The following is a 55233-nucleotide window of genomic DNA, read 5'->3' on the forward strand; positions in this document are numbered from 1 at the left end:
CCGCCGCGCTGCCCCCTGCCGCCGCCGCGCCTGCCCCGGCCGCGCCGAAGGAAGCCAAGCGCGAAGCCGCCCCGGCTGCGGCCCCGGCCATGCCGGCGGGACCCGCGGTGTTTCCGAACGCCGTCGATCCCAAATACGCCAAGGAATCCGAAGGCAAGCAGCGCATGCACACCTGCGTCGACCAGTACAATGCCAACAAGACCACCGGCGGCAATGGCGGCCTGAAGTGGATCCAGAAGGGCGGCGGCTATTACAGCGAATGCAACAAGCGCCTGAAGGGCGCCTGAGCGATTCGACGGTGATCCAAAGGGGGCGGCCGGCACCGAGCTGGCCGCCCTTTCATTTGCCGTCGTCGAGCAACTTGTCCGCCGATCGGGCCAGCAATTGCGCGCGCTTGCGCGGGCCGCGTTCGAGAAACAGCAGGCTCTGGCCGAAGATGAAGCAGTAGAACAGGAAGGCCTGGGCGTCGGCCTCCTCGGTGGGCAGGCCGGTGGCGCGATAGAGCTGGCCGACATTCTTCAGCCGTGCGGCGTCGACGCTCGCGGCTGCGGCCGCGGCGGCCTCGTCGGTGCGCGCCCATTGCCGGATCGCGAGCTCGATCGCCATCGCCTCGGTGTTCATGCGCTCGGAATACAGCGTGATGATCGCCTTCAGCCGCTCCCGCGCGCTCGCGCCGTCGAGCGCGGTCTGCTTCTCGATCGTGGCGATGCGGCCGTCGCGCCAGCGCGTCAGCATGGCCTCCAGCAGCGCGGCGCGATCCCGGAAGCGGCGGTAGAAGCCGCCCTTGGTGACGCCGAGATTCTTCGCCAGCACCTCGACCCGCACGCCGTCGATGCCGCTATGCGCCAGTTCGGCGAAGCCCGCCGCGAGCCAGACATCGCCCTTGTTCTCAGTCATGTGATCTCCGGGGACCTCCCCTGATACGCCACCGTATTGCTAGCCCGGCTCGGCCTTGATACGCTACCGTATCAGACATCGGGGAGGGTTCGATGGAGGGCGAGGCGACCTATCGCGGCACGGTCTATCCCTGGCATTGCGATCATATCGGCCACATGAACGTCATGTGGTATGTCGGGAAGTTCGACGAGGCGAGCTGGAACATGTTCGCGCGGCTCGGCTTGACGCCGAGCTATCTGCGCGAGTCCGGTCGCGGCATGGCCGCCGTGCAGCAGAACATCTCCTACAAGCGCGAGCTGTTCGCCGGCGACCTCGTCGAGGTCAAGAGCCGGCTGGTCGAGTTTCGCGACAAGTCGATCCGCATCCTGCACGAGATGCGCAACGCGGAGACCGGCGAGATCGCCGCGACCTGCGAGATCGCGGCCGTGCACATCGATCGCACCGCGCGCCAGTCGACGCCGTTTGCGCCGGCGATCCGCTATGCGGCGATGCCGCATCTCGTTCCGTCCGAGCCGGTGAGCGCGTGACCGCCATGTCCGGCTTCGAACCCAGGAATCCCGACTATCGCGCGGTCGCGACCGAGACGTTCGAGCGCCAGCGCGCGATGCGGACGCTTGGCATTTCGATCGCGCGCATAGAGCCGGGCGAGGTCGATCTCGCGATGCCCTACGCGCCGGAGTTCACCCAGCAGAACGGCTTCATGCATGCCGGAATCATCACCGCGGGTCTCGACAATGCCTGCGGGATTGCCGCCTTCACGCTGATGCCTGAAGGCTCCGACATCCTCACCGTGGAGTTCAAGACCAATCTGCTGGCGCCGGCGCGCGGTGAGCGCTTCCTGTTCCGCGGCGTCGTGGTCAAGCCCGGCCGCACGCTGACCGTCTGCGACGGCCGCGCCTATGCCGTGCAGGACGGCGTCGAAACCCTGGTCGCGACCATGACCGGCACCCTGATGGCGCTGCCGCGGCGGGAGGGGTAGACGAGGAAGCGCAAGGCCCATCACCGTCATGCTGAGGAGCGCGCAGCGCGTCTCGAAGCATGCACGGCCCGGCTGGTGGCCATCGATCCTTCGAGACGCGCTGCGCGCTCCTCAGGATGACGGGTTTGAGAAGGCGCAACGGGTCTGAGAGGGAGCGAGTGCTCAGCATTTGCGCACGCGCTTCGGGCCGACACATTGACAAGCCTTCCGCGCAACGACCTGATAGGCGCATGCTTCGCGCGAGCGCCCTGTCATGATCGCCAGCCTCAGCCTGATCCTGCTCTGCCAACTCGCCGGTGAGGTTGCCGTGCGCGCGCTCGCGGTGCCGGTGCCCGGCCCGGTGGTTGGCCTCGTGTTGTTGCTGTTGCTGCTGCTGGCACGCGACCGATATCCGGCGCTGGCACGCGGGCCGCTCGGCAATGACGGCGTCGAGAACGCGAGCCGCGGCATGCTGGCCAACCTCTCGCTGCTGTTCATTCCGGCCGGCGTCGGTGTGGTGCAGAAGCTCGATCTGCTCGCCGAGCATGGTGTCGCGATCCTGGTGATCCTCGCGGTGTCGGTCATCGTCACGCTGCTGGCGACGGTCGCGACCTTCGTTGCGGCGAGCAGCCTGTTGTCGCGCGAGGAGGAGACGCCGCCGTGAGCGACAACCCGTTCGCGCTCTGGGTCTATCTCTCGCAGTCGCCGCTGCTCTGGTTGACGGTGACGCTCGTGACCTATGCAGTAACCGACGCGGTGTCGTTGCGGACCCACCGGCATCCGCTCGCCAATCCGGTGCTGCATTCACTCTGGATCATCGGCCTGTTCCTGCTGCTGACCAACACGTCCTACACCACCTATTTCGCCGGTGCGCAGTTCGTGCATTTCCTGCTCGGTCCGGCGACGGTGGCGCTGGCGGTGCCGCTCTACGAGAACCGCAGGCGGGTCGCGGCCGCGGTGCTGCCGATGCTGGTCGCGCTCGCGGTCGGCTCGCTCACCGCGATCGTCTCGGTGGTGCTGCTGGCGAAGGCCTTCGGCCTGCCACGCGACATCATCCTGTCACTGGCGCCGAAATCGGTCACCGCCGGCGTCGCGATGGGCATCAGCGAATCGCTGCATGCCGATCCCTCGCTGACCGCGGTGTCGGTGATTCTCACCGGCATCATGGGGGCGATCATCGTCACGCCCTTGATGAACCTCACCGGGATCACCGACTATCGCGGCCGCGGCTTTGCCGCCGGGATCGCCGCCCATGGCATCGGCACCGCGCGGGCATTCCAGGTCGACGAGGTGGCGGGCGTCTTCGCCGGCATCGCGATGAGCCTGAATGCGCTGGTCACCTCGCTGCTGGTGCCGCTGGCCGTGACATATTTGCTGCGCTGACTGCGGTTGCAGGGCAGTTTTGTGCTGTTGGTATGGCGTCAGATAGCAAATCCTTCTAGGGTGCCGCCTCAAACGCGAGTCTGTTCCCCTTGGTCTTCTCCGCAACTCAAAGCGTGCTTGGGCTGGTATCCGGCATGCTGGTCGGCTTTTCGCTGGGCCTCGTCGGCGGCGGCGGGTCGATCCTGGCCGTGCCGCTGATGGTCTATGTGGTCGGGGTGCCCCAGCCGCATGTCGCGATCGGCACCTCGGCGATCGCTGTCGCCGCCAACGCCGCCATCAACCTGTCCAACCATGCTCGCGGCGGCACCGTGATATGGTCCTGCGCGCTGGTGTTCGCGCTGTCGGGCATGTTCGGCGCTTTCGGCGGCTCGATCCTCGGCAAGATGCTGGACGGGCAGAAGCTGCTGGCGCTGTTCTCGCTGGTGATGCTGGTCATCGCCGGCCTGATGCTGAAGACCCGCGCGCGGGTCGGGCTGACCGACGTCAAGATCTCGATGTCCAACATGCCCGCGATCGTGGGCCTCGGACTGGCCACCGGAACCATGTCCGGCTTCTTTGGCATCGGCGGCGGCTTCCTGATCGTGCCCGCGCTGATGCTGGCGACCGGGATGCCGATCATGAACGCGGTCAGTTCCTCGCTGGTGGCCGTGACCGCCTTTGGCATGACCACGGCCCTGAGCTATGCGTGGTCCGGGCTGGTGTCATGGGGCCTGGCGGGGCTATTCGTCGCCGGCGGCATCGCGGGCGGCCTGCTGGGCACCCGCAGCGCCCGGCACCTGTCGGAACGGCGCGGCGCGCTGAATATCGTGTTTGCGACTGTGATTATCGTCGTGGCGATCTATATGCTGCTGCGTAACATCAATCTGTCCTGAACGTAGAAGGGCGAGCAGCCCTTGCGAAAGCCAGCCATGAACCAATTGACCAAATCGCCCCTGATCGACGTCGGTGCCAGCCGCCGCGGCGCGCTCGGCCTGATCGGTGCCGGCATCGCGCTGCTGGCCGCGGGCGGCGCGCGCGCCGACGACGACAAGGTCCTGACCGAGGAGCAGGTGCTGCGCGATCCGGAGATTCCGGTGATCGGCAACCCCAAGGGCGACATCACCATCGTCGAATGGTTCGACTACAATTGCCCGTATTGCCGCAAGCTTGCGCCGGAGCTCCGCCAGGTGGTGCAGGACGACGGCAAGGTCCGCCTGGTGCTGAAGGACTGGCCGATCCTCGGGCCGGTGTCCAAGGTCGCGGCGCGGATGGCGCTGGCGGCGAAGTACCAGGACAAGTTCGAAGCCGCGCATGAAGCGATGATCTCGGTCAATTCGCGCATCACCGAGCCGCGCATCACCGAACTGCTCTCGGGCGCCGGTCTCGACATGGACCGGCTGAAGAAGGATCTCGACGCCAACGCCAAGGCGATCGACGCGCTCCTGTCCCGCAACAACGAGCAGGCGCTGGCGTTCGGCTTCAACGGCACGCCGTCATTCATCGTCGGCAAGTATCGCGTGCCCGGCGTGCTCAGCATCGACCAGTTCGAGCAGGTGATCGCGGACGCCCGCAAGGCCAATATGGGCCGCAAGACCGAGCAGAACTAAGCGCCTTCGCGTTCGCTCACGCGGAGCCCTTGCGCTTGGCATAAGCGCGCCGCGCCCGCTCGCGATTGCCGCAGACTTCGCTCGAACACCATCTGCGGGTCCGGTTCGGGCTCTCGTCGACGAAGAACCAGCCGCAGCCGTCAGCCTCGCAGCATCCGATCCGCCTGGCATCGTCGGAGGCCAGCAGCGCCGTCAGCGACCAGAGCACCGGCCATAACGGCTCCTTCAGGTCGATCCCCGCCAGCGCATGGCGATATGCTCGATCCTGCCGCACCAGGTCGGGCTGCCGGGGCGCCACTGAGAGCAATTGATTGACCAGACGAAGGTCCGCACCGCGACCGTCGCGCAGCGCATCCGAGATGGTCCAGATGTCGCGGCGCAGCTCATACGCCGTCTGCATCGCGGCTGCGGCCTCGCTGCTTGCCGAACGTGCTCTCAGCTTCCTGGTCGCGGCAAGCGGCAAGGTCCCGCGGCGTTCGCTCCAGGACAGCAGCGCCGCATAATCCGGGATCAGCTCCTGCGGATCGTCCGAGGTGCGCCAGTCCAGCGTGTTCGCGAAGTCAAGGCAGACCCGTCCACCGAAAAACTGGGTCGCTGCCCGCGCGGGATCTCTTGACATCACGGCCTCTCACAAAGTCTAATCTAATGGTCATGACCATTACAAGTACTCGCCGCTCGCCAGGTGCCCCAACGATGACCGCCGCCGGCTTCAGGCGGGGCCTGGTCGCGGCGCTGCCGTTCCTGCTCAGCAACGGCGCCGCCGGCCTGGTGATGGGGCTGACCTACAAGGGACTTGGGCTGGGGGCACCACACGCCATTCTGTTCAGCCTGCTGGTCTACTCCGCCACGGCCCAGGCGATCACACTGAGCATGTGGGCTCATCCGCTGCCGATCGCCGCCATGGTGGTTGCCTGCATTGCCACGAATTCGCGATACTTACTGATGGGCGCCCATCTACGCCAGATGTTTGGCGCGCTGGCACCCCGGAGGATGCTGCCCACGCTGTTCCTGCTGGCCGACGCGTCATGGCTGATGACCAACTCGGATGCCGAGCGCAACGGACCCGACGCGGGCTATCTGCTCGGATCGAGCATCCCAATGGCGGTCGGCTGGGTCGGCGGCACCGCGCTCGCCTATGCCGCCCCGCTCGGGTCGAACGAACCGCTCAAGCTCGCCGCCGCGTTGCTGCCGACGATGTTCATCGCGACCCTGCTGCCGAGCCAGTGGAAGACCGCGAGATCGCCGTGGCCGTGGCTGACCTCGGCCGTCGCAGCGCTTCTCGTTGCCCGGTTCGTGGATCCGAGCTGGTCCATGTTGATCGGGGGTGGATGCGGTACGCTCGTGAGCATGATGGAGCCTGCCGATGCATGATTTGCAGGTGCTCGACTTGCAGGTGCTCGGCGTGATCTGCGTCCTCGGCGTCACTTGCTACGCCATGCGCGCCGGCGGCTACGTCCTCGCCGCATCGATGCGCGAGGACGGCATCGCCGCCCGGTTTCTCCGGCTTGCGCCCGGCAATCTGTTCATTGCGTTCATTGTCGGCGGCTGCCTGTCAGGCGGGATGGCAGGCCTTGCCGGGACCGCGGTCGCAATCGCGACAATGGCGATCACGTCGAAAGAATGGGCCGCGCTGGGAGCGGGGTTCGGCGCGGCCCTCGCGGCGTCGGCGATCGGATTGTAAACGTCAGCCGTTACTTCGACGCGACCCTGGTCCATTCCTCACGTGCGCGAGACTTCAGCAGATTCCAGTCATGCGCCGCGACGTCCCAATTGACGATGGTGCGCGTGCCCTGCGCCATATCGCCATTGGCGACGCTCGACGTCCGCGCCGAATCATAGACATAGACGCCGCAAACCAGCAGCAGCGCGCCCAAAATCATGTTGAAAAAAGTCCGCATCGCACATCCCTCCGGTGTCGGCGGGATAACGTCGCGGGGCCGGGTGTGGTTCCGGCGATCGATCAACTCCGCGCGAACATCCGCATCACATAATCGATGAACACGCGGACCCGCGGCGAGAGCTGGCGGTTGCGCGGATAGAGCAGGTTGACCGGGACCGACGGCGGTGGCCATCGCTGCAACACCGGGATCAGCGTGCCGTTGGCGAGATCGGCTTCGGCGTGGAAGCGCGGCACCTGCACGAGGCCGAGGCCGAGCTTGGCGCACGCCAGATAGCTTTCGGGGCCGGTCACCGCCATCGGCGCGGGCAGCGGAAACTGCTTCAGCTCGCCGTCGATCACGAACTCTATCGGCCGCAATCGCCCCGTCGTCAGCGAGCGGATGCCAATCATCCGATGGCCGTCGAGCGCGAACGGATCGGTCGGTGTGCCGAAGCGCGCGAAATAGTCCGGCGTGGCGCAGGTCAGCCGCTCCAGCATCGTAACCTGCCGCGCAATCATGTCGCTGTCGGGCAGCTTGCCGAAGCGCAGCACGCAGTCGACGCCTTCGCGGATCAGATCGATGAAGCGGTCGCTCTCGCTCATGGTGATCTCGATGTCGGGATACTCCGCAAAGAAGCCAGGCAGGTTCGGCAGCAGGAAATGCCGCGCCAAGGTGCCCTGCACTTCGAGCCGCAACAGCCCCTTCGGCCGTGCGCCGCCGAATGCGCCCTCGGCGTCCTCGAGGTCCGAGATCAGCGCCAGGCAGCGGCGGTAGTGCGCCTCGCCATCGAGCGTCGGGCGCACCGTGCGGGTGGTGCGCTCCAGCAGCCGCACGCCGAGCCGCGCCTCCAGGCCCTTCACCGCGTCGGTCACCGTCGAGCGCGGCAGCCCGAGATCGTCGGCGGCGAGCGAAAAGCTTCGCCGCTCCACCACCCTGACGAACACGCGCATCGCGTCGAAGCGGTCCATTTATTATCCGGATACTGCGAATAGTGATGCCAAAAGATGCCTGATTATCCGGTGAATGCCAAGGCGTAGCGTCCTCCCATCGAACGCGGCTCGGCCGCACTCTTGATGGGAGTTTCAAAATGACTAAGCAAACCAACAAGGTAGCTCTGGTAACGGGCGCTTCGCGCGGGATCGGTGCGGCAGTGGCCGAGCGGCTCGCCAGGGACGGCTTCACCGTCGTCATCAACTATTCCGGCGATGCCAAGCCGGCCCAGGCGGTCGCCGACCGGATCGAGGCCGCCGGCGGCCGCGCGCTGACCGCGAAGGCCGATGTCAGCGATGCCAGTGCCGTGCGCGGCATGTTCGACGCAGCGGAAGCGGCGTTCGGCGGCGTCGACGTGCTGGTCAACAATGCCGGCATCATGAAGCTCGGCAAGATCGCCGACACCGATGACGCGACCTTCGACCAGCAGGTCGCGGTCAATCTGAAGGGCAGCTTCAACACCATGCGCGAGGCGGCGCGCCGGCTGCGCAACGGCGGACGCATCGTCAATTTCTCGACCAGCGTCGTCGGCACCAGGCTCGAGACTTACGGCATCTATGTCGCGACCAAGGCGGCGATCGAATCCTTGACCGCGATCCTGTCCAAGGAATTGCGCGGCCGCGGCATCACCGTGAATGCGGTCGCGCCGGGCCCGACCGCGACCGATCTGTTCCTGCACGGCAAGTCGGACGAATTGATCGATCGCTTCGCCAAGATGGTCCCGCTGGAGCGGCTCGGCACGCCCGACGACATCGCCGGCGTGGTGTCGTTCCTCGCCGGCCCCGACGGCGCGTGGATCAACGGGCAGATTCTGCGCGCCAATGGCGGCCTGGTCTGACGTTTTCAACCCAACACTCGTTCAACTCGTCATCACAAGGAAACGTGTCATGAAGCAAGTCATCGTCATCACCGGCGCGTCGAGCGGCTTTGGCCGCCTCACCGCCAACGCACTCGCCAGGGCCGGCCACACCGTCTACGCCTCGATGCGCCACACCACCGGTCGCAACGCCGCCGCGGTCGCCGATATCGAGGAGTTCGCCAGGGACAACAAGGTCGATCTGCGCGCAATCGAGCTCGATGTCGGCTCGCAGGCGTCGGTCGATGCGGCGATCGCTCAGATCGTCGCCGAGGAAGGCCGCCTCGATGTCGTGATGCACAATGCCGGTCACATGGTGTTCGGTCCGGCGGAGGCGTTCGCACCCGAACAGCTTGCCGAGCTCTATGACATCAATGTGCTCTCGACTCAACGCGTCAACCGAGCGGCGCTGCCACAGCTGCGCAAGCAGGGCAGGGGGCTCGTGGTCTGGGTGTCGAGCAGCTCTTCGGCCGGCGGCACGCCGCCTTACCTCGCGCCGTACTTCGCGGCGAAGGCCGGCATGGATGCGATGGCCGTGATCTATGCCCGCGAGCTCACGCGCTGGGGCATTGAGACCTCGATCATCGTGCCCGGCGCCTTCACCGGCGGCACCAATCACTTCGCGCATTCCGGCCGTCCCGCTGACGAGGCGCGCGTCGCCGAATACGAAGCCGGCCCCTATGCCGGCTTCGGCGAGCAGATCATGAAGGCGTTCGCGGCCATCGTGCCCGAAGACGCCGATGCATCGCTGGTCGCGGACGCGATCGTCAAAGTCGTTGACACGCCGTTCGGCAAACGGCCGTTCCGTGTCCACATCGATCCGACCCAGGACGGCGCTGAGGTCGCATTCGGCGTGATCGACCGCGTCCGCAACGAGATGCTGCACCGGGTCGGGTTCGCAGACCTGCTCAAGCCGCGGGTGAATGAGTAACCAAAGCATGATCCGAACAAATGCGAAGCGGTTTTCCGAAAAGATCATCCGCAAACAAGAAGCCAAAGCGAAATGACGATTCAACCCTCATCTCGCTTTGGGCGCACTCTCGCCACGTCATTGCGAGGAGCGACAGCGACGAAGCAATCCATGCCTCCGCTTGCGGCGCGACGGATTGCTTCGCTTCGCTCGCAATGACGGGGATGAAGCCGCAACCAGCCGAGGATGCTTTAGGCGCCGCCGGCTGGAGCGCAGTCCAGCCAGCGAAGTATCTCCGCATTGATCTCGCGCGGATAGGTATGGCTGAGATCGTCGATCTCGCGATAGACGACCTTGGCGCCGGCGGCCGACAGCAGGCTCTGGGTCTGCCGCGCGGTCTGCACCGGGAACATCCAGTCCTGCCGGCCATGGGTGATGAAGATCGGCAGGCCGCGCAGCCGCTCCGCATCGGCCATCTCGGCCATCAGCGGATGGAAGGTCGCCGCGACCGGGGCGAGATGCGTGAAACGCGAGGCGCCGTCGAGCCCGGTGACATAACTGAACGTGCCGCCATCGCTCATGCCGGTCAGCAGCATGCGCCGCTCGTCGATGTTCCAGCGCGCGCGCACCTGGTCGACGATGCGGTTGAGGTTCGGCGTGTCGGTGTCGTCGCCCATCAGCGCCCAGGTCTGGCCGGTCGCGGTCGGCGCCACCAGGATGGCGCCGCGGCTGCGCGCGTCGCGCAGCCAGCTCCACAGGAAGCCGCGGCCATTGCCGCTGCCGCCATGCAGCGCCATCACCAGCGGCCACGAGCGATCCGGCGTGTAATATTCCGGCACATACACCGAGAAGCCGCCGCGGCTGCCCGGCTCGTTGCGCTCATGGAAGATGCCGGTGTCGTCGTTGGGCTGCGCCGCGAGCCTGGCCTGCAGATCGGTGTCCTCGCGCAACTCGGGCGTGATGAAGAAGCCGCTGACCGGCGGCAACTCGGTCAACGGATACAGCGCCTCCTGCGCCCGTGGCAGGTAGCGCAGCGCGCGGAACACGCTGACCAGATCGCCTTCGCCGTTCTGCACCGCGCGCAGCCCCGCATAACCCGCCAGCGCCGGTTCGATCGATGCTTCCAATGCGACCTTGATATGCGCGAACTTCTCTGGCCAGTCGGCCAGCCGCGGCCGCACCGCCTGCAACGCCGCCTCGGGCTCGCCCGCGATCTGCATCACCCGGTCGAAGTCGGGCGGGTTGAGGTTGCGCGCGACGAAAGCCAGCGATTCCAGCGTCTGCAACAACGGCGGCAGCACGGCCACGATATCGTCAACCACGGCCTCGCTCATCGCCGCTGTCCCCTTGTCCTAGTGTAGCCGCGGTGCCTTCAAGAGCTTCATGCGGTCGATCGAGGCCAGTGTCACGTCGAAGGTGACGCCCTCATGATAGACCGTCAGCGGCACGTCGACGCCGGCGGCGCCGAGCGACCAGAGCTTCCTGTAGAAGCCGGTCTGATCCGCCACCTTCTCGCCGGCGACCGCGAGGATCACGTCGCCGGTCTTCAATTCGGCGCGCGCCGCCGGTCCCATGCTGGCGACGCCGATCACCACGAGGCGGTTGTCGATCTCCATCGTGTGCATGCCGAGCCACGGTCGCGCCGGCTTGTTGACACGGCCGAATCTGCGCAGGTCGTCGAGCACCGGATTGAGCAGATCGATCGGCACGATCATGTTGACGTGCTCGGCGCGGCCCGAGCGCTCGCGTTCGAGTTGCAGCGAGCCGATGCCGATCAGCTCGCCGGCATTGTTGAGCAGTCCGGTGCCGCCCCAGTTCGGGTGCGACGGATGGGTGAAGATCGCCTCGTCGAGCAGGTACTCCCAGTAGCCCGCGAATTCCTGCTTCGCGGCGATCTGGCTCGCGACCGATCGGGTGCGGCCGCCGGCGCCGCCGAGCACGACATTGTCGCCGACCTGCGTCGCCGCCGACGAACCGATCGGCAGCGGATCAAGGTCGAGCCTGCCGAGCACCTGCACCAGGCCGAAGCCGGATTCGAAATCGAAGCCGAGTGCGTGGCCCTCGACCGCGCGGCCGTCGCCGAGATGCAGCCATACCGTGGCCGCCTCGGTGATCAGATAGCCGATCGTCAGCACCAGCCCGTCGTCGATCAGGACGCCGTTGCCGGCGCGCTCGGTGCCGAGCGTCTCGGCACTGAAGGCGTCGGGTGGAATGATCGAATGCAGTCCGACCACACTCCTCAGCGCGCGATCGAGATCGAAGCGGTAGTCCTCGGGGCGAGGCTGAAAGGCCGGTGGCACTTTCCATTCGGTGGTGGCGGGCATCAGGATCTCCTGGCGTGCAGGGCGCTGGAACCTCAAGCTAGTCCGAGGTTATGCCGGCAGGGAAGATGGAATGATATACCTTGCATGGCCGGCTGCACAGCTCATGTGGCGTGCAGACCTGCCTGTCGCAAGATGAAATGGACTACTCGCTTTTCGTCGATGCGCGCGCCGGCATGATGCGGAAGGCGCGATCCTCCTTGATCCACGCGGCGCGCTCGTCGCGCAGCATGGTACGGCGGACCTTTCCGGAATCGTCGCGCGGCGCGACGCCGACGCGCTCGAAACTCTCCGGATGCTTGTAGCGGCTCAACCGGTCTTTCAGGAAATCGCCCATGCCGTCGGCGATTGTCTGCGCGTCGGCATCGTCGGCGAGTTCGAGGATCGCATGCACGCGCTGGCCGAATTCCGGATCGGGCAAGCCGACCACGACGCAGGAGCGCACCTCGGGATGTTCGCTGACCGCGGCCTCGACCTCGGCCGGATAGATGTTGGCGCCGCCACGCAGCACCATGTCGGCGAGCCGGTCGCCGAGATAGAGATAGCCTTCCTCGTCCAGACGTCCGATGTCGCCGAGTGATTCCCAGCCGTCCGGCCGCCGCTTCGGCGCAGCGCCGAGATAGTGATAGGTCGAACCGGCGCCGTCATTGGGCAGGAAGTAGATCTCGCCGGTCTCGCCCGGCGCGACGTCGTTGCCGTCCTCGCCGATGATGCGTAAGCGCGCGGTCTCGCCGATCTTGCCAACCGAGCCCTTGTGCGCCATCCATTCGACGCCGTTGATCACGCAGGCGCCCTGCCGCTCGGTGCCGCCATAGAGCTCCCAGATCCGCTCCGGCCCGAGCCATTCGATCCATTTCTCCTTCAGCCAGGGCGGCATCGGGGCTGCCATGTGAAACACGATCCGCAGGCTGGAGACGTCGTAGCGGTTGCGCACCTCCTCGGGCAGCGCCCAGATCCGGTGCATCATGGTCGGCACGAAGTTGACCCATTGCACGCGCGCGCGCTCGATCAGCCGCAGCGTCTCCTCGGCGTCGAACTTGATCATACCGGTGAGCTGGCCGCCGCCGAACAGTGCAAAATGCGACAGAATGAACGGTGCGTTGTGATAGAGCGGCCCCGGGTTGAGGAGCGAGGTGTCGCGCGCGATGCCCAGCGTTGCCTCTGCCATGGTTTCGATCACGGCGGGGTTGTGATCGAGGATCACCTTCGGCCGTCCGGTCGAGCCGCCGCTCGTCATCGCCTTCCAGTAGCGCGCAACCGGCGCATCGAACGGCTCCTCGGAGAATCCCTCCGGCACGAAATTCACCGGCAGCGAGTTCGGCGCGTTCCAGTCAGCTTCGCCGCCGACCACCAGCGAGGGTTTGAGGATATCGAGCACCGCAGCGGCCTCGCCGCGCGGCAGCCGCCACGACAGCGAGGTCGGCGTCGCGCCGCATTTCCACACCGCGAAACTGGTCTCGAAGAATGCGTTGCTGTTGGGCAGCCCGATTGCGACGAAGTCGCCGGGCTTGACGCCCTTGGCAGCGAAGGCCCGCGCCCGCGCATTGGCGCGGCGCTCGAGCTCATGCCAGGTCAGCGTATCGGCGCCGTGGCTGATGGCGATCGTGTCAGCGGGCTTGCGTTCGGCATACCAGCGCGGCACGTCGGCGAGAGGGAGAAGCATGGGGCGTTTCCGGACGGAGAGGCGGTTCGAAGCGCTCTTGTTGCAGGGGGGCAGGCTCAAGGCCACTGCCGCCACTTCACCAACAGTGCGGTCTCCATGTCAAGCGGAGGCCTGCCGGCGTAACCGGTATCCCGCTGATGGACTTGTAGAATCCCGGTTTGATAAAAGCTCCGTCAAGATTCCGGTAAAGTTCAAGCGATCGCGCTAAGGCGGACTTTACGGGGGCGACGGCATGGTGGCCGGTGCGATTGTGTGCCGGGCGCGTCGATCGACCTGCGCGGTCTCCGAGTTTTTCAATGACCAATGTCTTCAAGGGCGATGACGATGGCGAGCAATGGAGCACGGACCAAGGTCAGTCGCGAGCCGCGGCGTCAGCTCAACAATCGTGCGGCGTGGATCACGGTCGATGATGGCGCCACCGAGAGCGCTTGCGCCGTGGTCGACATCTCGCCCGGTGGCGCCAAGATCACCACCGAAGTCGCATTCGACGTCACGGATCGCCTCGCGCTGACCCTGCTCGCCGACCACGCCAAACGCTACCCCTGCGAGGTGGTCTGGCGCCGCGGCAAGACCTATGGGCTCAAATTCGTGATCGCGGAGGCCGAGCCGGATCAGCCGGCCACGGCGATCTAGCACGGCTCATTGGTCGCGGTTTGTCGGCAAACAGATACCTGGCTCAGCGGCCGCTTGAGCCGTTGGAATTGCCGAAGTAGCCCGGCGCTGCCGGTGCCGCACTGCCGGCGCTGCTGCCAGACGATGGCGCAAGGCGTGAGCTCGCTTGGTTGGGAATCACGCTGCCGCCGACGCCGTTCGACGGCGCGGCGCGGGCGCCCGGCTGTGGCGGCAGCTGCGTGCCTCCGGTGCTCTGCGCGAAAAGCGCCACCGGTGTAAGCGCGATGCCGGCGGCGATGATGATGGCGAATGTGGTCTTGAGCATGGTGTAGATCCGAACTGGCCCGGGCAGGCTGAAGCAGGATGCCCAGCCGCGACGGTCAACGATATCCGCCGGCCCGCGAGATGCATGTCAACACAACGTCAGCCGCACGGCTCTCGTTCCGAGAGGTCCGCACCGACAGCGATGCAATTCTTCGTGTCCTGCAATCCCGCCGACCATCACGAGGGCGTGCTCGAATGGTGTCGCGCGGGGCCGTTGCGAGATCATCCCCGAAGGCGCAGCGTTTCGACCAGCAACGCAAAGGCCGGCGCGGATTGGCGGCGGCTCGGGTAGTAGAGGTGATAGCCGGGAAACGGCACGCACCAATCGTCGAGCACCTGGATCAATTGTCCTTTGGCGAGCGGCGCGCGCACCTGATCCTCGGCGACATACGCAAGCCCCAGCCCGGCCAACGCCGCCTTGATCCGCAATGCGGCGCTGTTGAACACCAATTGTCCGTCGACTCGGACCTTGAGCGGACGGCCGCGCCGCTCGAACTCCCAGGCATAGATGCCGCCCAGGGTCGGCAGACGGATGTTGATGCAGGCGTGCTGCGTCAGGTCCTGCGGCCGTTTCGGACGCTCCCGCTGCCTGAAATAGGCGGGAGCACCCACTACGACCATGCGGAAATCCGGGCCGATCCGCACCGCGATCATGTCCTTGGCGAGCTGTTCTCCGAGCCGAACCCCGGCGTCGAAGCGCTCCGCGACGATGTCCGCGAGCCCGTTGTCGACCGTCACCTCCACCTTGATGTCGGGATAGCGCGGCAGGAATTCGGCCAGCGCCGGCCACAGGATGGTCTCGGCCGCGTGCTCGCCGGCATTGATGCGGATGGTCCCGGCGGGCTTGTCGCGCAGGGCGCTCAGCGCGGCGAGTTCGCCCTCGATCTCCTCGAAGCGCGGGCCGACGCCGTGCAGCAGCCTTTCGCCGGCCGCGGTTGGCGCGACGCTGCGCGTGGTGCGGGTCAAGAGCCGCACGCCGAGCCGCTCCTCGAGCGCACGAATGGTGTGGCTGAGGGCCGATTGCGACACCCCGAGCCTCGCCGCGGCGCGGGTGAAGCTGCGCTCGCGCGCGACGGCGAGGAAGGCGATCAGGTCGTTGATGTCATGCCGAGGCATTCATGAGTCCTGCTCATAAGTCCATCTCGATTTTTACGTCTAATGATCTGTCGGTGCACGCCCTAAATCCCGCTGCGACGAATTGCAGTCATCGACGCGGAGAGACATCATGCAGAAACGCAAACTCGGCAACGGCAACCTCGAAGTCTCGGCGACCGGCCTCGGCTGCATGGGCCTGAGCTTCGCCTACGGCCCGGCGCTCGAGAAGACGCAGGGCATCGCGGTGCTCCGCGGCGCGGTCGAGCGCGGCATCACCTTCTTCGACACCGCCGAGGTCTATGGCCCCTATGTCAACGAGGAACTGGTCGGCGAGGCGCTGGCGCCGGTGCGCAACGAGGTCGTGATCGCGACCAAGTTCGGGTTCGACATCGGGAGCATGGCCGAGCGCCACCGGTCGCTGAACAGCCGGCCCGAGCACATCAAGGCGGTCGCGGACGCCTCGCTGAAGCGGCTGAACATCGATGTGATCGATCTGTTCTACCAGCACCGCGTCGATCCCAATGTGCCGATCGAGGACGTCGCCGGCGCCGTGAAGGACCTGATTGCCGCCGGCAAGGTCCGCCATTTCGGCCTGTCGGAGGCCGGCGCGCAAACCATTCGGCGCGCCCATGCCGTGCAGAAAGTCACGGCCTTGCAGAGCGAATATTCGCTGTGGGAGCGCGGGGTGGAAGCGGAGATCCTGCCGCTGTTGGAAGAGCTCGGCATCGGCTTCGTGCCGTACAGCCCGCTCGGCCGCGGCTTTCTCACCGGCGCGATCAGCGCCAGCACCACATTCGCGAGCGACGACTTCCGCAACCTCGTGCCGCGCTTCACGCCGGAAGCCCGCCGCGCCAATCAGGCGCTGGTCGATCAGCTCGGCCGGATCGCCGCCGGCAAGGGCGCGACGGCGGCCCAGATCGCGCTGGCCTGGCTGCTTGCGCAGAAGCCGTGGATCGTGCCGATCCCGGGCACCACGAAGCTCAATCGACTCGAGGAGAATATCGGCGCCGCGCGCGTCGAACTGACCGCAGCGGATCTCGCCGAGATCGGCAAGGCGGTGGCCGAGGTCGAGGTGCAGGGCGCGCGCTATCCGGAGCATCTGCAACAGATGGTCGGACGCTGAACGCGTCTTTTCCTCCGTCATTCCGGGGCGTGCGAAGCACGAACCCGGAGTCCCATCAGGCCGCATCACCCGTCGTGAAATGGATTCCGGGCTCTCGCTTCGCGAGCCCCGGAATGACGAGAGAGACGGATGGTTTGTGTGTTACCGCCAACCCCACGGCGCGATCAGCGTTCCGTCAGCTTCAGCTCGATGCGGCGGTTGCGCTTGTAGGCGTCTTCGGTCTGCGCGGTGTCGAGCGGCTGGAATTCGGCGAAGCCGGCGGCGACCAGGCGCTGCGCCGGCACGCCGAGCGAGACCAGATACTGCACCACCGAGATCGCGCGCGCCGAGGACAATTCCCAGTTCGACTTGAACAGCGGGCTGTTGATCGGCCGAACGTCGGTATGGCCGTCGACGCGCAGCACCCAGCCGATCTCGCTCGGGATCTTCTTGTCGAGATCGACCAGCGCACTCGCCACGGTATCGAGTTCGGTCTTGCCCTCCGGCAGCAGCGTCGCCTGGCCGGTGTCGAAGAACACTTCGGACTGGAACACGAAGCGGTCGCCGACGACGCGGATATCGGGGCGGTTGCCGAGGATGGCGCGCAGCCGGCCGAAGAATTCCGAGCGGTACTTCGACAGCTCCTGCACCCGCTGCGCCAGGGCCACGTTGAGGCGCGAGCCGAGATCGGCGATCCGGTTCTGCGATTCCTTGTCGCGCTTCTCGGAGGCATCGAGCGCCTCCTCGAGCGCAGCGAGCTGGCGGCGCAGCGCGCTGATCTGCTGGTTCAAGACCTCGATCTGCGCCAGCGCGCGCGACGACACGCTCTTCTCGGATTCCAGCGCCTTGTTGAGCTCGGTAGCGCGGCCCTGTGCGTCGTTGCCGGAATTGGCGAGCCCTTCATAGAGCCCCTTCATGCGGTCGCGCTCGCCTTCGGCCGAAGCCAGGCCGGCGCGTAGCTGCGACACCTGGTCGTCGAGCGTCAGCTTGGAGAGCTTCTCCAGCGACAGTAAGTCGTTGAGCTGGGCGATCTTGGCGGTGAGCTGCTCCAGCGCCTTGTCCTTGCCGGTGACCTCCTGCGACAGGAAGAACTGCACGACGAGGAACACCGAAAGCAGGAACACGATCGACAGTACCAGCGTCGACAGCGCGTCGACGAAGCCGGGCCAGTAGTTGAAGCCGGATTCGCTGCGGCGCGAGCGGGCGAGGGCCATGAAATGTCTCCCTGGGCTTGGTGCGCCCCGGCTAGCTCTTCTCGGGCTGGCGGGCGAGGCGTTCGAGCAGCCGCTTGATCTCGCGGTTCTGCTCGCCCTGGCCGTCGGCCCATTCGCGGATCATCTGCTGCTCGGTGCGCATATGCGCCACCAGGCCCTGGATCGCCTCGGCCAGATTGGCCATCGCGGCCGTGGTGTTGCGGCCGCCGCCGCTGCCTTCCTCGAGCGTGGTGCGGAGGCGATCGATCGCGCCCTGCATGTCGCCGGAGGCGCCGGTCTCATCGCCGGAAATGCCGCGTACCGTGGTGGCAAGCCAGTCCTCGAGGTCGGTGTAGAAGCGGTTCTGGGCCTGGCTCGATTGCAGGTCGAGGAAGCCGAGGATCAGCGAGCCGGCGAGGCCGAACAGCGACGACGAGAACGAGATGCCCATGCCGCCGAGCGGAGCGGCCAGCCCTTCCTTCAGCGTATCGAACAGCGCGCCGGCGTCGCCGCCGACCTTGAGCCCGTCAATCACCTTGCCGACCGAGCCGACCGTCTCGATCAGGCCCCAGAAGGTGCCGAGCAGGCCGAGGAACACGAGCAGGCCGGTCATGTAGCGCGAGATATCGCGGGCTTCATCCAGGCGGGTCGCGATCGAATCCAGCAGATGCCGCATGGTCTGCTGCGTGATCGACATCCGCCCGGTGCGCTCGCCGCCGAGAATGGCTGCCATCGGAGCAAGCAGCGTCGGACGGCGCTCGATCGCAAGGCCGGGATCGGCGATGCGAAAATTGTTGACCCAGGCCACTTCAGGATAGAGCCGGATCACCTGGCGGAACGCCAGGATGACGCCGATCAGGAGCACCGCGCCGATCAGGGCGTTGAGCCCGGGATTGGCGAAGAATGCGGTGACGATCTGCTTGTACAGCACGACCCCGACCAGCCCGCAGAGCACCAGGAAGACCAGCATCCGCACCAGGAAGATCCGGGGCGAGGACAGCTTGCTCAGTTCGATCTCCATGTCGGAGCGGGTAGTGGGCATTGCCTAGTCATCCGTTCGCGAAGGCCGCATCTGTGCGCAATATGGCACAGCGGTGCAGTGAGGAAAGCCGAATCCAAGGGCGGTGGACAGAACCTTGGGCTGAATCCGGCACTGGCCGCAGCCGTATCCCGCCTTCCGGGGCTCGGTGCCGCGTCATCCGCGGCGGCGGCCGGTCCCGCTTGCGAGCGCAAGGCGCCGCCGCGGCGGCATGCCTTGCCGAGGAGCCGGGTGGTGCGGTGGCTGATTCGGGCCAAAGGGCTCGTCATGCGATGTGCCGCATGGATGCGCACCGAACTGCCCTGTTCCCGCTCATGTATTCGTTAACGCATTCCCGCAGCCTCCGATGGAACCCGCTCACAATCCGGTGAGTCGATAAAACATGCCGCGATATCAGTGCGATAGGTTTGTGTGACAATGAGCCGCCCGGCAAACGCATTGCGTCGCAGCAAGCGAGATTTATTTTCACCGCAACAACACGCGCGGTGTCGTCGTGACACCGCCGTTGGTTTGTCTGAACCTACAGGGGGCGATTTCTTCGATGTCTGGTCTTCGCGCGCAATCGGCATGCATTGCTCTGATGCTGGCCGTAACGGCGCCACTGCTTGCTGGCTGTAACGAGCCGAATTCCGCAACCGCGGCCGTGCAAGCGCCTGAGCCGGACGTCAGCGTCGTCACCGTGAAGCCGCAGGCACGCGCGATGGTGCGCGAGCTGCCGGGCCGCATCGCGCCGACCCGCGTCTCCGAGGTACGCCCGCGCGTCTCCGGCATCGTGGTCAATCGCATGTTCCATCAGGGCAGCGAGGTGAAGGTCGGCGACCCGCTGTATCAGATCGATCCGCGTCCGTTCGAGGTCGAGGTGCAGTCGACCGAGGCGGCGTTGGCGCGCGCCAAGGCCGTGCTCGAACAGGCCTCGTTGCAGGCCCGCCGTATCGCCACCCTGACCAGCCAGCGTGCGGCGCCGGAAGCCGAGAACGAAAAGGCGATCGCGACGCTGAAGGGAGCCGAGGCCGACGTGCAGGGCCGCGAGGCCGATGTTGCGCGCGCAAAGCTCAACCTGGATTACGCCACCATCCGCGCGCCGATCGACGGCACCATTGGTGCCGCGCTGGTCTCTGAAGGCGCGCTCGTCGTGCAGAACGACGCCGCGAGCCTTGCCACCATCCAGCAGCTCGACCCGATCTACGCCGACTTCCAGCAGTCGGTCACCGAGTTGAGCCAGCTTCGCCGCGACTTCGAGAGTGGCGATCTCGATCGCATCGAGTCCGATGCGATGAAGGTTCGCCTCGTGCTCGACGACGGCTCGATCTACGCCCTGCCGGGCAAGCTGCTGTTCTCCGACGCCAAGGTCGACGCCCACACCGGGCAGGTCACGTTGCGCGGTGAATTCCCGAATCCGAAGCGCGTCCTGCTGCCGGGCATGTATGTCCGCGTCCAGATCGAGCAGGGCATCGACACCGACGCGATCGCCGTGCCGCAGCAGGCGATCCAGCGCAATGGCGGCGGCGGCAGCGAGGTGTTCGTCGTCAAGGACGACAATCTCGTCGCGGTGCAGCCGGTGCGTACCGGCTCGTTGCAGGGCGGCACCTGGTTCGTGACCGAGGGCCTGAAGGCCGGCGACAAGGTCGTCGTCGAGGGGTTCCAGAAATTCGCTGCCGGCGACAAGGTGCGGCCGCGGGCCTGGCACGAGGCCGACGCGGCTGCCGCACAGCCGGATTCGCAACAGACCGCGCACGCGCGGCGGTGATCCGAGATGCCTAGTTTCTTCATCGACAGGCCGATCTTCGCCTGGGTCGTCGCGCTGTTCATCTGTCTGATCGGCGCGATCTCGATCCCGCTGCTCGCCGTCGCGCAGTACCCGATCATCGCGCCGCCCTCGATCTCGATCTCGACCAGCTATCCCGGCGCGTCGCCGGAGAACCTCTACAACAGCGTGACGCGGTTGATCGAGGAGGAGCTCAATGGCGCCGCCAACATCCTGAACTTCGAATCGACCTCCGACTCGCTCGGCCAGGTCGAGATCATCGCCAACTTCAAGCCGGGCACCGACACCAGCCAGGCCTCGGTCGAGGTGCAGAACCGCCTCAAGCGCGTCGAGGCGCGGCTGCCGCGCGCCGTGATCCAGCAGGGCATCCTGGTCGAGGAAGCGTCCTCGGCCGTGCTCCAGATCATCACGCTGAACTCGACCGACGGTTCGCTGGATGAAGTGGGCCTCGGCGACTTCATGATCCGCAACGTGCTGGGCGAGGTGCGCCGCATCCCCGGCGTCGGCCGCGCCACGCTGTATTCGACCGAACGTTCGCTGCGCATCTGGATCGATCCGGCCAAACTGGTCGGCTACGGCCTGTCGGCCGACGACGTCAACCGCGCGATCACGGCGCAGAACGCCCAGGTCGCCTCCGGCAGCATCGGCGCCGAGCCGAGCACGGACACCCAGAAGATCTCCGCGCAGGTGCTGGTCAAGGGCCAGCTCTCCTCGCCCGACGAGTTCGGCGCGATCATCCTGCGCGCCAATGCCGATGGCTCGACGGTCCGGCTGCGCGACGTCGCACGGATCGAGATCGGCGGCCTCAGCTACCAGTTCAACACCCGTCTCGACGGCAAGCCGACGGCCGGCCTCTCGGTGCTGCTGTCGCCGAAGGGCAATGCGCTGGCGACCGCGAGCGCGGTCGAAGCCAAGATGAAGGAGCTGTCGCGCTTCTTCCCGGCCAACATCTCCTATGAGATCCCCTACAACATCACGCCGGTGGTGAAGGCCTCGATCGAGAAGGTCCTGATGACCCTGGTCGAGGCGGTGGTGCTGGTGTTCATCGTGATGTTCCTGTTCCTGCAGAACATCCGCTACACCATCATTCCGACCATCGTGGTCCCGGTGGCGTTGCTCGGCACCTGCGCGACCCTGATGGCGGTCGGCTTCTCGATCAACATGCTGACCATGTTCGGCATGGTGCTCGCGGTCGGCATCCTGGTCGACGACGCCATCGTCGTGGTCGAGAACGTCGAACGCATCATGGCCGAGGAAGGCCTGCCGCCGAAGGAAGCGACCCGGAAGGCGATGTCGCAGATCACCAGCGCGATCATCGGCATCACGCTGGTGCTGATGGCGGTGTTCGTGCCGATGGCGTTCTTCCCCGGCTCGGTCGGCATCATCTATCGCCAGTTCTCGGTCACCATGGTGGCGGCGATCGCGTTCTCGGCGCTGCTCGCGCTGTCGCTGACGCCGGCGCTGTGCGCGACCTTGCTCAAGCCGGTCGAGAAGGGCCATGGCCATGCGCGAAAGGGCGTGTTCGGCTGGTTCAACCGCGTGCTCGATACCAGCCGCGCCGGCTATACGCGCACCGTGCAGGGCTCCCTGAAGCGCACCGGCCGGCTGATGGCGATCTATCTCGTGCTGTTCGCGGGCGTCGCCTACGGCTTCGTGCGGCTGCCCGGCGGCTTCCTGCCGGTCGACGACCAGGGCTTCATCACGACCGACGTGCAGACGCCGTCGGAATCCTCCTATGCGCGTACCGAAGCCGCCGTCGAGCAGGTCGAGAAGTACCTGAAGACCCGCGCCGGCATCGAGAACGTCACCTTCCTCACCGGCTTCAGCTTCCTCGGCCAGGGCATGAACACTGCGCAGGCCTTCATCACGCTGAAGGACTGGTCGGAGCGCGGCGCGAAGGATTCCGCCGCCGCGATCGTCGCCGACATCAACCGCGAGCTGTCGTCGATCCGCGACGCCAGGATCTCGGCGCTGCAACCGCCGCCGATCGACAACCTCGGCAACTCCTCGGGCTTCTCGTTCCGCTTGCAGGATCGTGGCCAGAAGGGCTATGCGGCGCTGATCGCCGCCTCCGACCGCCTGATCGCGGAGGCCAATGCCAGCCCGATCCTGCAAAAGGTCTATGTCGAGGGCCTGCCGCCGGCGCCGCAGGTCAATCTGATGATCGACCGCGAGAAGGCCGGCGCATTTGGTCTGACGTTCGAGGACATCAACAACACGATCTCGACCAATCTCGGCTCGAACTACATCAACGACTTCCCGAACCGCGGGCGCATGCAGCGCGTCATCGTGCAGGCCGACAAGACCAGCCGCATGAACGCGGACGACATCCTGAACTACAATGTCAAGAACAGCCGCGGGCAATTGGTGCCGTTCTCGGCCTTCGCCACCATCGAATGGTCGAAGGGGCCGACGCAGATCGCGGGCTTCAACTATTATCCGGCGGTGCGCATCTCCGGCGAGGCGAAGCCCGGCTTCACCTCGGGTGACGCGATCGCGGAGATGGAGCGGCTTGCCGACAAGCTGCCGCGCGGCTTCGGCTATGAATGGACCGGCCAGTCGTTGCAGGAGAAGCTGTCGGGCTCGCAGGCGCCGTTCCTGCTCGCGCTGTCGGTGCTGGTGGTGTTCCTGTTGCTGGCCGCGCTCTATGAGAGCTGGACCATTCCGCTCGCGGTGCTGCTCACCATTCCGCTCGGCATCTTCGGCGCCGTGGTGGCGGCGACGCTGCGCGGACTGTCCAACGACGTGTATTTCACGGTCGGTCTGATCACCATCATCGGTCTGGCCGCGAAGGACGCGATCCTGATCATCGAGTTCGCCAAGGATCTGCGCGCGCAGGGTAAGCCGCTGGTCGAGGCGACGATCGAGGCGTGTAGCTTGCGGTTCCGTCCGATCCTGATGACCGGCCTTGCCTTCGTCTGCGGCGTGCTGCCGATGGCGATCGCGACCGGCGCCGGCGGTGCCAGCCAGCAGGCGCTCGGCACGTCGGTGATGGGCGGCATGATCGCCGTCGTCATCCTCGCGCTGCTGCTGGTGCCGGTGTTCTTCGTCAGCGTGCAGCGCGTGCTTGCCGGCGATCGCGAGCAGGCGGCGGAGAAGGCCGAGATCTACGGCCCGCCCGCGCCGGCGAGGGGCGGCCACTGACATCGGGGCCGGTCCTGATTGACTCGGGACCGGCTTGCTTTCGGCACATCGTCAATCCAGACTGCATCCCCGGATCGAACGGATTGTCCTTGGCACGGTGACGGAATGCGCAGGCATCGGCCGATCGAGAGCAGGTGATGCGCCCGACCGATATCGAGATCGCGAATTATCGTTCCATTCGCCGGCTCTTCTTGCCCATCCATCCGCTGTCGGTGTTCGTCGGCGAGAACGGCGTCGGAAAATCCAATCTGTACAAGTCGATGTCGCTGTTGCGGGACGCGGCGGCGGGCCGGATCACCCATACCATCGCCGATGAGGGCGGATTGAATTCGGTCTCCTGGTCCGGCATGCGCAAGCGGGGCGATGATCCCCGACTGCGGCTGGCCGCCCGATTCGACGACATCAGATATTCGATCGAGCTCGGATATCCCGGCCCGGTCGAGGCGGCGTTTGCCGGCGAGCCGATGATCAGGTCCGAGCGGATCGAGATGATCAGTGGCAAGCGGAACGTCCTGATGGTGGAGAGGACCAACGCGCTGGTCAGCATCCGCAACGAGAGCGGCGTCTGGGAAAGCCACAAGGATGCGCTGCTGCCGTCTGAAACCGTGCTGGCCGGCTTCTTCGACGGCAAGAACTCTCCCGAGATCGACCAGATCAGAAACGCGATGCTGGGCTGGCGCTTCTATCACGACTTCCGCACCGATCAGGCGTCACCGATCCGGAAACCCTGCCTCGCGGTCACGACGCCGTCGCTGAGTGCCGACGGCAGCGATCTGGCCGCGACGCTGGCGACGCTCTATGCCATCCGGCAGGACGCCGCCGAGTTGCAGGCCGCGATCGAGGATGCATTCCCGGACGCGGAGCTCCGCGCCTGGGTGGAAAACGGCCGGTGCGAGTTCGACCTGCAACTCGCGGACATGCCGCGCCCGTTCAAGGCCCACGAACTATCCGACGGCACGCTGAAATATATCTGCCTGCTCGCCGTGTTCATGGGCTACCGGTTGCCACCGTTCATCGTGCTGAACGAGCCGGAGGCGAGCCTGCATCCATCGCTGCTGGCGCCGTTGGCGCGGCTGATCGCCAAGGCCTCGCGCCGCGCCGATATCTGGATCGTCACCCACTCGGACCATTTGATGGAAGCGTTGCGCAGCGAGAGTTCGGTCCCGCTGCGCCGGGTGGTCAAGGTGAAGGGCGCGACCGCCATCGAAGGCCTGAGCATCGGCGGCGAATTTCGCGACGTCGAGGCCGAAGGAGACGAATCCGAGGACGACGACGATTAGACTGCGCCGCCGCGCTACTGCCCGAGCGGCTTCAGGATCTTGATCAGCTCGCCGTGCACGGTCTCGTTGCCGCAGACGACGTGGCCGGTTTGCAGCGGATCGTCATTGCCCTGGATGCCCGAGACGGTGCCGCCGGCTTCCCGCACCATCAGCAGCCCGGCCGCAAGGTCCCAGGGTTGCAGATTGCGTTCCCAGAAGCCGTCGAAGCGGCCGGCGGCGACGAAGGCGAGATCGAGCGAGGCGGCGCCGAAGCGGCGGAAGCCCGCGACCTTGCTTTGCAGCGCTGCCATCTCCTGTAGCGCGAGCTGGTGGTTGCCGCGGCCGATATGCGGCAGGCCGCAGGCGACCACGCATTCGTTGAGCTGGCGGCGGCCGGCGACGCGCAGCCGCTGGTCGTTGAGGAATGCGCCCTTGCCGCGCTCGGCGATGTATAGCTCGTCATTGGCGGGGTTGTAGATCACGCCCGCGATCACGGTGTCCTCGCGCAACAACCCGATCGAGATCGCGAATTGCGGGATGCCGTGCAGGAAATTGGTGGTGCCGTCGAGCGGATCGACGATCCAGGTGTGACTCTTGTCCGAGCCCTCGCGCTTGCCGCCTTCCTCGCCGAGGAACCCGTAGCCGGGCCGAGCCTTTTCGAGGTCGGTGTAGAGCATCTCCTCGGCGCGCTTGTCGGCGAGCGAGACGAAGTTCGCCGGTCCCTTCAGCGAGACCTGGAGATGTTCGATCTCGCCGAGGTCGCGCTTGAGGCTGCGGCCGGCGCGGCGCGCGGCCTTGACCATGACATTGATGAGGGCGGAGTAGAGCATGATGAGAACGCTTGTGACCGAGAGATTGTGAATGTCGATAAGGCGGCGGGCGCAAATCTCAGCCCGTCATCCTGAGGAGCGCGAAGCGCGTCTCGAAGGATCGACAGCCCGGTCCGGGGCCGTGCATCCTTCGAGGCTCGCTCCGCTCGCACCTCAGGATGACGGGCGAAAAGAGAACGGAACGCGGCCACCTAGGCTTCGAACTGGGTGCCCTCTGGAAGTGGCGCCGTCAAGGCGTCATTTGACGTTGTTTCCGATCCATTTGCGCGCGGCTGCCTCGCCCTTGGCGCGGTCCTCGGGGGTCATATCGGCGAGGATGTCGTCGAGCTCGGGGTCGCCCTTGCCGGCGGTCTTGGCGACGGTGTGCCATTTCAGCGCCTCGACCTTGTCGACCGGAGCGCCGGCGCCGGTCGCCAGCACGTGGGCGAGGCGGTTTTGCGCGATCGGGCTGTTCTGCCGGGCGGCCTTGCGCAGCAGCGCGATCGCCGCCGGGACGTTGCGCGGGGTTCCGGAGCCGTTGTAGAGCGCGATGGCATACTCGACTTCGGCATCGACATTGTCGGCCAGCGAGGCCGCCTGTAGCAGCCGCGCCGCCTTTTCGAGGTCCTTCGGGACGCCGGTGCCTTCCTTGTAAAAGGTCGCGAGCGCGTATTGCGCCTCGGGGCTGCCGGCGTCCGCGGCCATCCGCAGCAGCTCGGCGGAGCGCTTGAGATCCTGCGGCAGGGTCTGGCCATCGAGATAGAGCAGCGCCAGATTATAGGCCGCCTTGGGCTCGCCGAGCTTGGCGGCCGAGGCCAAAAGCTTGACCGCGGCATCCTTGTCCACCGTGCCGCCGCGGCCGGCGATCTTCATCATGGCCAGCGCGAACATCGCCTCGCGGTCGCCGGCATCGGAGGCGCGCTTGTACCAGTCGTCGGCCTTGGCATAGTCGCGCTTGACGCCGAGCCCGTTGGCATAGAGCTCGCCCAGCATCGTCATGGCCTTGGCATCGTTGTTCTGCGCGCGCACCGTCGCGAGGTCGAATGCGGTCTTGTACATGCCGCGCTGATAGGCGCCGTAGACGAGGTCGACATTGGGATCGTCCGGGGTCGGCGACGGCGTCGGAGCGGGGGTCGCCGATGCGCCGGGCTTCGGCGTCGCGGCAGGCTTCGGCGTGGGCTTCTTCGCGACCGGCGAATGCACTTTCGGCTTCGGCTTTTCCTCCTTCTTCGCAGGCGGCGGCGTCTGCGCCGGCGGCGTGATCGAAAGCTGCGCGGCCGCGCCGCTCGCCAGCATCATGCAGCCGAGCGCAACACCTATCGGACGCAGGCATTTCATTCCGGCGTCATCCCTCGGCCTTGGCCGTTCCGAACGTGCCGGCATGCGCCCGCGCGATCGCCTCGCCGATCTCGACGAGGGCGGCCTTCGCGCCGCGCGGATCGGACCAGACGATCTCGCCGACCAGCACGAAATCGGCGCCGGCGGCCGCGAATGCCTCGGCCTCCTCGCGCGAGGTCGCGAACCCGACGCACGGCGGCTCGAACAATTCGTCCCACCATTCCAGCCGCTCGGCGATCGCCTCAGGCGAAGGCCGCTGCCCCTTGGCGTCGGGCTCGCCGAACAGCACGTAGTCGGCGCCGGCTTCGCCCGCGGCCATCGAATCGTGGCGCGTCGCGAGCCCGCCGACGCCGACGATGCGGTCGGGCTTCAGCGAGGGCATTGCCTCTTCCATCGCGGCAATGCCGCCCAGATGCGCACCATCGGCGCCGGCGCGGGCCACGATGTCAGGATGGCCGTCGATCAGCAGCGCCGCGCCGGCGCTCTGGATCGCAGGCGCCAGCGCCTTGACAGTGGAGATCATGCTGCGCGGGTCGCTCTCGCGCAGCCGCACCAGAACCGCCGCGACGTCGGCCGCGGCGAGCAATTCGGGCAGCGCGGCCGCGAGCTGCGCCGGCTCGTCGACCGGCGGCGTCGCCAGATAGAGACGCGGCGCCGGCCGCGGTGGAACGGGCTTGGTGGCCAACTATGCCGCCTGTTTTTCGAGGCCGGCTTCCCAATTGCCGGTGCTGGCCAGCCCGTTCATCCGGGCGCGATGCGAGAAGGCGCGCTGGCCGGCGGGGACATTGTCGGGCTTGCCGGACCACGCCTGCTGCGGCGCGGCCTGTAGCGCGCGGCCATAGGAGAAGGTCAGCTTCCACGGCAGATTACCGATCTTGTTCATGGCGTCGAGATGCGCGGTCGCTTCCTCGTCGCTCTGCCCGCCGGAGAGGAAGGCGATGCCGGGCACCGCGGCCGGCACGCAGCTCTTGAGCAGGCGGATGGTCTTCTCGGCGACTTCCTGCACCGGCGCCTGCTTGGGGCATTTCTTGCCGGAAATCGCCATGTTCGGCTTCAGGATCATGCCTTCGAGCGCGACCCGCTGCACCCGCAATTCCTGGAAGGTGCGGTTCAGCACCCGCTGCGTCACCTCATAGCAGCGGTCGATGTCGTGATCGCCGTCCATCAGCACTTCCGGCTCGACGATCGGTACGATCTGCGCGGCCTGGCACAGCGCGGCGTAGCGCGCCAGCGCGTGGGCATTGACGCGGATCGCGGTCATGGTGGGAATGCCGCGGCTGCCGGCGCCGGATCCGATATCGATCACCGCGCGCCATTTCGCAAAGCGCGCTCCGCGGTCGTAATATTTCTTCAGCCGCTCGGCGAGCTTGTCGAGGCCGACAGTGACGAGTTCGCCGGGGCAGTTCGGCAGCGCCTGGGTGCCTTCGTCGACCTTGATGCCGGGGATCGCGCCTGCCTGCTCGATCAGCTTGACCAGTGGCGTGCCGTCCTTGGCGTTTTGCCAGATCGTCTCGTCGTAGAGGATGACGCCGGAGATGTACTTGCTCATCGCCTCCTGCGAGCGGAACAACATCTCGCGATAGTCGCGGCGATTGTCTTCGGTCGAATCGACCTTGATGGCGTCGAACCGCTTCTTGATGGTGCCGGAGGATTCGTCGGCGGCGAGAAGGCCCTTGCCCGGGGTAACCATGGCAAGTGCAACTTTGTTGAGGTCAGCGAGGTTCATTGGGGAACATCCTCCAGAGCCATTGCCTTTGCGAGCCAAAATAGGCGGTTCTCGGGCAATTGCCTAGAAAACGTTCGTCGCGGCAGGTGTTTGTCGCAGCCGGCGATCAAGCCCCGGGACACCGTTTCCAACTGCGTCAGAACCGGTGTCCCGCCTTAATGATTGAGGGCGATCCGTTGTCAGGCGACCTTGGGATCGAGCTCGCCCTTGGCGTAGCGCTTGGCCATTTCGGCCGTGGTCAGGACCTTCTTGATCTTGCTGGCCTGGCCCGCGGTGTTGAACTCCTGCAGGCGCTGCTTGCACAGCTTGGTCATCGCTTCCATCGCGGGCTTCAGGTATTTGCGCGGATCGAACTCTTCCGGGTTGTCCTTCAGCACCTTGCGGATCTGGCCGGTCATCGCCATCCGGTTGTCGGTGTCGATGTTGATCTTGCGTACGCCGTTCTTGATGCCGCGCTGGATCTCGGCGACCGGCACGCCCCAGGTCGGCTTCATCTTGCCGCCATTGGCGTTGATGATCTCCTGCAACTCCTGCGGCACCGACGAGGAGCCGTGCATCACCAGATGCGTGTTCGGCAGCTTGCGGTGGATCTCCTCGATCACGTTCATGGCGAGGATGTCGCCGTCGGGCTTGCGGGTGAATTTGTAGGCACCGTGCGAGGTGCCCATCGCGATCGCCAGCGCGTCGACCTTGGTCTCCTTGACGAACTTCACGGCTTCGTCCGGATTGGTCAGCAACTGGTCGTGCGACAGCTTGCCCTCGGCGCCGTGGCCGTCTTCCTTGTCGCCCATGCCGGTCTCGAGCGAACCGAGCACGCCGAGCTCGCCTTCCACCGAGATGCCGCCGAGATGGGCCATGCCGGTCACGGTCCTGGTGACGCCGACATTGTAGTCCCAGTCGCCGGGGGTCTTGCCGTCGGCCTTCAGCGAACCGTCCATCATGACCGAGGTGAAGCCGGCCTGGATCGCGGTCATGCAGGTGGCGGGCTCGTTGCCGTGGTCGAGATGCACGCAAACCGGGATCTGCGGGTAGATCTCGGTGACGGCGTCCATCATGTGCTTGAGCATGACGTCGTTGGCATAGGAGCGCGCGCCGCGCGAGGCCTGGATGATGACAGGGGCGTCGACCTCGGAGGCGGCGGCCATGATCGACAGCGCCTGCTCCATGTTGTTGATGTTGAAGGCGGGTACGCCGTAATCGTGCTCGGCCGCGTGATCGAGCAGTTGCCGCAACGTTATGCGAGCCATTCCATTTTCTCCCTGTATTACGCGTTCGGATTCGAACTAAATCAACGGTTCTTCAAAACTTCGACGCCCGGCAGCGGCTTGCCTTCCATCCATTCAAGAAACGCGCCGCCCGCGGTCGAGACGTAGGAAAAGTCACCCGCCACGCCCGCCTGGTTCAGCGCCGCGACGGTGTCGCCGCCGCCGGCGACCGAAACCAGCTTCTTGGCCTTGGTACGCTCGGCGGCATGCTTGGCCGACACCACGGTGCCGCGGTCGAACGGCGTCAATTCGAAGGCGCCGAGCGGCCCGTTCCAGACCAGCGTCGCCGCGTCGTCGATCGCGGAATGGATCCGCGCGATCGATTGCGGGCCGACGTCGAGGATCATGCCGTCGGCCGGGATCGCGTCGAGGCCGTAGGCATGCGACGGCGCGTTGGCGGCGAACTGGCTGGCGACCACGGCGTCGACCGGAAGGATGATCGCGCAATTCGCCGCGTTGGCCTTCTCCATGATCCGCAGCGCGGTCGCGGCGAGGTCCTTTTCGGCGAGCGACTTGCCGACCGGAATGCCCTGCGCGTGCAGGAAGGTGTTGGCCATGCCGCCGCCGATCACCAGCGCGTCGACCTTGGTCACGAGGTTTTCCAGCAGGTCGATCTTGGTCGAGACCTTGGCGCCGCCGATGATCGCGATGACGGGTTTGGTCGGCGCTTCCAGCGCCTTGCCGAGCGCGTCGAGCTCGGCCTGCATGGTGCGGCCGGCATAGGCCGGCAGCTTGTGGCCGAGGCCTTCGGTCGAGGCGTGGGCGCGGTGCGCGGCGGAGAAGGCGTCGTTGACCCAGATGTCGCCGAGCTTTGCCAGCTCTGCGACGAATCCGGCGTCGTTCTTTTCCTCTTCCTTGTGGAAGCGGGTGTTCTCGAGGCAGAGGATGTCGCCATCCTTGAGCGCCGCGACCGCGTTGGCCGCGGCCTCTCCGATGCAATCCTCGGCGAAGGCCACCGGGCGCTTGATGACCTTCGACAGCGCTTCGGCGACCGGCTTCAGCGAGTCCTTGGCATCGCGGCCCTTGGGCCGGCCGAAATGGGCGAGCAGGATCACCTTGCCGCCCTTGTCGGAAATCTCGGTGATGGTGGGGGCAACGCGCTCGAGCCGGGTAGCGTCGGTGACGCGGCCGCCCTCCATGGGGACGTTGAGGTCGACGCGCAGCAGCACGCGCTTGCCCTTCACGTTGACGTCGTCGAGGGTGCGGAATCTGGCCATGTCTGATCACTCGCTGACTTGCGGCACTACGGCGGATCGCGTTGGGGCGGGTCGCCTTCCTGCCGGGACGTAACCTTCATGCCCTGGCGGATGCCGTACGCGATCAAGCCGAGAAGCAAGATCGCGCCGGGAATTCCGATCCAGGGTGGAAGCGTCGACACCTGGTTAAGAGCAGTCTGGGCTTAAATCAGCTTGCCGATCGCGACGGCGGTGTCGGCCATGCGGTTCGAGAAGCCCCACTCATTGTCGTACCAGGACATCACGCGCACGAAATTGCCGTTCTGCACCTTGGTCTGGTCCATGTGGAAGGTGGACGAGTGCGGATCGTGGTTGAAGTCGATCGAGACGTTCGGCGCGTTGGTGTAGCCGAGGATGCCCTTGAGCTGCTGCTCGGCGGCGCGCTTCATCGCCTCGTTGATCTCGGCGACGTTGGTTTCGCGCTTGGCGACGATCTTGAGGTCGATGACCGACACGTTCGGCGTGGGGACGCGAACCGAGACGCCGTCGAGCTTGCCCTTCAGCTCCGGCAGCACCAGGCCAATCGCCTTGGCGGCGCCGGTCGAGGTCGGGATCATCGACATCGCAGCCGCGCGGCCGCGATAGAGGTCCTTGTGCAGGGTGTCGAGCGTCGGCTGGTCGCCGGTATAGGCGTGGATCGTGGTCATGAAGCCGGTCTCGATGCCGACGGTGTCGTTCAGGACCTTGGCAACCGGCGCCAGGCAGTTGGTGGTGCACGAACCGTTGGAGATCACCAGGTGATCCTTGGTCAGCGTGTCGTGGTTGACGCCGTAGACGATGGTGGCGTCCGCGCCGTCGGCGGGCGCCGAGACGAGCACGCGCTTGGCGCCGGCGGTCAGGTGCGCGGAGGCCTTGTCCTTGGCGGTGAAGATGCCGGTGCATTCCAGCGCGACGTCGACGCCGAGCGCCTTCCAGGGCAGCTTGGAGGGATCGCGTTCGGCCGAGACCTTGATCTTGCCGCTACCGAGGTCGATCGAGTCGCCGTCCACGGTCACGGTGCCGGGGAAGCGGCCGTGCACGGAATCGAAGCGCAGCAGGTGCGCATTGGTCTCGACCGGACCGAGGTCGTTGATGCCGACAACCTCGATGTCCTTGCGGCCGGACTCGGCGATGGCGCGCAACACATTGCGGCCGATACGCCCAAACCCGTTGATCGCGACGCGGACTGCCATGGCTCGTCTCTCCTCTAATAGCTGCTGCCGGCCCCGCGGGAGGGCTCCCACGAGGGTTTTACGGCGGAACGCCCGGTTCAGCCGGGCGCGTACGGAAAAGATGGAGCTTTGGTAATCCTTTTTCGCGGCAAGCTCAACCTTCGGCAGGCGGGTGTCAGGCCAGCGTCAGGCGCGCTTCGTGGCAGCGTTAACGACAGCCTCGGCGGTAATGCCGAAATGCGGGAAAAGGTCCTTCGCCGGGGCGCTGGCGCCGAATCCGTGCATGCCGATGAAATCGCCGTCGTGGCCGATCACGGCGTCCCAGCCCCAACGCACCGCAGCCTCGATCGCGATCTTGACCGGAGCCTTGCCGATAATGGCGTTTTGCCGCTCGGCAGGCTGCGCCAGCAGCAATTCCAGCGACGGGACCGAGACCACCCGCGTCGGGATGCCGCGCCCGGCGAGCTGCTTCTGTGCCTCGACCGCGATCTGGACCTCGGAACCGGACGCGAACAATGACACTTTTGCGTCACCCTGCGCCGCGACCAGTTCGTAGGCGCCGTGGCTGCACGGATTGTCGTTTGGCGCTGACGTACGCAACTGCGGCAGGTTCTGGCGGGTCAGCGCCAGCACCGTCGGTCCGTCGATGCGGTTGAGCGCCAATTCCCAGCACTCCGCGGTCTCGACCGCGTCGCACGGACGGAACACGCGCATGTTGGGCATTGCGCGCAGCGCGGAGAGATGCTCCACCGGCTGGTGCGTCGGGCCGTCCTCGCCGAGGCCGATCGAATCGTGGGTCATGACGTAAACCACGCCGGTGCCCATCAGCGCCGACAGCCGCATCGCGCCGCGCGCGTAGTCGGTGAACACCAGGAAGGTGGCGCCGTTCGGCGCGAAGCCGCCATGCAGGAAGAGGCCGTTGAGGCACGCTGCCATGCCGTGCTCGCGGATGCCGTAATGGATGAAGCGGCCCTTCGGCGTCTTGGCGCCGAATGCGGTCGCCGACTTCGCCTTGTTGTTGTTGGAGCCGGTGAGGTCGGCGGAGCCGGCGACGAATTCCATCGGCATCGCCGCCGCGATCACCTCGATCGCAGCTTCCGACGATTTGCGGGTCGCGATGTTGAGCGGATTTTCCAAGAGCCCCTTCTTGAAGGCGCGCAGCCCCTTGGCGAGCGCCTGCGGCCGCTCGTGACGGATGCGGCGTTCGAACTCGGCGCGCTTGCGGTTGCCGAGCTGGCTGAACTGCTCGTCCCAGGCCTTGTGCTCGGCGGCGCCGCGGGCACCCGCCTCGCGCCAGGCCTTCAGCACGTCGTCGGGCACCGAGAACGGCTCCAGCGAGATGCCGAGCTTCTCCTTGGCGCCCTTGAGCTCAGCGGCGCCGAGCGCTTCACCATGCGCCTTGGCGGTGCCGGCCCGGGTGGGTGCCCCGAAGCCGATCGTGGTCTTGCAGGCGATCAGCGAAGGCTTGTTGGACTTCTGCGCGCGGGTGATTGCAGCCGCGATCGCCTGCGGATCATGGCCGTCGATCAATTCCGCGGCCCAGCCAGCGGACTTGAAGCGCTTCACCTGGTCGACGGAATCGGCGATCGAGGTCGGGCCGTCGATCGAGATGCCGTTGTCGTCGTACAGCACGATCATCTTGTTGAGCCGCCAGACGCCGGCGAGCGCGATCGCTTCCTGCGAGATGCCTTCCATCAGGTCGCCGTCGGAGGCGAGCACGTAGGTGTGGTGGTTGACGATCTTCTTGCCGAACTCGGCGGCGAGCATCTTCTCGGCGAGCGCCATGCCGACCGCGGTCGCGATGCCCTGGCCGAGCGGACCGGTGGTGGTCTCGATGCCCTTGGTGTGGAAATTCTCCGGATGTCCCGGCGTCAGCGATCCGAGCTGGCGGAAATGCTTGATCTGGTCGAGCGTCATGTCCTTGTTGCCGGTGAGGTACAGCAAGGCATAGAGCAGCATCGAGCCGTGACCGGCGGACAGCACGAAGCGATCGCGATCGGGCCACGCCGTGTCGGCCGCATCGAACTTCAGGAATTGCGTGAACAGGACGGTCGCGATGTCGGCGGCGCCCATCGGCAGGCCGGGATGGCCGGAATTCGCCTTCTCGACGGCGTCCATGGCAAGGCCACGGATCGCATTGGCCATACGGGTGTGATCGACCTGCGTCATGATGAAAAGTCCGCCTGGAATGAGGAGCTGATTGCTGGACGCATCGGGGCGGGCAGCCGCGATACGCGCGTGGAGTGGCCTTACGGGTTGGAGGGTGGATTAGCACCTCAATTCCGCAAGTCCAAGGCGATGAAACGCCCCAAAACGGGGAAAAGTTGCTCGAAATCGCCCAATTTCATTGAACGGTGCATAGTTCTGCGCCGCCGTTGCGCTGGGCTCGCTTGCCACGTAAATTTCGTCCCGTAAACGCTTGCCGAACCGCCAGTTTTGCCGTGCGGCGGGCCTATCTCAAACGGGCTATCCCAGGGATTTACGCCGCGTGTCATGAGTGATCGTCTCGCCAACGGGTCTGGCAATACCGAGGCACCGCTTGCCGATATCGATGCTGCGACCAAGCGGCTGATGGCCGCGCTCGATGCGCTGGAGAGCTCGGTGGAGCGCCGCCGCGAGGCCGACCGCGACGAGAACGAATTGGCGAGCCGGATCCAGGCACTCGGCGCCGATCGCTCGCGCCTCGCCGACGAGCTCGACGGATCGCTGGTGAAGACGCGCAAGCTCGAGCGCGTCAATCGTGACATCGCGGAAAAGCTCGACGCGGCGATCGGCACGATCCGTGCCGTGCTCGCGGGCGGAGAGGGCAGATGAGCCACATCAACGTCACCATCAATGGCCGGCAATACCGGATGGCCTGCGAGGAAGGCCAGGAGGTGCGGCTGCTGAAGCTCGCGGAGAATCTCCAGCAGCGCGTCGAATCGCTGCGCGGCAAGTTCGGTGAGATCGGCGACGCGCGGCTCACCGTGATGGCGGCGCTCACCGCCTGCGACGAGCTGGTCGATGCCAGCGCGCGCATCCGCAGCCTCGAGGAGGAGGTCGAGCAACTGCGCAATGCGCGCGTCGCGGCCACCGATCGCGCCCGCGCCACCCAGACCGCGGTCTCCAACGCGCTCAACGCCGCGGCCGAACGGATCGAGCGCACCACGCAGGTGCTCAACCGCACCATCGGCGGCGGCATCGCGATCGGGTAGCCACTGTCGTCCCGGCGGAGGCCGGGACCCATACTCCGCGGCCCATCGAGTTTGGGCGGCGCGAGTTGGTACCCTCTGCAACGATGAACAGCGGTGGTTATGGGTCCCGGCCTTCGCCGGGACGACGAGGTACCGCTGGCGGATTGCGGCAACGATCGCTACATTGGCCCGGCGAAGCTGCGTTGCGCGTCAGGAGCCATATATCCCCGGGGCCTTATCGATCCTTTAGGGAACTGTCCCTGGCCGGGTCCGTGGACCCGGACATATGGTGCCCACCTACTTTCGTAGGGAACTCCGGGATCGAGCGCTCCAACGGCCTCTGCGGCTTCGCACTTGGTTTTTGCTGTTGCCTTGTCGTCGCGCTGCGGCGGTCTGATTGTGTGGCAGTGTCGTGCCCTGCGACGTGGGGCATCCAGTGCGCCGCGGCCTGGCCAAACGAATGCTCGCGTCTCTGGAATTGCCGGCTCGTCCGCATTTGGCGGACGATGACAGCGGAAGATGGATCATGCACGCATCTCCATCGAAGGCCGAACTTCGGGCCCTCGCGCTCGCCAAGCGCGATGCGCTGAGCGACGAGCAGCGCGCCGCGGCGGCCGAGGCGCTCGCCAGGCGCGGCGCCCCGTTCGAGATCACGCAAGGCATGATCATCTCCGGCTATGCGCCGATCCGCAGCGAGCTCGATCCGGCGCCACTGATGAAGAAGCTGGCCGACAAAGGCGCGCGGCTGGCGCTGCCCTGCATCAATGCGCGCGGCCAGTCGCTGACCTTCCGCAGCTGGTCGCCGCAGGACCGCCTGATGCTCGGCCCGCTCGGCATTCCCGAGCCGTCGCCGGCCGCGGCCGAGGTGCATCCCGACGTGATGCTGGTGCCGCTCGCGGCGTTCGACAAGCTCGGCCACCGCATCGGCTATGGTGCCGGCTATTACGACTATACCTTTGCGCATCTGCGCAAGGCCAAGCATGTGATCGGGGCCGGGATCGCCTTTGCTGCACAGGAAACCAAGGCCATCCCGGCGCTGTCGCACGACGTCCCGCTCGATTATGTGCTAACGGAGCGCAAGACGTTCGATTTCCGGAGTAGCTAGCCTTGCGTATTCTCTTCGTTGGTGACGTCGTCGGCAGGACCGGCCGCACCGCCATCACAGACCATCTTCCGGGCATGATCAGGGACTGGTCGCTCGATCTCGTCGTCGTCAATGGCGAGAATTCCGCTGGCGGCTTCGGCATCACCGAGGCGATCTACCAGGAGCTGCTCGATGCTGGCGCGGACGCGATCACGCTCGGCAACCATGCCTGGAATCAGAAGGAGGCGCTGGTCTTCATCGAGCGCGCGCCGCGCCTGATCCGCCCGTTGAATTTTCCGCGCCATTCGCCCGGCCGCGGCGCGACGCTGGTCGATACCAAGAACGGCAAGCGCGCGCTCGTGCTCAATGCGATCGGCCGCGTGTTCATGGAGCCGTCGTCGAACGATCCGTTCAGCGCGATCGACCGCGAGCTCGAGGCCTGCCCGTTGCGCGAGGGCGCCGATGCCATCGTGGTCGATTTCCACGCCGAGGCGACCAGCGAGAAGCAGGGCGTCGGCTTCTTCTGCGACGGCCGCGTCAGCCTCGTGGTCGGCACCCATACCCATGTGCCGACCGCCGATCATCAGGTGCTGCCCGGCGGCACCGCCTATATGAGCGATGCCGGCATGACCGGCGATTATGATTCAGTGATCGGCATGCAGAAGGAGGAGCCGTTGCAGCGCTTCCTCACCGGCATTCCGTCCGGCCGCTTCGAACCGGCCGGCGGCGTCGCGACGCTGAGCGGCATCGCGGTCGAGACCGACGATGCGACCGGGCTGGCGGTCAAGGTCGCGCCGGTGCGCGCCGGCGGCCGGCTCGAGCCCGCGGTGCCGGGGTTCTGGCTGAGCTAGCCTGCGACATCTTGTCGTGCTTTGATGGGCAGTGATTTTGATGGGGCAGTGATTTTCGACCCCCTTTGATTTTTGCTTCCCGGAGATTGCGTTGTCCGAGCGCGTCGAACGTCGTTTGGTGGCCTTGGTGGCGGCGGATGTTGCCGGCTACAGCCGCCTGATGGGCCGCGACGAGGAGCGGACGCTTGGCGACCTGAAGGGCGCCCGCCAGACGCTGGTCGATCCGACCGTCGCGGCCTGCCGGGGCCGCATCGTCAAGACCACCGGCGACGGGATGCTGGTCGAGTTCGCCAGCGCTGTCGACGCGGCGCGCTGCGCCATCGAGGTGCAGCGGGGCATGACCGAACGCAACGCCGCGGTGCCACCCGATCGCAGGATCGAATTCCGCATCGGCATTCACGTCGGCGACATCATCATCGACAGCGACGATATCTTCGGCGACGGCGTCAACATCGCGGCGCGGCTCGAGGGGATGGCCGACCCCGGCGGAATTTGCATTTCGGACGATGCCCATCGGCAAATCCGGGGCAAGGTCGATATCGACTTCGGCGACATGGGCTCGCAGTCGCTGAAAAACATCGCCGAGCCGATGCGCGTATGGCAGATCCGGATCGGCGGTGAGCCCGGCTCGCAGCGCTCGACGCTGCCCTCAGTGCCAGTCGAGCCGCTTGCGCTGCCGGACCGGCCATCGATCGCGGTGCTGCCGTTCGACAACATGAGCGGGGATCGCGAGCAGGATTACTTTGCCGACGGCATGGTGGAGGAGATCATCACCGCGCTGTCGCGGTTCAAGTCATTGTTCGTCATCGCGCGAAATTCGAGCTTTGCCTACAAGAACAAGGCGATCGACATCAAGCGCGTCGGCCGCGAGCTCGGCGTCCGCTACGTGCTGGAAGGCAGCGTGCGCAAGGCCGGCAACCGGGTCCGCATCACCGGTCAGTTGATCGAGGCGGCGACCGGTAACCACATCTGGGCCGATCGCTTCGATGGCGAGCTCGAAGATATTTTCGGTCTGCAAGACAAGGTGACCTCGAGCGTCGTCGGCCTGATCGCGCCCAGGCTCGAGCAGGCCGAGTTCGAGCGGGCACGGCACAAGCCGACTGAAAAGCTCGACAGCTACGACCTGTACCTGCGCGGCATGGCCCTGATTCACCAGCGCGCATCGCTGAGCGACGCCTACGAGCTGTTCAAGCAGGCGATTGCGCTCGATCCGCAGTTCGCCGCGGCGCATGCGATCCTGGCGTGGAGCTGGATGGCCCGGCAGGCCACCAGCGGCTCACCGCTCGACGGCCCGGAGCGGCTCGAGGCGATCAGGCATGCGCGGCTGGCCTCGCGGCTCGGCGAGGAGGATGCCTTCGTGCAGTCGACCGCGGGCCATGTGCTGACCTATCTCGGACACGATTACGACCTCGGCTCGTCGATGGTCGAGGAAGCGATCGCGCTCAATCCCAATCTCGGCTTCGCCTGGTATTCGCGCGGCTGGGTCGCGCTGATGTGCGGCGATACGGAACGCGCGATCGGGAGCTTTGAGCACATGATGCGGCTCAGCCCGCTCGATCCGCTGCGGATCAGCGCCTGGATCGGGACCTCGCATGCCTACTTCTGGCTGGGACGTTTCGAGGAGGGCTGCGAGGCCGCGCGGCGATCGCTGCGCTTCAACACCAACGCGCATTCATTGGGCGCCTTCATCATCAACGCGATCCGCGCCGGCCGGACCGACGAGGCGCGCAAGGCGATCGGGCGGCTGTTGCGGATCCATCCGGGCTTCCGCACCTCGCATGTCAGCGAAGCGTTTCCGGTGCGCGGCGCCGAACTGCGTGACCAGATCGGCGCGGCGCTGCGCGACGCCGGGCTGCCCGAGTAGTCAACCCTGTCTAAAACCCATCCGGAACGCGCCCCAATGGCGGCCGCGCACGGTGATCGGCGACGACAGGTCCTTCATCAAGACGAAATTGCCGCCGCCCATGTCGCGGCGATAAGTCTGCAACAGGAACGGTTTTGTGTTCGCCGCGACTTTGCTCACCGCGCGGTCGTTGAACAGGCGGCGGTTGCGGCAGTTGGCGTTGTTCCAGACCAGGTCCGGCCCCTGCGGCAGCCGGTAGTTCGGATTGTGGGTCGGCAGATAGCCGCTGCGCGCCCAGGCGACGCAGAACACGATGCGCGGGTCGGTCTTCTGGATCGGGTCCTGGATCGCCGGCAGCACGCGGTCGGTGAAGCCGACATAGTCGGTCAGATATTGCTTCGGATTGCTGCCGGCGATCTCGCGATAGTTCTCGTCCATCAATTGCGCCAGCGTGATCTCGCCATGCGCGACGGCCTGCTCGAACAGCTCGGAAATCCGTTTCGCGGTCTCGATCACGACGCGGATCAGCGGCGTATCGCCGGTCTCCACGCCGCTGTCGGCGATGGTCACGATCAGGCTTTCGGAGAGCTCGAGCAGTTTCGCGACCCGCGCGTCGGCGTGCTTGAGGTCGCGCGAGGACAGATCGACGCCCTTGGCGAGTTCGTTCAGCTCCGCGATCACGCTGTCGCAATGCCCGAGATTGGAGGTCGCGGCGCGCGCCACGCTGCCGATCTCGGCGCCGACCGATGAAAAGCCTTGCTGCACGCGGCTGATGATGCCCGAGATCTGCCGGGCGCCTTGGCTGGCGTTCCTGGCGCGCAGCGAGGCGTCGCTGCTCTCGCCGATCAGGCTGCCGATCTGGCCGTCGAGATCGCGTACGGTGTCGGAAATCTGATGCGTCGCCTGGCGGGTCGCCTCGGCGAGGTTTTTCACCTCGCTTGCGACCACCGCAAAACCGCGGCCGGCGGTGCCGGCGCGCGCCGCCTCGATGGTGGCGTTGAGTGCCAGCAGATTGGTCTGCTTGGCGATCGCCTCGATCGAGCCGGAGACCTTGGCGACCTGGCTCAACGCGGAGCCGACCGCGGCGAGCCGGGTCTCGATCCGGCCGACCGCCGCGACGAGTTCAGCGATGTGGCCCACCGCCGTCTCGACCACGTCGCGCGACTCGGCGATCTGGCCGACCGCGGCGGATGCGGTCGATTGCACTGCCTGCGATGCGTTGGCGATGTCGTGATTGGCCGAGACCATGGTCTCGGCGGTGGCCTGCAAATGATGGAATCGCTCCGACTGGTTGGTGACGCGGTTGGCGACTTCCTGGACATTGCCGGCGATGTCGGCGAGTTCGACGCCGAGGCCGCCGATGCGGTCGGCAAGCTGGTCAACGAGCCGTTCGGCCAGCGTCCGGTTCGATGACGTGTCCAGCACTGCGAGCTGCGCGGCCGACATGTTGGCGGATCCTTCCATCGCCGCGGCCGTCGTGCGGCCACAGCATTCCCATCCCAAGACTAAGACGTGATTCGCGCCGCCGGTCTTGCCTGAGCGCGCACGCGTGCCCGCTCAGAGCTTGTAGGCGGTGCGGAAGCCGCCCCAGTGCCGGCCGCGCACCCGGATCGGCACGTCGATCTCGCGCATCATCACGGTGTTGCCGTTGCCCATGTCGCGCGCATAGGTCTGGATCAGATAAGCGCGCTGGTTGCGGCCGGCGGCAAGGCCGGCTGCATCGTTGAAGATGCGGCGGTTGCGGCTGTTGGCGGTGTTGAAGGCGACGTCACCCGGCCGCTGCGGCTGCGAGTAGACCTTGTTGTGGACCGGCAGATAGCCGTTCTGGTCGATCGCGACGCAAAACGCCATCCGCGGATCCTTGGCGAGGAACGCCTCCTGGAACGCCGGCAGCGTGCGCTCCGCCCAGTCCAGCATCCTGGTCCGATGCTGCACCGGGTTGGTGCCGGCGATCTCGACATAGTCGGTATCGAAGATGTCAGCGATCGCAATCGCGCCGCTTGCCAGTCCGTTCTCGAAGATCTTGCTCAGCGCGTGACCGGCCTCCATCGCGCGGGTGACGAACTCGGTGTTCTCCTCGTGAATCGCCCACATCCGGTCTTCGATCTTTTCGCGCAGCTCGGCGCTTGCCGCTTCGAAGCGGGCCTGGCTGCCTGCCTTGGTGCGCTCGCCGATCCTGATCCGGCACGTGCCGACATCCTGCAAGGTCGCGCTCAAGGTCTCATGGGCCGGCAGCTTCCCGACGTCGGGCCCGCCAATCAGGATGCCGTCCATCGCGATCTCGTAGACCGGCGCGGTGACGATGCCGCGCGCGGTCGTGATCTCGATGCCGAGGCTGCAGGGCAGGCGCTCGTTCCTGCGCGGATCGCCGCGTTCGTTCTGGCGCAACAGTACCGCACAGCGCGCTTTCAGTTTCTGGGCGAAGCCGGTAACGGCCTTGCCGGCCGTGGCGACGCTGTCGCCATGCGCGGCGGCTTCGCGGGTCGCACTGTCGATCTCGCCGGCGCTGGTGCCGACCGAGACGATGAAGCTGGAGGCGGAGGCCGCGTTCTGGCCGATCTCGCCGGTGATCTGGTTCTGCTCGGCGACTGCGCCGTTGACGTTCTCGAACACCGGGCGAATCTTTTCGATCGCTTGCGAGATGCGGTGGACGGCATCCGCCGATCCGGTGGCGTCCTTCTGCAACGCCTCGATCTTCCTGGTGATCTCCTCGGTCGCGTTCTGGGTCTGCACCGCCAATGCCTTGACCTCGGTGGCGACCACCGCAAAGCCCTTGCCGGCGGCGCCGGCGCGCGCCGCCTCGATCGTCGAGTTGAGCGCCAGCAGCGTGGTCTGCCGCGCGATCTGCGCGATCAGATTGACGACATTGCCGATCGCGGCCGAGGACTCGCGCAAGCGGTCGACATTGGCGGTCGCCTCGCGCGCCGCGGTCGCGGCGTCGTCGGCGAGCTGGCTGGCGCTGCGCACCTGCGCGCCGATGCCTTCGGCGGAATGGGTGAAGCGGTCGGCGGCCTCGGAGAACGTCGTCGCGGTGCTCTGCGCGTCGCTGCTGCGGCCGGTCAGCGCGTCGGTGCGGGCACGGATGGTCGCGAGCTTGGCAGCCGTCGCCTCGGCGCCGTCGGCGACCGAGCTCGCGGCACGCTCGAGCTGCCGGATCATCGCGCCGAGCTCGAGTTCCAGCAGTTCGAGGATTTCCTTGGACGAATCCTTGGCCGAATCAGCCTCGGCAGAGGTTTCGGGAGCCGCGGCCGGAACTTGCGGCCCGACGGCAGGCGCAGCCGGCTCCGGCACTTGCTTTCGAAACAAACCGAACGCCATTGGGGGGCTCTTGGAAAGTTGCGGCGGGACGCGCGATCCTCGCAAGTCATGGTTAACAAGTGCCTCATATTCCGGCATGCGGTAGTATTCGTTTGCCGGAGGGCCCCGCCGATCCTTTGATTTTGACCGTGAGGGGCCTATAAGGCCGCGTTTTCCACCCTCGTTCAGACCCTAAGCCTCGAAGAGACGTCGCATGGCCGGCCATTCCCAATTCAAGAACATCATGCACCGCAAGGGCCGGCAGGATGCCCAGAAGTCGAAGCTTTTCGGCAAGCTGGCCCGCGAAATCACCGTGGCGGCCAAGCTCGGCACCCCTGATCCGGCGATGAACCCGCGGCTGCGTGCCGCCGTGGTCGCGGCCCGCGCGGAGAACATGCCCAAGGACAATATCGACCGTGCGATCAAGAAGGCCGCCGGCAATGAGGGCGAGAACTATGACGAGATCCGCTACGAGGGCTATGGCCCCGGCGGTGTCGCCGTCATCGTCGAGGCGCTGACCGACAACCGCAACCGCGCCGCCTCCGACATCCGCTCGTTCTTCACCAAGTCCGGCGGTAATCTCGGCGAAACCGGCTCGGTCGCCTTCATGTTCGACCGCACCGGCATCATCGAATACGACGCCAAGGTCGCTTCCGACGACGCCATGCTGGACGCCGCGATCGAGGCCGGCGCCGACGACGTGGTCTCCAGCGAGACCAGCCACGAGGTCTATGCCTCGCAGGACACCTTCCGCGAAGTGGCCAAGGCGCTGGAGGCCAAGTTCGGCGAGCCGCGCAAGGCGGCGCTGACCTGGAAGCCGCAGAACACCATCTCGGTCGACGACGAGACCGGCGAAAAGCTGTTGAAGCTGATGGACCTGCTCAACGAACACGACGACGTGCAGAACGTGTTCGCCAATTTCGAGGTGTCGGACGCGCTGATCGCCAAGATGGGCGGCTGAGTCACCTGTTCTGTTGTCGTCGCCCGGCTCGACCGGCGATCCAGTATTCCAGAGACAGCAGTGCTTGAGCCGATAGGCCGCGGCGTACTGGATCCCCCGCTTTCGCGGAGGGATGACGAGCGAGGCCGGGATGATGAGCGAGGCCTACCGCGACACAGGCGGGGATGGTCTTCCGTTTGTGTTTCGTTCTCGCAGGCTAGGCGGTATCACTACCGCATGACAGCCCAGCCGATTCGCTCTCCCGTCCGCATCATCGGTATCGATCCGGGCCTCCGCCGCACCGGCTGGGGCGTGATCGAGACCGAGGGTAACCGTCTGGTCTATGTCGGCTGCGGTTCGGTCGAGCCGCCGGACAATCTGCCGCTGGCGAGCCGGCTGCTGGCGATCCATGAGGGGCTTGCCGCCGTGCTCGGCGACTTCAAGCCGATGGAAGCCGCGGTCGAGCAGACCTTCGTCAACAAGGACGGCGTCGCGACCCTGAAACTCGGCCAGGCACGCGGCGTCGCCATGCTGGCGCCCGCAATGTTCGGTATTTCGGTCGCCGAATACGCGCCGAACCAGGTCAAGAAGACCGTGGTCGGTGCCGGTCACGCCGAGAAGAACCAGATCCAGGTGATGCTGAAGATCCTGCTGCCGAAGGCCGAGCCGCCGTCCGCCGATGCCGCCGACGCGCTCGCGATCGCGATCACCCACGCCCATCACCGCCAGAGCGCCGCGCTCCGGCTGAAGGTGGCAAACCTATGATCGGCGGTTGCAAGCCTGCGCAATGTGAGGTGAGCACGCTTGTCAGGCTCCCTCCCCCCTTGCGGGGGAGGGTTGGGGAGAGGGGTAAGCCCCGGGCGAGATGTTCGATGAGCGCTTGCCCCGCGCAAAATCGGCTACCTGTCGTCGAAATGAAAATTGAGAGAGCACGTCGTGTGGTACCCCTCTCCCTAACCCTCCTCCGCAAGGGGGGAGGGAACCCCTCCGCTAATGCCTCCCTTACCGAATCCGGGTTGCCCTCATGATCGGCAAGCTCAAGGGCCTGATCGATTCCTATGGCGAGGACTATGTGATCCTCGACGTCGGCGGCGTCGGTTATCAGGTGCATTGCGCCAGCCGCACGTTGCAGGCGTTGCCACAGCCGGGCGGCGCGGCCGTGCTCTCGATCGAGACTTATGTCCGTGAGGACGCGATCAAGCTGTTCGGCTTCCGCAGCGATCACGAGCGCGAATGGTTTCGCCTGTTGCAAACCGTGCAGGGCGTCGGCGCCAAGGTCGCGCTTGCGGTGCTCGGCACGCTGCCGCCGACCGATCTCGCCAACGCGATCGCGTTGCGCGACAAGGCGGCGGTCGCCCGCACCCCGGGCGTCGGGCCGAAGGTCGCCGAACGCATCGTCAGCGAATTGAAGGACAAGGCGCCGGGCTTTGCCGATGTCGACCCCGCGGTGGTGCAGCTCTCCGGCGCGATCGACAACAACCGTGCGCCGCGCCCGGTGACGGACGCGATCTCCGCGCTGGTCAATCTCGGCTACGGCCAGCCGCAGGCCGCCGCCGCCATCGCCGCCGCCTCACGCAGTGCCGGTGAGAAGGCCGAGACCGCGCAACTGATCCGGCTGGGCCTGAAGGAATTGTCGAAGTGAGTACGCCGCCCCGCATGGTCACGCCCGAGCGTCGCTCCGACGATGTTGGTGACACCGCGCTGCGTCCGCAGTCGCTGACGGAGTTCGTCGGCCAGGCCCAGGCGCGCAAGAATCTCTCGATCTTCATCGAGGCGGCCAAGAAGCGCGGCGAGGCGCTCGATCACGTGCTGTTCGTCGGACCTCCCGGCCTCGGCAAGACCACGCTGGCGCAGATCGTCGCGCGCGAACTCGGCGTCGGCTTCCGTGCCACCTCCGGTCCGGTGATCGCGAAGGCCGGCGATCTCGCGGCGCTGCTCACCAATCTGGAAGAGCGCGACGTGCTGTTCATCGACGAGATCCATCGCCTGAGCCCGGCCGTGGAAGAAGTGCTCTATCCCGCGATGGAGGATTTCCAGCTCGACCTGATCATCGGCGAAGGTCCCGCGGCACGCTCGGTGAAGATCGAGCTGTCGAAATTCACCCTGGTCGGCGCGACGACGCGCGCCGGCCTGCTCACCAATCCGCTGCGCGACCGTTTCGGCATTCCGGTGCGGCTCAATTTCTACACCATCGAAGAGCTGGAGAAGATCGTCACCCGTGGCGCCCGCGTGCTCAACATCGGCATGAGCCCGGACGGCGCCAACGAGATCGCGCGCCGCGCCCGCGGCACGCCGCGCATCGCCGGCCGCCTGCTGCGCCGGGTGCGCGACTTCGCCTCCGCAGCCGACGCCGATTCCGTCGATCGCGGTATCGCCGACCGGGCGCTGAGCGCGCTCGAGGTCGACAGCGCCGGGCTCGATGCGATGGATCGTCGCTATCTCACCACCATCGCCCTGAACTATGGCGGCGGCCCGGTCGGCGTCGAGACCATGGCGGCGGCGCTGTCCGAGCCGCGCGATGCGATCGAGGACATCATCGAGCCCTATCTGATCCAGTGCGGTTATCTGCAACGCACGCCGCGCGGCCGCCTGCTGACCACGCACGCTTTCCGCCATCTCGGCCTCGCCGAACCGAACCGCGATCCGTCGCAGTTCGGCCTGTTCGGCAACGATGGCGATGAAGATTGAAGCGCGGAGCGGTTTTCCGCCGCAGATCATGCTCAAGCAAGACGCGCTCCCGAACACGTGAAAAGTCGTGTTGACGCAGCGCGTCGCGCGACCGGTAAGCTTGCCCGCTAACCATTGCGAAATGTCTGCAGGCCGTCTGCACAAACGCGGCCCAATTTCGCTCCAATCAAAGGGCCTATCATGGATCAGGCATCACCGATCGCACGTCCATGATCTCACGTCGTCATTTCCTGTACACCGCCGGCGGATTGACCGCCGCCACCGCCTCGACCGCGGCCTATGGCCTGAGCGAGCCGGTCGTCCGCCTGACCCTGACACGCTACGACTTGTCGCCGCGGCAATGGCCGGCGGACTTTCCGCTCAAGATCGCGGCGCTCGCCGACATCCACGCCTGCGATCCCTGGATGTCGCTCGATCGCATTGCCGAGATCGTCGAGCGCACCAACGCGCTGAACCCCGACATCATCGTGCTGCTCGGCGACTATGTCGCGGGACTGCGCCACGTCACGCGTTTCATTCCGGCGTCCGAATGGGCCGCGGTGCTCAAGGGCCTGAAGGCGCCGCTCGGCGTGCATGCCGTGCTCGGCAATCACGACTATTGGGAAGACAAGACGGTGCAGCGGCTAGGGCAGGGCGTGCCGGTCGCGCGCCGTGCGCTGGAGCGCGCCGGCATTCCGGTCTACGAGAACGACGCGGTGCGGCTTACCAAGGACAACCGCCCGTTCTGGCTCGCCGGCCTCGGCGACCAGCTCGCCTTCATGGCGGCGCGGCGCTATCGCCATGTCGCGCGGATCGGCGTCGACGATCTCAACGCGACGCTGGCAAAAGTCACCGACGATGCGCCGGTGATCCTGCTCGCGCACGAGCCCGACGTCGCGCTCCGCGTGCCGTCGCGCGTCGCGCTGCAACTGTCCGGCCACACCCATGGCGGCCAGATCCGGCTGCTCGGCTGGTCGCCGGCGGTGCCGGTCAAGCACGGCATGCGGCTCGCCTATGGCCACATCAAGCTGAAATGCGACGTCGTCGTCTCCGGTGGCCTCGGTTGCAGCATCATGCCGTTCCGGCTCGGCGTGCCGCCCGAAATCGTTCAGGTCACGCTCGGCGGCAAGGGACCGGTGGTGTCCTGACCGCGCTTGCGCCGGCCTGCGATTTTGCGCAATACGAACCCGAAGTTTTGCGCAATCGGGGGCTGCCAGTGACCTCACCCATTCTCGACGGCCAGATCCGCGACGGCCGCCATCATATGCAGGTCCGCGTCTATTACGAAGACACCGATTTTTCGGGCATCGTCTATCACGCCAATTATCTGCGCTTCATGGAGCGCGGCCGCACCAATCATCTGCGCCTGATGGGCGCCGAGCAGCAGGCGCTGTTCGACGAAGCCGAGGCGGAGACCGGCGGCTTCGCCTTCGTCGTGCGCTCGATGACGCTCGACTTTCTCAAGCCGGCGCGGATGGACGACGTGCTCGACGTCGTGACCTGGCCGATCGCGGTGAAGGGCGCCTCCATCATGCTGGCGCAGGAGGTCAAACGCGGCGATGACGTGCTCGTGAAGGCCCAGGTCCGCGTCGCCTTCATCAGCGGCGGCCGCGCGCAGCCGATTCCCAAAACCATCCGCGCGCTGATGAAGGCCGATCTGGGTTAGCTATCGGACGATAGCGAACGCCCCATCGACTCTGCGGGACGCGGCGCTAGATTTACTCGGGACAAAACAACCGCGAGGGATCGCCGATGTCACGCCCGCCGCTGCCGCCTTTCACCCGCGAGACCGCCGCGCAGAAGGCGCGCATGGCGGAAGATGCCTGGAATTCGCGCGACCCCGTTCGGGTTGCCGGCGCCTATACCGAGGATAGCCGCTGGCGCAACCGCTCCGAGGTGTTTCAGGGCCGCGAGGCGATCACGGCCTTCCTGACCCGCAAATGGGAGAAGGAACTCGATTATCGGCTGATCAAGGACCTCTGGGCGTTCGACGGCAACCGCATCGCGGTGCGCTTCCAGTACGAATGGCACGATGCTGCCGGCAACTGGTTTCGCTCCTACGGCAACGAGCAATGGGAGTTCGACGAGCACGGCCTGATGCGCCGCCGCGAGGCCTCGATCAACGACATCGCGATCTCTGAGAAGGACCGCCGCTTCCACTGGCCCGCGCCTGGCCCGCGTCCGGCCGATGTGCGGGGGTTGGGGCAGGAGCCGTTCTAGCGGCGAAAGTCGGGCCGTCGTGCTTCGAGGCGCGCTCCGCTCGCGCCTCAGCATGACGGTGATGAAATTGAGTGCGTGGTTTAGAGTTAAGCGCGCAGGTCTCGCTCCGTCACCCTGAGGTGCGAGCGGAGCGAGCCTCGAAGGGGCGACGGCCCCGCGCTTGGAGCCTTCACCTCGCAGCGTGCCTATGCCGCAGCTCTGTGGCGCGCGATCTCGGCCTTGTAGAGATCGAACTCTTCCGCCACCGCCTTCGCCACCGACGGACGTGCGCGCAGCCGCTCGTAATAGGCCTTCAGCGCCGGCCATTTCGAAAGCTCGATCGGCGGCGTCGCCATGGTCCAGTTGATGACGGTGACCAGATAGGCGTCGGCGACGCTGAAATGGTCGAGCAGGTAGTCACGCCCCTTCAGGTGGTCCTCGACATAGTCGAGCCGCGAGACGTACTTCTCCAGCGCATAGGCCTTGGCCTCCGGCGGCGCCTTCTTGTCGAGCAGCGGCAGGAACAGGCCTTTGTGCAGTTCGGTGCCGATGAAGCACAGCCATTGATGCAGCTTCGAACGCTCGGCGTTCGACGCGGTACCGAGGCCGGCGCGCGGGAACTGGTCGGCGACATATTGCAGGATCGCCGCGTTCTCGGTCAGCACCACGCCGTCGTCGGTGCGCAGCGTCGGCACCAGACCGAGCGGGTTGACCTTGTTGAAGTCGGAGCCGTCGCTGCGCACCTGCTTGGTCTTCGGATCGACCTCGAGGTAATTGGCCGGCTGGCCGGCTTCATAGAGCGCGACACGCGTCGCCATCGAGCAGGCGAGGGGAGAGAAATACAGGTCCATGGGTGCCTCCGTGAGATATCCGGCGCAGGTCTCTGGCCGTTGTTGATTTTTGTACTGTCTTGGATAATATTTCCGGCGTCAAGGAATTTAGTGCGAAATGGTACAAAAAAATAGCAAGCCGCCATCTGCTGCCAAAATCGCGACGCCGGTCGCACCGAAGCGGCGCGGACGGCCGCGCGCCTATGAGCCCGATGTCGCGCTCGGCAAGGCGCTCGATCTGTTCCGGCGCGACGGCTTTGCCGCGACCTCGCTCGATGATCTCAGCGCGGCGACCGGCATGAACCGGCCGAGCCTCTATGGCGCGTTCGGCGACAAGCGCGAGCTCTACATCAAGAGCTATCAGCGCTACCGCGACGACGCGCGCGCCGCGATGGCCGACATCTTCCGCGCCGATGCGCCGCTGCGCGAGCGGCTGGCGCGCATCTATCGCATCGCGCTCGACATCTATCTGTCCGGCGAGTCCGGTCCGCGCGGCTGCTTCACGGTGATGACGGCAGCGTCGGAGGCGGTGTCGGATCCTGACATCCGCACCATGGTGCTGGAGGGCCTGACCGAACTCGACAAGGCGTTCGGCATCTGCTTCCGCCATGCCAGGGAGCGCGGCGAGCTGCCCGAGGGCGCGGACCCGGCGGCGCTGGCGCATCTTGCCTCCGCCACCATCCACACCATCGCGATCCGCGCCCGCGCCCGCGTGCCGCGCAAGGAGCTCGAGGCGATCGTGAAGGGCGCCCTCGATGTGCTGTGCGGGGCCAAATAGAAGCGGCAAATTTCTTCGGCGGCAAATGTCGGCCGCTGGTTTTCCGGCCCGTCTTCCGTAAGTTGCCCTCACTCACGGAAGCAGAAAATCATGGGAAAAGTCAGGATTTCGGCGTTTTCGATCTCGATCGACGGATTTGGCGCGGCGCCGCGTCAGAGCCGCGAAAATCCATTCGGCGAAGGCGGCATGGTGTTGCCCGGCTGGTTCCTCCAGACCCGGACGTTTCGCCAGACCTTCGGCCAGGAGGGGGGCGGCACCGGGCTCGACGACGAGATCGCGCGCACAGCGATGGAAAATATCGGCGCCTGGATTCTGGGCCGTAACATGTTCGGCCCGATCCGCGGGCCATGGCCCGATCATGCCTGGAAGGGCTGGTGGGGCCCCAATCCGCCGTATCACACGCCGACCTTTGTGCTGACCCATCACGCCCGGCCCGACATCGAAATGGAAGGCGGCACCACGTTCCATTTCGTGACCGATGGCATTCATGCCGCGCTCGATCGCGCGCGTGCGGTTGCCGGCGACAAGGACATCCGGGTCGGCGGCGGCGTCTCGCTGGTGCGCCAGTTCCTGCAAGCGCGCCTGCTCGACGAATTGCAACTGGCGCTGTCGCCGGTGTTGCTCGGCGCCGGCGAGAATCTGTTCGCCGGCCTCGATCTGCCCGCGCTCGGCTACGCTGTCGTCTCACACGTCGCGAGCCCGAACGCCACCCACGTCACCTTCGCGCGCACATCGTAGTTCGCGCACGGCTGCGTTAGCGGCCGAAATTGGCCGTTGACGCGGCGCGTGTTCGGGCTTACTTAACCCAAAGGTTATTTAACCGATGAGCTAAGTACATGCCGCTGGACCCCCTCAGTTCGACCTTCGCGGCGCTGGCCGATCCGACCCGGCGCGCGATCCTGGCGCGGCTCGCGCTCGGGGAGACCTCGGTGATGGAACTGGCGAAGCCGTTCGACATGAGCCTGCCGGCGATCTCCAAGCATCTGAAGGTGCTGGAGCATGCCGGGCTGATCTCGCGCGGGCGCGAGGCGCAGTGGCGGCCGTGCCGGATCGCGCCCGACTCGTTCAAGCAGGTCGACGGCTGGCTCGGGAATTTCCGCCGCTTCTGGGACGAGAGCTTCAACCGCCTCGACGGATTGCTCGAGGAGATGAAGGCGGAGGAGGCCGCGAAGGCCCCGCCGCGCAAGCGTAAAACCAGTGTAACCAAGGAGAAGCAACGTGGACGCACGCGTGGATAAGACGCTGAAGATCACCACCCCGTCGGATTTCGAATTCGCGATGACGCGCCAGTTCGACGCGCCGCGGCGCTTCGTGTTCGATGCAATGACCAGGCCGGAATATCTGGTGCGCTGGCTTGGCTGCGAGCAGCTCACGATGCCGGTGTGCGAAGTCGATTTGCGGGTCGGCGGCGCCTATCGGTTCGTGTTCCGCTCGTCCGAGGGCATCGAGCATGAACTCACCGGCACCTATCGCGAGGTGGTGCGGCCGGAACGGCTGGCGTTCGGCGAAACCTTCTCGATGCCGGGCTTCACCAGCGAGGAGTATCTCGTCATCTCGACCTTCGTCGAGGCCGGCGGCACCACCACGCTGACCACCACGATCCGCCATCCCACCAAGGAGGCGCGTGACGGCCATCTCAACTCCGGCATCGACAAGGGCGTCGCGCCGGCCTACGACCGGCTCGCCGAGGTGGTTGCCGAGATGGGCTGAGGCCGTGGCCTCTCCACCTGTCGTCCCGGCGAAGGCCGGGACCCATAACCACGGCTTGTCGTTGCTGCGGCAAGCCGGGGCCCCAGCTTTCTTGATCACGAACGTCGGTGGTTATGGGTCCGGGTCGCGCTTCGCTTGCCCGCGACGACATTGCCTTGACACGCCCCGTTAGGCCCTAATACCCCCGCTTGCGGTCGACCACGTTCTCCAACTCACCACCTTGCTCGAAGCGCGCGATTTGCTGCGCGACGTATTTCGAGATCTCGTCGGCATCGGTGTCGGCGGCGTTGTGCGGGGTCAGCACCACCTTCGGGTGGCTCCAGAACGGGCTGTCCTGCGGCAACGGTTCGGTCTCGTAGACGTCGAGCGAGGCGGCGCCCAGCGTGCCATCGTCGAGCGCGCGCAGGATGTCGGCCTCGTTCTGCAAGCCGCCGCGGCCGGCATTGATGATCACGGGCGCGCCGAGCGGGCTGTCGCGGTTCAGTTTCGCGAACGCATCGCGGTTCAGCACATGGCGGGTGTCCGGCGTCAGCGGCAGCAGGCAGACCAGGATGTTGGTCTCGCGCAGGAATGCGTCGAGCCCCGCGGTGCCATGGAAGCAGGCGATGCCGTCGATCCGCTTCTCGCTGCGGCTCCAGCCGACGACGCGGAAGCCGAGCGCGCGGAGCGCCTGCGCCGAGGCCGCGCCGAGCGTGCCGAGCCCCATCACGCCGACCGTGATGGCATTGGCCGCCCATTGATAGTCCGGCGCCCAGCGCTTCTGCCGCTGCGACTCGCGCAGATAAAGCTCCTGGCGGTGATGCATCAGCACATGCAGCACGACATATTCGGTCATGCGGCTGGTGAGGTCGGACACCGAGACCCGCACCAGCGGCACGTCGGGCAACGAGCGGTCGGCCATCAGCGCGTCGACGCCGGCGCCGAGGTTGAAGATGACGCGCAGGTTCTCGAACGCCGCGAGTTCGCCCGGCTTCGGCTTCCACACCGCGGCATAGTGCACCTCGGCGGGGTCCAGCGCCGGGTCCGGCAGCAGCACCACGGGTCGGTCCGGGCAGACCGTGTCGAACCGCGCCTTCCAGCGCGCCGACGACCAGTTTTCCGAGCCGCCATTGATCAGCAGCGCGAGCGCGCCCTTACCCATCCAGATACCTCCAAAATCAATGTGATATAAGTCACAGAGCGAGCCTGGCCCGCGCCCTAACCTCCTGCCATCAACAGGGGAGAACTTCCATGCGCAAACTGATCCTGATCTCGGCTTTCGTGCTTGCCTCCGCCGTCACCGCCGATGCCGGCCAGAACCGCGGCCTCGTGCTCGCGGCGGCGGATGCGCCAGCGCAAACGCAAGCAGCCGTTGCACCGGCACAGGCCGAGGCACAGCCGGCCCCCTCGCAGGTTCAGGCGTCGACGCCCCGGCGGTCGCGTCCGGTGCAGAACAGCGGCGTCCGCCACCGCGAGAGCGACGAAGCCAAGGCGCGCCGGATTGCCGCCCGCTACGGCGTCTACTGGTAGCAATTGCCGTCGCGGCGATGGACCTGCCTCGCCGCTCAAAATTCTTTTCGCGCCGCCTGTCGGCAGCGGGCATAATCGTTCGTTCTTGCAATGAACGGAGATGCCTTTTCGATGCTGTACGCGATCCTCTGCTATCATGACGAAGACCTGGTCGGTTCCTGGAGCAAGGAACACGACGCCTCGGTCATGCAGAAACTGTCCGTCGTGCAGGACAAGCTCGCCAGGGAGGGCAAGCTCGGACCGGTGGCCCGGCTGTTGCCGACCACCGCCGCCACCACGCTGCGCAAGGAAAACCCGCCGCTGGTGCTCGACGGCCCGTTCGCCGAAACCAAGGAACAATTGCTCGGCTTCTACCTGGTCGATGCCAAGAACCTCGACGAGGTGCTCGACATCGCGCGCGACCTCGGCGAGGCCAATCCCGGCGGCACCTATGAGATCCGCCCGGTCGGCCACTTCACGCCGGGGAGCGCAAAGCCGTGAGCGTGACCGATACCGCCTGGATCGACGCCGCGCTGACATCGGCGCGTCCCCAGGCGGTCGGCGCGCTGCTGCGCTACTTCCGCAATCTCGATACCGCCGAGGAGGCCTTCCAGAACGCCTGCTTGCGCGCGCTGAAGAGCTGGCCGCAGAACGGCCCGCCGCGCGATCCCGCGGCGTGGCTGATCATGGTCGGCCGCAATGTCGCGATCGACGATATCAGGCGCAGCAAGAAGCAGGAGGCGCTGCCGGACGACGACCGGTCGATCTCCGATCTCGATGACGCCGAGGAGGAGATCGCCGAACGGCTCGACGGCTCGCACTACCGCGACGACATCCTGCGGCTGTTGTTCATCTGCTGCCACAAGGACCTGCCGGCGACGCAGCAGATCGCGCTGGCGCTGCGCATCGTCTCCGGCCTCACGGTCAAGCAGATCGCGCGCGCCTTCCTGGTCTCGGAAGCCGCGATGGAGCAGCGCATCACCCGGGCCAAGGCGCGCGTCGCCGATGCCAACGTGCCGTTCGAGACGCCGGGCGCGGTCGAGCGCAGCGAGCGGCTCGCCTCGGTCGCCGCGATGATCTACCTGATCTTCAACGAGGGTTATTCGGCGAGCGGCGACACCGCGGAGATCCGCTCGCCGCTGTGCGAGGAGGCGATCAGGCTCGCCCGCCTGCTGCTGCGGCTGTTCCAGAGCGAGCCGGAAATCATGGGGCTGACCGCGCTGTTGTTGTTGCAGCACGCCCGCGCCGCCGCGCGCTTCGATGCGGACGGCCAGGTGATCCTGCTCGACGACCAGGATCGCAGCCTGTGGAATCAGAAGCTGATCGCGGAGGGCCTCGCCCTGATCGATAAGGCCATGCGCCATCGCCAGAGCGGACCCTATCAGGTGCAGGCCGCGATCGCAGCGCTGCATGCCCGCGCGGAGAAGCCCGAGGATACCGACTGGACCCAGATCGATCTGCTCTATGGCGCGCTCGAGCTCATGCAGCCGTCGCCGGTGATCACGCTCAACCGCGCGGTTGCGGTCTCCAAGGTGCAGGGGCCCGAGGCCGCGCTCGAGATGATCGAGCCGCTGGCGCCGCGGCTGGCGAACTATTTCCATTATTTCGGCGTGCGCGGCGCCTTCCTGATGCAACTCGGCCGCAACGAGGAGGCCCGTGTCGCCTTCGACCGCGCCATCGCGCTCGCCAACACCACGGCGGAAGCCGCCCATATCCGCATGCACATCGACCGCCTGATGCGCGACAGCAGGCCGCGCAATGCGAAGGCGAAGTAGCGGCGCGCAGCTTCTGTCTTTCAAGCCCGGTCTGAGAGACTGCCCGCGTGATACCCCTCTCCCTAACCCTCCCCCGCAAGGGGGGAGGGAACCCTTC

At 66.1% G+C, this 55233-nt stretch carries 57 protein-coding genes, 1 other RNA gene and 1 pseudogene; 36 read left to right on the forward strand and 23 right to left on the reverse strand.

Going from position 1 to position 55233, the window contains the following annotated elements; genetic code table 11:
- Nucleotides 1-287, forward strand: a pseudogene (locus tag B2W55_RS03010) (hypothetical protein); the annotation flags it as partial.
- 52 nt (nt 288-339) lie between these two features.
- On the opposite strand, the gene B2W55_RS03015 reads toward B2W55_RS03010, so the two are convergent.
- Nucleotides 340-897, reverse strand: coding sequence for a TetR/AcrR family transcriptional regulator (locus B2W55_RS03015; RefSeq protein ID WP_024579246.1), 558 nt, complete (start codon nt 895-897; stop codon nt 340-342).
- A 92-nt stretch (nt 898-989) separates the two neighbouring features.
- Here B2W55_RS03015 and B2W55_RS03020 point away from each other — a divergent pair, with 92 nt between their 5' ends.
- The 6 genes from B2W55_RS03020 to B2W55_RS03045 all read left to right on the forward strand — a co-directional run bounded on the left by B2W55_RS03020 (nt 990) and on the right by B2W55_RS03045 (nt 4824).
- Nucleotides 990-1424, forward strand: coding sequence for an acyl-CoA thioesterase (locus B2W55_RS03020; RefSeq protein ID WP_024579245.1), 435 nt, complete (start codon nt 990-992; stop codon nt 1422-1424).
- A 5-nt stretch (nt 1425-1429) separates the two neighbouring features.
- Nucleotides 1430-1876 carry a PaaI family thioesterase gene (locus tag B2W55_RS03025; protein ID WP_024579244.1) on the forward strand — a complete coding sequence of 149 codons (447 nt, stop codon included), beginning with the start codon at nt 1430-1432 and terminating at the stop codon, nt 1874-1876.
- 253 nt (nt 1877-2129) lie between these two features.
- Nucleotides 2130-2519: a CidA/LrgA family protein gene (locus B2W55_RS03030; protein ID WP_024579243.1), complete on the forward strand. Its 390-nt coding sequence runs from the start codon at nt 2130-2132 to the stop codon at nt 2517-2519.
- Nucleotides 2516-3238 (forward strand): LrgB family protein, encoded by a 723-nt coding sequence (locus B2W55_RS03035; RefSeq protein WP_024579242.1) that lies wholly within the window; start codon nt 2516-2518, stop codon nt 3236-3238. The genes B2W55_RS03030 and B2W55_RS03035 overlap by 4 nt, the downstream gene beginning before the upstream one ends.
- Before the next feature lie 134 nt (nt 3239-3372).
- On the forward strand, nt 3373-4110 hold the full coding sequence (locus B2W55_RS03040; protein WP_024579241.1) for a sulfite exporter TauE/SafE family protein: 738 nt from the start codon (nt 3373-3375) through the stop codon (nt 4108-4110).
- A 36-nt stretch (nt 4111-4146) separates the two neighbouring features.
- Nucleotides 4147-4824 carry a DsbA family protein gene (locus tag B2W55_RS03045; protein WP_024579240.1) on the forward strand — a complete coding sequence of 226 codons (678 nt, stop codon included), beginning with the start codon at nt 4147-4149 and terminating at the stop codon, nt 4822-4824.
- 16 nt (nt 4825-4840) lie between these two features.
- Here the strand turns inward: B2W55_RS03045 and B2W55_RS03050 are convergent, their stop codons facing one another.
- A complete protein-coding gene (locus B2W55_RS03050; RefSeq protein ID WP_024579239.1) occupies nt 4841-5443 on the reverse strand; it encodes a CGNR zinc finger domain-containing protein in 603 nt (200 codons plus the stop codon).
- A gap of 74 nt (nt 5444-5517) precedes the next feature.
- On the opposite strand from B2W55_RS03050, the gene B2W55_RS03055 reads away from it, so the two are divergent.
- Complete coding sequence (locus B2W55_RS03055; protein ID WP_024579238.1) at nt 5518-6195, forward strand: AzlC family ABC transporter permease; 678 nt, start codon at nt 5518-5520, stop codon at nt 6193-6195.
- Entirely contained in the window at nt 6188-6505 is a 318-nt protein-coding gene (locus B2W55_RS03060) for an AzlD domain-containing protein (RefSeq protein WP_024579237.1), read from the forward strand. The genes B2W55_RS03055 and B2W55_RS03060 overlap by 8 nt, the downstream gene beginning before the upstream one ends.
- A 10-nt stretch (nt 6506-6515) precedes the next feature.
- Here the strand turns inward: B2W55_RS03060 and B2W55_RS03065 are convergent, their stop codons facing one another.
- Nucleotides 6516-6722, reverse strand: coding sequence for a hypothetical protein (locus B2W55_RS03065; protein ID WP_024579236.1), 207 nt, complete (start codon nt 6720-6722; stop codon nt 6516-6518).
- Nucleotides 6723-6784: 62 nt separating this feature from the next.
- The gene (locus B2W55_RS03070) at nt 6785-7672 is read right to left on the reverse strand and encodes a LysR family transcriptional regulator (RefSeq protein WP_024579235.1); all 888 of its coding nucleotides are present in this window, start codon (nt 7670-7672) and stop codon (nt 6785-6787) included.
- Nucleotides 7673-7791: 119 nt separating this feature from the next.
- Between B2W55_RS03070 and B2W55_RS03075 the strand changes: the two genes are divergently transcribed.
- Together B2W55_RS03075 and B2W55_RS03080 are read left to right on the forward strand one after the other, a co-directional pair.
- Nucleotides 7792-8532, forward strand: coding sequence for an SDR family oxidoreductase (locus B2W55_RS03075; RefSeq protein WP_024579234.1), 741 nt, complete (start codon nt 7792-7794; stop codon nt 8530-8532).
- 49 nt (nt 8533-8581) lie between these two features.
- The gene (locus tag B2W55_RS03080; protein WP_024579233.1) at nt 8582-9481 is read left to right on the forward strand and encodes an SDR family oxidoreductase; all 900 of its coding nucleotides are present in this window, start codon (nt 8582-8584) and stop codon (nt 9479-9481) included.
- A gap of 230 nt (nt 9482-9711) precedes the next feature.
- Here B2W55_RS03080 and B2W55_RS03085 read toward each other — a convergent pair whose 3' ends face one another.
- The 3 genes from B2W55_RS03085 to B2W55_RS03095 form a co-directional block, all read right to left on the reverse strand.
- Nucleotides 9712-10794 carry a dienelactone hydrolase family protein gene (locus tag B2W55_RS03085; protein ID WP_024579232.1) on the reverse strand — a complete coding sequence of 361 codons (1083 nt, stop codon included), beginning with the start codon at nt 10792-10794 and terminating at the stop codon, nt 9712-9714.
- Nucleotides 10795-10812: 18 nt separating this feature from the next.
- Nucleotides 10813-11784, reverse strand: coding sequence for a S1C family serine protease (locus tag B2W55_RS03090; RefSeq protein WP_024579231.1), 972 nt, complete (start codon nt 11782-11784; stop codon nt 10813-10815).
- Nucleotides 11785-11926: 142 nt separating this feature from the next.
- On the reverse strand, nt 11927-13444 hold the full coding sequence (locus B2W55_RS03095; protein WP_024579230.1) for an AMP-binding protein: 1518 nt from the start codon (nt 13442-13444) through the stop codon (nt 11927-11929).
- A 324-nt stretch (nt 13445-13768) separates the two neighbouring features.
- Here B2W55_RS03095 and B2W55_RS03100 point away from each other — a divergent pair, with 324 nt between their 5' ends.
- Nucleotides 13769-14077 carry a PilZ domain-containing protein gene (locus B2W55_RS03100; RefSeq protein WP_043855476.1) on the forward strand — a complete coding sequence of 103 codons (309 nt, stop codon included), beginning with the start codon at nt 13769-13771 and terminating at the stop codon, nt 14075-14077.
- Nucleotides 14078-14120: 43 nt separating this feature from the next.
- Here the strand turns inward: B2W55_RS03100 and B2W55_RS03105 are convergent, their stop codons facing one another.
- Together B2W55_RS03105 and B2W55_RS03110 are read right to left on the reverse strand one after the other, a co-directional pair.
- The gene (locus B2W55_RS03105; protein WP_024579228.1) at nt 14121-14381 is read right to left on the reverse strand and encodes a hypothetical protein; all 261 of its coding nucleotides are present in this window, start codon (nt 14379-14381) and stop codon (nt 14121-14123) included.
- A gap of 221 nt (nt 14382-14602) precedes the next feature.
- Nucleotides 14603-15496, reverse strand: a complete 894-nt coding sequence (locus B2W55_RS03110) for a LysR family transcriptional regulator (protein WP_024579227.1) — start codon at nt 15494-15496, stop codon at nt 14603-14605.
- Between the two features lie 109 nt (nt 15497-15605).
- On the opposite strand from B2W55_RS03110, the gene B2W55_RS03115 reads away from it, so the two are divergent.
- Complete coding sequence (locus tag B2W55_RS03115; RefSeq protein WP_024579226.1) at nt 15606-16598, forward strand: aldo/keto reductase; 993 nt, start codon at nt 15606-15608, stop codon at nt 16596-16598.
- A 164-nt stretch (nt 16599-16762) separates the two neighbouring features.
- Here the strand turns inward: B2W55_RS03115 and B2W55_RS03120 are convergent, their stop codons facing one another.
- A complete protein-coding gene (locus B2W55_RS03120; RefSeq protein ID WP_024579225.1) occupies nt 16763-17791 on the reverse strand; it encodes a peptidoglycan -binding protein in 1029 nt (342 codons plus the stop codon).
- Between the two features lie 31 nt (nt 17792-17822).
- A complete protein-coding gene (locus B2W55_RS03125; protein WP_024579224.1) occupies nt 17823-18812 on the reverse strand; it encodes a hypothetical protein in 990 nt (329 codons plus the stop codon).
- Nucleotides 18813-19350: 538 nt separating this feature from the next.
- Between B2W55_RS03125 and B2W55_RS03130 the strand changes: the two genes are divergently transcribed.
- The 3 genes from B2W55_RS03130 (at nt 19351) to B2W55_RS03140 (ending at nt 24998) form a co-directional block, all read left to right on the forward strand.
- Nucleotides 19351-20556: an efflux RND transporter periplasmic adaptor subunit gene (locus B2W55_RS03130; protein ID WP_024579223.1), complete on the forward strand. Its 1206-nt coding sequence runs from the start codon at nt 19351-19353 to the stop codon at nt 20554-20556.
- A 6-nt stretch (nt 20557-20562) separates the two neighbouring features.
- On the forward strand, nt 20563-23718 hold the full coding sequence (locus tag B2W55_RS03135; RefSeq protein WP_024579222.1) for a multidrug efflux RND transporter permease subunit: 3156 nt from the start codon (nt 20563-20565) through the stop codon (nt 23716-23718).
- A gap of 137 nt (nt 23719-23855) precedes the next feature.
- Nucleotides 23856-24998: an AAA family ATPase gene (locus tag B2W55_RS03140; RefSeq protein WP_024579221.1), complete on the forward strand. Its 1143-nt coding sequence runs from the start codon at nt 23856-23858 to the stop codon at nt 24996-24998.
- A 14-nt stretch (nt 24999-25012) separates the two neighbouring features.
- Here B2W55_RS03140 and B2W55_RS03145 read toward each other — a convergent pair whose 3' ends face one another.
- The 8 genes from B2W55_RS03145 to tkt all read right to left on the reverse strand — a co-directional run bounded on the left by B2W55_RS03145 (nt 25013) and on the right by tkt (nt 34670).
- Nucleotides 25013-25807, reverse strand: a complete 795-nt coding sequence (locus tag B2W55_RS03145; protein ID WP_024579220.1) for an inositol monophosphatase family protein — start codon at nt 25805-25807, stop codon at nt 25013-25015.
- Between the two features lie 237 nt (nt 25808-26044).
- Nucleotides 26045-27124, reverse strand: coding sequence for a tetratricopeptide repeat protein (locus tag B2W55_RS03150; protein WP_024579219.1), 1080 nt, complete (start codon nt 27122-27124; stop codon nt 26045-26047).
- Between the two features lie 7 nt (nt 27125-27131).
- Nucleotides 27132-27809 carry a thiamine phosphate synthase gene (locus B2W55_RS03155; RefSeq protein WP_024579218.1) on the reverse strand — a complete coding sequence of 226 codons (678 nt, stop codon included), beginning with the start codon at nt 27807-27809 and terminating at the stop codon, nt 27132-27134.
- Nucleotides 27810-28850, reverse strand: coding sequence for a class I fructose-bisphosphate aldolase (locus B2W55_RS03160; RefSeq protein ID WP_024579217.1), 1041 nt, complete (start codon nt 28848-28850; stop codon nt 27810-27812).
- A 179-nt stretch (nt 28851-29029) separates the two neighbouring features.
- A complete protein-coding gene (fba, locus tag B2W55_RS03165; RefSeq protein WP_024579216.1) occupies nt 29030-30097 on the reverse strand; it encodes a class II fructose-bisphosphate aldolase in 1068 nt (355 codons plus the stop codon).
- Between the two features lie 41 nt (nt 30098-30138).
- A complete protein-coding gene (locus B2W55_RS03170; RefSeq protein ID WP_024579215.1) occupies nt 30139-31332 on the reverse strand; it encodes a phosphoglycerate kinase in 1194 nt (397 codons plus the stop codon).
- Between the two features lie 182 nt (nt 31333-31514).
- Complete coding sequence (gene gap, locus B2W55_RS03175) at nt 31515-32522, reverse strand: type I glyceraldehyde-3-phosphate dehydrogenase (RefSeq protein ID WP_024579214.1); 1008 nt, start codon at nt 32520-32522, stop codon at nt 31515-31517.
- Between the two features lie 165 nt (nt 32523-32687).
- The gene (gene tkt / locus B2W55_RS03180; RefSeq protein WP_024579213.1) at nt 32688-34670 is read right to left on the reverse strand and encodes a transketolase; all 1983 of its coding nucleotides are present in this window, start codon (nt 34668-34670) and stop codon (nt 32688-32690) included.
- Between the two features lie 324 nt (nt 34671-34994).
- Here tkt and B2W55_RS03185 point away from each other — a divergent pair, with 324 nt between their 5' ends.
- The 6 genes from B2W55_RS03185 to B2W55_RS03210 all read left to right on the forward strand — a co-directional run bounded on the left by B2W55_RS03185 (nt 34995) and on the right by B2W55_RS03210 (nt 39473).
- Complete coding sequence (locus B2W55_RS03185) at nt 34995-35315, forward strand: DUF4164 domain-containing protein (RefSeq protein ID WP_021076487.1); 321 nt, start codon at nt 34995-34997, stop codon at nt 35313-35315.
- Nucleotides 35312-35695 carry a cell division protein ZapA gene (locus B2W55_RS03190; protein ID WP_024579212.1) on the forward strand — a complete coding sequence of 128 codons (384 nt, stop codon included), beginning with the start codon at nt 35312-35314 and terminating at the stop codon, nt 35693-35695. Before B2W55_RS03185 ends, B2W55_RS03190 begins: the two co-directional genes overlap by 4 nt.
- Before the next feature lie 171 nt (nt 35696-35866).
- Nucleotides 35867-36027: non-coding RNA, 6S RNA (gene ssrS / locus B2W55_RS03195), on the forward strand.
- A 173-nt stretch (nt 36028-36200) separates the two neighbouring features.
- Nucleotides 36201-36779, forward strand: a complete 579-nt coding sequence (locus tag B2W55_RS03200; protein WP_024579211.1) for a 5-formyltetrahydrofolate cyclo-ligase — start codon at nt 36201-36203, stop codon at nt 36777-36779.
- Nucleotides 36780-36781: 2 nt separating this feature from the next.
- Nucleotides 36782-37609 carry a TIGR00282 family metallophosphoesterase gene (locus tag B2W55_RS03205; protein WP_024579210.1) on the forward strand — a complete coding sequence of 276 codons (828 nt, stop codon included), beginning with the start codon at nt 36782-36784 and terminating at the stop codon, nt 37607-37609.
- Nucleotides 37610-37700: 91 nt separating this feature from the next.
- Nucleotides 37701-39473, forward strand: coding sequence for an adenylate/guanylate cyclase domain-containing protein (locus tag B2W55_RS03210; protein ID WP_024579209.1), 1773 nt, complete (start codon nt 37701-37703; stop codon nt 39471-39473).
- On the opposite strand, the gene B2W55_RS03215 is transcribed toward B2W55_RS03210, so the two are convergent.
- Complete coding sequence (locus B2W55_RS03215; RefSeq protein ID WP_024579208.1) at nt 39474-40898, reverse strand: methyl-accepting chemotaxis protein; 1425 nt, start codon at nt 40896-40898, stop codon at nt 39474-39476.
- Nucleotides 40899-41009: 111 nt separating this feature from the next.
- Entirely contained in the window at nt 41010-42770 is a 1761-nt protein-coding gene (locus B2W55_RS03220; protein ID WP_024579207.1) for a methyl-accepting chemotaxis protein, read from the reverse strand.
- A 193-nt stretch (nt 42771-42963) separates the two neighbouring features.
- On the opposite strand from B2W55_RS03220, the gene B2W55_RS03225 reads away from it, so the two are divergent.
- The 7 genes from B2W55_RS03225 to B2W55_RS03255 all read left to right on the forward strand — a co-directional run bounded on the left by B2W55_RS03225 (nt 42964) and on the right by B2W55_RS03255 (nt 48576).
- Nucleotides 42964-43710, forward strand: a complete 747-nt coding sequence (locus B2W55_RS03225; protein WP_024579206.1) for a YebC/PmpR family DNA-binding transcriptional regulator — start codon at nt 42964-42966, stop codon at nt 43708-43710.
- Between the two features lie 216 nt (nt 43711-43926).
- Nucleotides 43927-44454 (forward strand): crossover junction endodeoxyribonuclease RuvC, encoded by a 528-nt coding sequence (gene ruvC / locus B2W55_RS03230; RefSeq protein ID WP_024579205.1) that lies wholly within the window; start codon nt 43927-43929, stop codon nt 44452-44454.
- Between the two features lie 259 nt (nt 44455-44713).
- Nucleotides 44714-45331, forward strand: coding sequence for a Holliday junction branch migration protein RuvA (gene ruvA, locus B2W55_RS03235; protein WP_024579204.1), 618 nt, complete (start codon nt 44714-44716; stop codon nt 45329-45331).
- Nucleotides 45328-46377 carry a Holliday junction branch migration DNA helicase RuvB gene (gene ruvB / locus B2W55_RS03240; RefSeq protein ID WP_024579203.1) on the forward strand — a complete coding sequence of 350 codons (1050 nt, stop codon included), beginning with the start codon at nt 45328-45330 and terminating at the stop codon, nt 46375-46377. Before ruvA ends, ruvB begins: the two co-directional genes overlap by 4 nt.
- A gap of 209 nt (nt 46378-46586) precedes the next feature.
- Entirely contained in the window at nt 46587-47504 is a 918-nt protein-coding gene (locus B2W55_RS03245) for a metallophosphoesterase (RefSeq protein ID WP_024579202.1), read from the forward strand.
- A gap of 68 nt (nt 47505-47572) precedes the next feature.
- Entirely contained in the window at nt 47573-48022 is a 450-nt protein-coding gene (gene ybgC, locus B2W55_RS03250; protein WP_024579201.1) for a tol-pal system-associated acyl-CoA thioesterase, read from the forward strand.
- 86 nt (nt 48023-48108) lie between these two features.
- Nucleotides 48109-48576, forward strand: a complete 468-nt coding sequence (locus B2W55_RS03255; RefSeq protein WP_024579200.1) for a DUF1348 family protein — start codon at nt 48109-48111, stop codon at nt 48574-48576.
- Nucleotides 48577-48761: 185 nt separating this feature from the next.
- Here the strand turns inward: B2W55_RS03255 and B2W55_RS03260 are convergent, their stop codons facing one another.
- Nucleotides 48762-49406, reverse strand: coding sequence for a glutathione binding-like protein (locus B2W55_RS03260; RefSeq protein ID WP_024579199.1), 645 nt, complete (start codon nt 49404-49406; stop codon nt 48762-48764).
- Between the two features lie 97 nt (nt 49407-49503).
- Between B2W55_RS03260 and B2W55_RS03265 the strand changes: the two genes are divergently transcribed.
- The 4 genes from B2W55_RS03265 to B2W55_RS03280 all read left to right on the forward strand — a co-directional run bounded on the left by B2W55_RS03265 (nt 49504) and on the right by B2W55_RS03280 (nt 51873).
- Nucleotides 49504-50163: a TetR/AcrR family transcriptional regulator gene (locus B2W55_RS03265; RefSeq protein ID WP_024579198.1), complete on the forward strand. Its 660-nt coding sequence runs from the start codon at nt 49504-49506 to the stop codon at nt 50161-50163.
- Nucleotides 50164-50253: 90 nt separating this feature from the next.
- Nucleotides 50254-50901: a dihydrofolate reductase family protein gene (locus B2W55_RS03270; RefSeq protein WP_024579197.1), complete on the forward strand. Its 648-nt coding sequence runs from the start codon at nt 50254-50256 to the stop codon at nt 50899-50901.
- A gap of 98 nt (nt 50902-50999) precedes the next feature.
- Complete coding sequence (locus B2W55_RS03275; protein WP_024579196.1) at nt 51000-51401, forward strand: ArsR/SmtB family transcription factor; 402 nt, start codon at nt 51000-51002, stop codon at nt 51399-51401.
- Nucleotides 51382-51873, forward strand: coding sequence for an SRPBCC domain-containing protein (locus B2W55_RS03280; protein WP_200894399.1), 492 nt, complete (start codon nt 51382-51384; stop codon nt 51871-51873). Before B2W55_RS03275 ends, B2W55_RS03280 begins: the two co-directional genes overlap by 20 nt.
- Nucleotides 51874-52048: 175 nt before the next feature.
- Here B2W55_RS03280 and B2W55_RS03285 read toward each other — a convergent pair whose 3' ends face one another.
- Complete coding sequence (locus B2W55_RS03285) at nt 52049-53014, reverse strand: 2-hydroxyacid dehydrogenase (RefSeq protein WP_024579194.1); 966 nt, start codon at nt 53012-53014, stop codon at nt 52049-52051.
- 89 nt (nt 53015-53103) lie between these two features.
- On the opposite strand from B2W55_RS03285, the gene B2W55_RS03290 reads away from it, so the two are divergent.
- The 3 genes from B2W55_RS03290 (at nt 53104) to B2W55_RS03300 (ending at nt 55136) form a co-directional block, all read left to right on the forward strand.
- On the forward strand, nt 53104-53382 hold the full coding sequence (locus B2W55_RS03290; RefSeq protein WP_024579193.1) for a hypothetical protein: 279 nt from the start codon (nt 53104-53106) through the stop codon (nt 53380-53382).
- 111 nt (nt 53383-53493) lie between these two features.
- Nucleotides 53494-53862, forward strand: a complete 369-nt coding sequence (locus B2W55_RS03295; RefSeq protein ID WP_024579192.1) for a YciI family protein — start codon at nt 53494-53496, stop codon at nt 53860-53862.
- Nucleotides 53859-55136, forward strand: a complete 1278-nt coding sequence (locus B2W55_RS03300; protein WP_024579191.1) for an RNA polymerase sigma factor — start codon at nt 53859-53861, stop codon at nt 55134-55136. The genes B2W55_RS03295 and B2W55_RS03300 overlap by 4 nt, the downstream gene beginning before the upstream one ends.
- Nucleotides 55137-55233: the final 97 nt, after the last annotated feature.

Origin of the sequence: Bradyrhizobium sp. UBA2491, assembly GCF_002341725.1 — a bacterium.
Lineage (GTDB): Bacteria > Pseudomonadota > Alphaproteobacteria > Rhizobiales > Xanthobacteraceae > Bradyrhizobium.

Excerpts from the sequence above, each read along its gene's own strand:
- B2W55_RS03220 (WP_024579207.1), bottom strand. The coding sequence starts at position 42,770 with ATGGCGTTCGGTTTGTTTCGAAAGCAAGTGCCGGAGCCGGCTGCGCCT.
- B2W55_RS03100 (WP_043855476.1), top strand. The coding sequence starts at position 13,769 with ATGGCGAGCAATGGAGCACGGACCAAGGTCAGTCGCGAGCCGCGGCGT.
- B2W55_RS03030 (WP_024579243.1), top strand. The coding sequence starts at position 2,130 with ATGATCGCCAGCCTCAGCCTGATCCTGCTCTGCCAACTCGCCGGTGAG.
- B2W55_RS03095 (WP_024579230.1), bottom strand. The coding sequence starts at position 13,444 with ATGCTTCTCCCTCTCGCCGACGTGCCGCGCTGGTATGCCGAACGCAAG.
- B2W55_RS03015 (WP_024579246.1), bottom strand. The coding sequence starts at position 897 with ATGACTGAGAACAAGGGCGATGTCTGGCTCGCGGCGGGCTTCGCCGAA.
- B2W55_RS03060 (WP_024579237.1), top strand. The coding sequence starts at position 6,188 with ATGCATGATTTGCAGGTGCTCGACTTGCAGGTGCTCGGCGTGATCTGC.
- B2W55_RS03085 (WP_024579232.1), bottom strand. The coding sequence starts at position 10,794 with ATGAGCGAGGCCGTGGTTGACGATATCGTGGCCGTGCTGCCGCCGTTG.
- B2W55_RS03185 (WP_021076487.1), top strand. The coding sequence starts at position 34,995 with ATGAGTGATCGTCTCGCCAACGGGTCTGGCAATACCGAGGCACCGCTT.
- B2W55_RS03255 (WP_024579200.1), top strand. The coding sequence starts at position 48,109 with ATGTCACGCCCGCCGCTGCCGCCTTTCACCCGCGAGACCGCCGCGCAG.
- B2W55_RS03170 (WP_024579215.1), bottom strand. The coding sequence starts at position 31,332 with ATGGCCAGATTCCGCACCCTCGACGACGTCAACGTGAAGGGCAAGCGC.
- B2W55_RS03245 (WP_024579202.1), top strand. The coding sequence starts at position 46,587 with ATGATCTCACGTCGTCATTTCCTGTACACCGCCGGCGGATTGACCGCC.
- B2W55_RS03130 (WP_024579223.1), top strand. The coding sequence starts at position 19,351 with ATGTCTGGTCTTCGCGCGCAATCGGCATGCATTGCTCTGATGCTGGCC.
- B2W55_RS03200 (WP_024579211.1), top strand. The coding sequence starts at position 36,201 with ATGCACGCATCTCCATCGAAGGCCGAACTTCGGGCCCTCGCGCTCGCC.
- B2W55_RS03120 (WP_024579225.1), bottom strand. The coding sequence starts at position 17,791 with ATGGCCCTCGCCCGCTCGCGCCGCAGCGAATCCGGCTTCAACTACTGG.
- B2W55_RS03215 (WP_024579208.1), bottom strand. The coding sequence starts at position 40,898 with ATGTCGGCCGCGCAGCTCGCAGTGCTGGACACGTCATCGAACCGGACG.
- B2W55_RS03265 (WP_024579198.1), top strand. The coding sequence starts at position 49,504 with ATGGTACAAAAAAATAGCAAGCCGCCATCTGCTGCCAAAATCGCGACG.
- B2W55_RS03260 (WP_024579199.1), bottom strand. The coding sequence starts at position 49,406 with ATGGACCTGTATTTCTCTCCCCTCGCCTGCTCGATGGCGACGCGTGTC.
- B2W55_RS03070 (WP_024579235.1), bottom strand. The coding sequence starts at position 7,672 with ATGGACCGCTTCGACGCGATGCGCGTGTTCGTCAGGGTGGTGGAGCGG.
- B2W55_RS03075 (WP_024579234.1), top strand. The coding sequence starts at position 7,792 with ATGACTAAGCAAACCAACAAGGTAGCTCTGGTAACGGGCGCTTCGCGC.
- ruvC (WP_024579205.1), top strand. The coding sequence starts at position 43,927 with ATGACAGCCCAGCCGATTCGCTCTCCCGTCCGCATCATCGGTATCGAT.
- B2W55_RS03190 (WP_024579212.1), top strand. The coding sequence starts at position 35,312 with ATGAGCCACATCAACGTCACCATCAATGGCCGGCAATACCGGATGGCC.
- gap (WP_024579214.1), bottom strand. The coding sequence starts at position 32,522 with ATGGCAGTCCGCGTCGCGATCAACGGGTTTGGGCGTATCGGCCGCAAT.
- B2W55_RS03125 (WP_024579224.1), bottom strand. The coding sequence starts at position 18,812 with ATGCCCACTACCCGCTCCGACATGGAGATCGAACTGAGCAAGCTGTCC.
- B2W55_RS03145 (WP_024579220.1), bottom strand. The coding sequence starts at position 25,807 with ATGCTCTACTCCGCCCTCATCAATGTCATGGTCAAGGCCGCGCGCCGC.
- B2W55_RS03275 (WP_024579196.1), top strand. The coding sequence starts at position 51,000 with ATGCCGCTGGACCCCCTCAGTTCGACCTTCGCGGCGCTGGCCGATCCG.
- B2W55_RS03290 (WP_024579193.1), top strand. The coding sequence starts at position 53,104 with ATGCGCAAACTGATCCTGATCTCGGCTTTCGTGCTTGCCTCCGCCGTC.
- B2W55_RS03225 (WP_024579206.1), top strand. The coding sequence starts at position 42,964 with ATGGCCGGCCATTCCCAATTCAAGAACATCATGCACCGCAAGGGCCGG.
- B2W55_RS03140 (WP_024579221.1), top strand. The coding sequence starts at position 23,856 with ATGCGCCCGACCGATATCGAGATCGCGAATTATCGTTCCATTCGCCGG.
- B2W55_RS03025 (WP_024579244.1), top strand. The coding sequence starts at position 1,430 with ATGTCCGGCTTCGAACCCAGGAATCCCGACTATCGCGCGGTCGCGACC.
- B2W55_RS03050 (WP_024579239.1), bottom strand. The coding sequence starts at position 5,443 with ATGTCAAGAGATCCCGCGCGGGCAGCGACCCAGTTTTTCGGTGGACGG.
- B2W55_RS03135 (WP_024579222.1), top strand. The coding sequence starts at position 20,563 with ATGCCTAGTTTCTTCATCGACAGGCCGATCTTCGCCTGGGTCGTCGCG.
- B2W55_RS03115 (WP_024579226.1), top strand. The coding sequence starts at position 15,606 with ATGCAGAAACGCAAACTCGGCAACGGCAACCTCGAAGTCTCGGCGACC.
- B2W55_RS03045 (WP_024579240.1), top strand. The coding sequence starts at position 4,147 with ATGAACCAATTGACCAAATCGCCCCTGATCGACGTCGGTGCCAGCCGC.
- B2W55_RS03150 (WP_024579219.1), bottom strand. The coding sequence starts at position 27,124 with ATGAAATGCCTGCGTCCGATAGGTGTTGCGCTCGGCTGCATGATGCTG.
- ruvA (WP_024579204.1), top strand. The coding sequence starts at position 44,714 with ATGATCGGCAAGCTCAAGGGCCTGATCGATTCCTATGGCGAGGACTAT.
- B2W55_RS03105 (WP_024579228.1), bottom strand. The coding sequence starts at position 14,381 with ATGCTCAAGACCACATTCGCCATCATCATCGCCGCCGGCATCGCGCTT.
- B2W55_RS03040 (WP_024579241.1), top strand. The coding sequence starts at position 3,373 with ATGCTGGTCGGCTTTTCGCTGGGCCTCGTCGGCGGCGGCGGGTCGATC.
- B2W55_RS03020 (WP_024579245.1), top strand. The coding sequence starts at position 990 with ATGGAGGGCGAGGCGACCTATCGCGGCACGGTCTATCCCTGGCATTGC.
- B2W55_RS03160 (WP_024579217.1), bottom strand. The coding sequence starts at position 28,850 with ATGAACCTCGCTGACCTCAACAAAGTTGCACTTGCCATGGTTACCCCG.
- B2W55_RS03285 (WP_024579194.1), bottom strand. The coding sequence starts at position 53,014 with ATGGGTAAGGGCGCGCTCGCGCTGCTGATCAATGGCGGCTCGGAAAAC.
- B2W55_RS03090 (WP_024579231.1), bottom strand. The coding sequence starts at position 11,784 with ATGCCCGCCACCACCGAATGGAAAGTGCCACCGGCCTTTCAGCCTCGC.
- B2W55_RS03110 (WP_024579227.1), bottom strand. The coding sequence starts at position 15,496 with ATGCCTCGGCATGACATCAACGACCTGATCGCCTTCCTCGCCGTCGCG.
- B2W55_RS03270 (WP_024579197.1), top strand. The coding sequence starts at position 50,254 with ATGGGAAAAGTCAGGATTTCGGCGTTTTCGATCTCGATCGACGGATTT.
- fba (WP_024579216.1), bottom strand. The coding sequence starts at position 30,097 with ATGGCTCGCATAACGTTGCGGCAACTGCTCGATCACGCGGCCGAGCAC.
- B2W55_RS03055 (WP_024579238.1), top strand. The coding sequence starts at position 5,518 with ATGACCGCCGCCGGCTTCAGGCGGGGCCTGGTCGCGGCGCTGCCGTTC.
- B2W55_RS03295 (WP_024579192.1), top strand. The coding sequence starts at position 53,494 with ATGCTGTACGCGATCCTCTGCTATCATGACGAAGACCTGGTCGGTTCC.
- tkt (WP_024579213.1), bottom strand. The coding sequence starts at position 34,670 with ATGACGCAGGTCGATCACACCCGTATGGCCAATGCGATCCGTGGCCTT.
- B2W55_RS03080 (WP_024579233.1), top strand. The coding sequence starts at position 8,582 with ATGAAGCAAGTCATCGTCATCACCGGCGCGTCGAGCGGCTTTGGCCGC.
- B2W55_RS03065 (WP_024579236.1), bottom strand. The coding sequence starts at position 6,722 with ATGCGGACTTTTTTCAACATGATTTTGGGCGCGCTGCTGCTGGTTTGC.